Source organism: Acinetobacter baylyi DSM 14961 = CIP 107474, from assembly GCF_000368685.1.
Taxonomy (GTDB): Bacteria; Pseudomonadota; Gammaproteobacteria; order Pseudomonadales; family Moraxellaceae; genus Acinetobacter; species Acinetobacter baylyi.
This window is the reverse complement of record NZ_KB849628.1, coordinates 1192255-1249925: the sequence shown is the minus strand read 5'-3', so window position 1 is coordinate 1249925 and position 57671 is coordinate 1192255. Positions and strand designations below refer to the sequence as shown.

The following is a 57671-nucleotide window of genomic DNA, read 5'->3' as shown; positions in this document are numbered from 1 at the left end:
GGCAGATACGCTAAAATATTACAGTGTGCAATTGTCAGATACAGATCGGGACAGCCTGCTCGACACCATTCACATCGAGGGCGAACGGCTTGATCGTTATATCCAAAATCTACTCGATATGACGCGTTTAGGCCATCAGGGGCTGACGTTAAGCCGTGCATGGATCAGTATCGATGAGTTGATAGGCTCGGCGACCCAGCGTTTAAAACGCTATCAACCCAATATTCAGATAGACACACACATTGCGCCGAATTTACCCGCTTTGTATGTACATCCGGCATTAATCGAACAGGCATTATTTAATGTGCTTGAAAATGCAGCCAAGTTTTCACCTGATGCTGTTCCCATTCAGGTGAAGATCAGTGCAGTCGATGAGCAGTTTCAGATTGACATCATCGATCTGGGTATCGGGATTCCCGAGCAGGAGCGTGAGCAAATTTTTGATATGTTTTATACCATGCAGCGTGGTGATCGGGGTAAAACTGGTACTGGGCTTGGGCTTGCCATTGTGAAAGCCATTATCGGGGCACATATGGGGAGCATTGAAGCAATGGCTGGGCCGTATGGTCAAGGCACCCAAATTCGAATACGATTACCTCAACACCAAGAATAACGATGATTTATGTCGCACAGCTTTAATACACAGGCCTCGATTTTGATTATCGACGATGAGCCACAGATTCGTAAATTTCTCGATATTGCCTTACGCGCGCAGGGTTATGCGGTGCATGTGGCTGAAACTGGCATGAAAGGGCTGGAAATTTTGGCCTCTCAAGGGGCAGATCTGCTGATTTTAGATTTGGGCCTACCCGACATGGATGGTGCAGAGGTATTAAAAGAGATGCGGCAATGGTCGCAAATTCCGGTCATCGTACTCTCTGCACGTCCAGACGAGCAGCAAAAAATTAAGTTGCTCGATGCGGGTGCCAATGATTACGTGACCAAACCATTTAGTATTCAGGAGTTATGTGCCCGGATTCGGGTGATGTTTCGTCAGCAACCGAGTCAAAGTGAGCATAATCTGGTTTTTAATGATGGACAGCTTTTTGTCGATGTCGCGGAGCATAGCGTGAAACTGGCTGGAGACGACGTGGTACTCACCAAAAAAGAGTTTCAGCTACTGGCCTTACTCATTCGGCATCAGGGTAAAATTGTGACCCAAAAGCAGATCTTGTCGGAGCTTTGGGGCATTACGCATGAAGAGGACACGCATTATTTGCGTATTTTGGTCAAAAAACTCAGAACCAAGCTAGGCGACTCAGCGCTACAACCACATTATATTTTTACTGTTGCGGGCATTGGTTTGCGCTTTCAGAGTGATGTTGGCAGCTCTTAACGAGATGAGACCAAGGCGTCTGACATCACAAATTCTTCACCTTCATTTCGCTAAAGTGATGCACTAAAATCGCTGTGTTGTCTCAGCAATCCTTAGTCAATATCAATGGTGAACGTGTGACCCAGACCCGTGAATATCAAGATGATGAGATTTCCCGTATTATTGAAATGGCGTGGGAAGACCGCACGCCGTTTGAAGCGATTGAGCGAGAGTTTGGCTTAAATGAGTCGGCTGTGATTCGTCTGATGCGCCAGCATATGAAATCGAGCAGCTTCAAGCTATGGCGTGAGCGAGTCACTGGGCGCAAAACCAAACATTTGCAACTGCGTTCACCCGATGTAATTCGTGGTTACTGCACGCGCCAGTATAAACATCATTAAGCCTTGAATTTAGTGCGCTGTTGATGTCTTGGCGCGCTCACGCTTGGCTTCACGTTTGCAGCGCTCTGAGCAATAGCGCACTTCGTCCCAGCAGCGCTCCCATTTTTTACGCCACGTGTAACTGCGCTGACAATATTCACAAACTTTTTCAGGAAGATGCTGTTTTTTCATGGCTTATAACTGATCCAGATGTGTAAGTAAGTGTTCTGCGTGCGCCAGTACTTTGTCCTGATCTTGCATTTTGTCTAGACTACGATAGACCATTTGATTGCGCGCCATGTTTTCTATGAGATTCGCGCTCAGGATTTTTCTAATTAAATCATGTAAATATGCGCTCTGCGGGACTCGAACCCACGTCGGTCGCTTAGGAGGCAACTGCTCTATCCAGTTAAGCTAAGAGCGCATCGAGATGTGAGTATAAACAAAAAAGTTATTACCGAAGTAATAACTTTTTTAATTTTATCTATTTTTTTACAGGTCAGGTGTGGTCTTTATTGGTCAGCAAATGAAACAGACCAAACATCAAAACAATCCACACTGGAATCATAATTACCGATTCTTTAAAGCCTTGTTGCCACATAATAAACAGCACCAGCGCAATAAAAATCAGCACCAAATAGTTACTCACTGGTGCCCAAAGTGCCGGAAAGGTCACATTGAGTTTGAGCTTTTTCACCGCAGCTTTAAACTTCAAATGTGTCAAGCTGATCATGGCCCAGTTGAGTACCAAGGCACCTACCACCACGTACATCAAATGACCCAGTGCATCTTCTGGTACAAAGTAGTTTAAAAGTACGCAGCCAAAGATCAAAAGCGCAGAAAATAATACCGCAGGAATAGGAACACCTTGTTTATTGACTTTGGTAAAGATTTTTGGTGCATTGCCTTGCTGTGCCAGACCAAACAGCATGCGACTGTTGGCAAACATACCGCTGTTATAAACCGATAGCGCAGCCGTTAAAATAATAAAGTTCAGCAGATGTGCAGCCCAGCCAATGCCTAATTGGCTAAAAATCATCACAAATGGGCTTTTATCCAAGCCACCCAGATCCAACTGATTCCAAGGCACCAAAGATAACAAGATGGTGAGTGAGCCTACATAAAACACCAAAATACGGAATACCACCTGATTGATTGCTTTTGGAATGGTTTTGGCTGGATTTTCAGCTTCAGCCGCAGCCATCCCGATCAGTTCGATACCACCAAAAGCAAACATTAAAAAGGCCAGCATATAAAACAGGCCTTCAAAACCGTTTGGAAAGAAACCACCATGTGCCCATAAGTTGCTAAATGAGGCAGTCGAGCTCGAGTCTGCTGTAAATAATAAGTACAGACCAAAAATGATCATGGAAATAACGGCAACAACTTTAATAATGGCGAGCCAAAACTCGGATTCTCCGTAAAATTTCACATTGGTCAGGTTGACGAGTGTAATCACCACAAAGAAAAATAAAACAGATTGCCACGCAGGGATTTGGGGCCACCAGTAGTTAATATATTTACCTACAGCCGTCAATTCGGTCATTGCGACCAAAATATAAAGTACCCAGTAGTTCCAACCGGCCAAAAAACCAGGAAATTTACCCCAGTATTTGTAAGCAAAATGACTAAATGAACCTGCAACGGGTTCATGTACAATCATTTCCCCAAGCTGACGCATAATTAAAAAAGCTATTAAGCCGCCAATCGCGTAGCCCAAAATGATAGATGGGCCAGCAGATTGAATAACTTGTGCAGATCCTAAAAATAATCCTGTACCAATTGCACCACCCATGGCAATCAACTGGATATGACGATTTTTTAAGCCCCGCTGAAGTTTTGAAGAATCGTTGTTCAAAGGACTTCACTCGACCATGAATAAGCGTTGTATTCTAATGGATAGATAGAATTTAGCCTAGTCGAGCATGAGAGAAAGCAGTCGACTTTAGTTGAACTTAAGGGTTCAAAATGTATCGAACCAAATTTAAGTTTGTATCGATCTACCAGTAATAGGTCATCCTAGCGATGAAAATAATATTTAGCACAATTTAAAAGATCCAAAGTCTGAATGGAATTGAAGTAAAACTAAAACTAAATCGGAGCATCTATCGCATCAAAGCTCAGGCTAAGAATCAAAAGCCATATTGGGATAGGATAAGATAGTGTGGAATCAAACTTGGCATGCTAAATTAAGTATCAGTTTAAAAGTTATATCTAATTTCAAAGTTTAAACTGTGGCAAAGATTTCAATTCTTCTTCAATATTTACGCAGCAAGCTTTGACTCAACACTAGAATTTCATCGACAATAGCCCCATGTCGACATCCCATCTATTTCGAGGCCATTGTGACATCGATTTCACATGTAAATGCAAATGTCTTGCAAGCAGCTCAGGAACGTATCCAGCAAGATTTAACTACAGCGCTAGATGCTTTTGATTTACCAGAGCCTTTAAAATCGGCTGTCTATCATACCGTGATGCTGGGTGGAAAACGTGTTCGACCTGCCTTATGTTATGCAGTTGCATCAATGGAGAAAAATCCAAATTATGCTGCTGCTCGTCGTGCAGCAGTTGCCGTTGAATTGATCCACTGCTATTCACTTGCGCATGATGACTTGCCTTGTATGGACAACGATTTGCTGCGTCGCGGACAACCGACCTGCCATGTGGCTTTTGGCGAAGATACTGCATTGTTGGCAGGTGATATTTTGCAGTCGATGGCATTTGAGGTGCTGGGCAGTCGATTATTTGATCAGCAAAATTCCGTCGATGCCTCGATTGTACTCAGACAGATGCAGATTTTGGCAACAGCAAGCTCTAAGATGGTTTGTGGTCAAGTTCTTGATTTGCAGGCAGAAGGAAAGGAAATTGATCAGGAGCAACTGGAAAACATTCATCGTAATAAAACAGGTGCGCTCATACAGGCCGCACTCATGATGGGTGCAGTGACCCTATTTAGTGGGATGGATCAGGCTATTCCTCATTTACGTCAGTTTGGGCAACGGATTGGTCTGGCATTTCAGGTACAGGATGATATTCTGGATATTATTTCGAGTACCGAAACATTAGGTAAAACGGCTGGTAAAGATCAGCAGGTTCAAAAATCAACTTATCCAGCATTGATGGGCCTGGACGCTGCGCAGAATTATGCCAAAAACTTGCATGATCAGGCTTTGGCTTCTCTGGATTATTTTGGTGATGCTGCTATCGAGTTACAGCAGATCGTGCAGTTTTTATTATCGCGAAAAAGTTAATTCTTCCAAAATTGTTGTATTAAAAAAGCGGTTTCATAAAAGATGAAACCGCTTTTTTATTGAATGCGTCTGGCTTTAGTTTTGTGAACGGCCCATCACACCTCGGATGGTACTCAGCACATCGGCAGGAATCACCACGGTTTTGGCATTGTTGGATTTTGCCATTTCTTGCATGGCTTTGATGTATTGCTCACCCAGCAAATACGCAACCGGAATTTCCTGTTCACCTACTGCAGAAGTCACCATTTCAATCGCCTTTTGAGAGGCTTCTGCAAGGACGACCTGTGCTTCGGCATCACGTCTTGATGCTTCAAGGCGGCCATCGGCTTCCAAAATCGCCGCCTGTTTTTCACCATCGGCACGGGTCACGGTCGCACGGCGCTGACGCTCGGCTGCAGCTTGTGCTTCCATCGCGGCCTGCATGGTGGTCGATGGTTGGATATCCTGAATTTCAACTGTTTTTAAGGTAATGCCCCAATCTGAAATGTCATCCGAAATCGCGGCTTTTAATTTGGCTTTGATGTGATCACGAGATGACAAGGCATCATCCAGATCCATTTCACCAACAATCGAGCGAAGCGATGTCTGCACCAGATTTTGAATGGCCCATGTATAGTTTTCAATCCCATACACGGCTTTCTCAGGCGTGGTTAAGTTAATATATGCAACAGCATTCATCACCAGCACGGCATTGTCACGGGTAATCACTTCTTGCGAGGGAATATCCAGCACAATGTCCTTTGTGGTGACTTTATATGCAATTTCATCAATATAAGGAATCACAAAATTTAAACCTGGATTCAGGGTGGAATGGTATTTACCTAAACGCTGTACAATCCATTTATAACCCTGAGGAACAATGCGTACACCTTTAAAAATAGTGACGCCAACAAATACAAGAAAGGCTAAGCCAATAATTAAACCCACTGACATAAAATGTCCTCATTTATTGTTTATTGGGATATGGGGCTGGACAACCAGATCATTGCCCATGATATCGACGACACAGACACGATCACCAACTTCCACAGGAGCAAGGCTGCGACAGTTCCATTCATCTGCACCCAGTACAGGCAATGCAAACCTTACAACAATTTGCTCATGTGATAGACCGACACGAATCACCATACCAATCTGTCCGATCGTGGCTTCGCGAGATAATCCTGCTTTGGTTTTGTCGATAGAAAGTGGTTTGATAAATTTAAACCATAAGAGCGTACAAAGTACGGACAGGATAATCCACATGATGACCTGTGTGGTGATTCCCATCATTGGAAAAAGCCAAAGTAAAACGCTCACCATAATGGCTGCAATGCCGAACCAAAGTGCAGCAAAAGCAGTAATGACCAACTCGGAGAGCATGAGTAATATACCTAGAACGAACCAATGCCACGGTTCTAAAATAAATTCCATAAGCTTGCTCTGATCTTGTTATGTATAAAAGAGCGATGACAGATCACCGCCCTTTCACTGTACCAGAACTTATTGGGTATGAGTATAAAAAAGCAACATTAGAACTTGGAACGAGGTGGTGGTTGTAAAGCAGCAGGAGATTTTTTAAATTGATCAATCGCAGCGAGAATGGCACGAACTTTAAGCTGGGCTGCTTTTTCACCTTCCAAAATGGCTTCATTACTGGTTTTTAAATCGAGTGCACCCAAGTGTCCAACTTTAGGTTGAATCACCACATTGGCTTGCTTTAATTCGTCATTAATACTTTGCTGACCCATAATGTTAATGGTCTGATCGAGTAAACCAAGCATACTGGTGGCCTGTGCGCCAGCTGGACGTGCCGAGATATCCACTGCAATCACAATATCTGCACCCATATCTTTGGCTGTTTTCACTGGAATCGGGCTGACCAGTCCACCATCGACATACTGTACTTTACCAATGGTTGCTGGCACAAATACATTGGGAATGCTGCAAGAGGCACGAACAGCCTGCCCAGCATTGCCTTTAATAAAGTCTGCTTTCTGACCATTGTCCAATCGTGTTGCAACTGCGGCAAATCGAATTGGAAATTGTTCAATTGGCTTGTTGCCGACCTGGGTATTCACGTAATTCTGCAATTTTTGTCCAAGAACAATACCTTGACGGTTTAAGGTCAAATCACGTAAATCCGATTCTTGCAATTTGAGGGCAAGGCTTTGCATTTGATAAGGTGTTTTACCACTGGCATAAATACTGCCGACAAAGCTTCCTGCACTGGTGCCCGTCACAATTTTCGGTTTAATCCCGTGAGATTCGAGCACTTTAATAACACCAATATGTGCAAATCCTTTGGCTCCACCACCGCCTAAAGCCAGTGCAATAACAGGCTCACGCGCTTTAACAGATGTCGTTTGGGTTGGAGTTTTAGTCATTTTGTCACAGCCAAAGAGTGCAAGACTCATGCTGGTAACCAGAGCGAAATGTGCAACTTTCATTAATAATTAAACGGGTTTCGTGACGATCAGGAAGCGCACATCAGACCAGATTCACTGCTTTTTTTCTAGTCATTTTTTACAAGATTTTGTAAAGGTAAAGACAGTCTTTCGGGTCGTTTTGCAGAAAATTTGCCCTCAAATCGTTGTATCATCTCGTTTAAATCTTGTGCATAGTCACCTGTTGGAAAGAAGTCACCCAAGCAATATATGGTTTTGTGCTGAAAATCGAATGAGAAGATAACAATCGGAATTTGAGCTTTCATTGCGATATGGTAAAAACCGCTTTTGATTTTAGACGCCTGTTTTCGTGTTCCCTCTGGGGCCATACCTATCCAGATCTGATCTTGCTGCCGAATGATGTTCACCACCTGCTCGGTTAAACCATTGACTTGATCACGATGGACTGGAATCAATCCCAGCCAATGAAGAATAGGTTTGAGCACAGGCTTAAACAAACTATCTTTACCTAATACGGTAATTTTGATTCCTAGCCCCCAAATGGCTAGAAATCCATACCATGCATCCAGATTCGAGGTATGTGGTGCAACGATGGCAACTGCTTTTGCATGATTGGGAAGTGTGCCTTGAATTTGCCAGCCTTGTATAAGAAACAGTTTTTTAAACAATGCTCGGCTTATCGGGTTACCCCGATGTGGAATTTGATGGGGAAGATCAGGAAATTTTTTTGACATATCCATGTGTGTTACATTGGTCATCCTGATGACATATTAAGCCTTTGAAATCGTTGCTTCATTGGCAGAAATGTTAGTCGTATTTTAAAAAAACAATCATTTTGCCACCAACTCAACCTAAGGTTTAAAGCACATGATGTCTCCAGCACGTCTTTACTTGCTTTTATTCTCGCTGTATTGGGCACAGGGTTTACCTGTTGGGTTTATGACGCATGCGTTGCCTGTGATTTTAAGAGCGCAAGGGGTATCTCTGGCACATATTGGTGGCTTTGGTTTACTCATGCTGCCTTGGTCAATCAAGATTTTGTGGGCACCTTGGGTTGATCGCTATGGGGTAAAGCGTCTAGGGCACTATCGTAGCTGGATTTTACTGACTCAGTTTTGCAGTATTTTAGGGCTATTCATCCTGTCTTTGTTTCCCATTTCTGCTTTGAGTCAGACAGATTATTTACTCCTTTTTTTTGTACTTATGTTCTGGATTAATTTTGCAGGGGCGACCCAAGATATTGCAACAGATGCCTTGGCAGTCAATTTGCTTAAAACAGATCAGCAGCACTGGGGCAATACTTTTCAGGTGGTTGGTTCACGTTTGGGTTTTATTGTTGGAGGTGGGGTCGTGCTCTGGGCACTGGATGCCTTTACCTGGCAAATGACATTTGGTGGACTGGCTGTATTGGTCTTGCTCAATACCTTACCTGTTTTATTACAGCAGCCTCAGCATGATCGGGTAATTGCATCACACACCACGTTTTCCCAGATTTCTATACGCCAATATTTTCATTACTTTACTCAGTCATCGCAATTACGCGCATGGCTATGGGTATTGTTCACTTTTAAAATTGCAGATGGAATGTCTGGACCTGTCCTTAAACCTTTACTGGTGGACATGGGGTTAAACTTTACCCGGATTGGACTCTATGTCACGATTTTAGGTGCATTTGCAGCATTGCTAGGCGCAGCCTGTGCAGGATTTTTACTGAAATATTATTCGCGTAGTTTCATGCTTATTGTCTTTTCTATTCTGAAATTGATCAGTTTGGCGGGATATGTTGCCTTATCTTGGGCTTTTGAGTCGAAGATAATGCTGCATCCTGTATTGATATATAGCGTCAATGCATTAGAAGATCTGTTTGCTGCAATGCTGTTAGTGGTCATGTTGACTTTAGTGATGCAATACAGTCGTGCTGAACGGGCGGGAACTGACTTTACTTTTCAAGTGGCTATCATGGCGACAGTTGGGGGTGGGCTTTATACCGTGAGTGGCGTGATAGCAGATCAGTTAGGATATACCACGTATTTAAGTATGGTGATGATGATTGGAATTCTGTGCCTAATCCCTATTTTAAAATGGACAGGTCAGTTAGAAAAACAATCGACATAATTTTATTTGTAGACCAATTAAAGCGTCATTTAGCGAATCTTGAAAAATCATATCAGGTCTAGTCATTTTAAAACCTCACGTGAGCATCAATTAAAGGCCAATAGAGTATTTTGATAAAATCTTTCAATTTGAACTTATTTTAAACTTCGATATGCCACGAATTTATCAAATCAATAAAATTCATAAATTTTTTATTTAAGTGTGTTTTAAGTTTGGATTTTTACAGTAAAGCAGTGTTAGTGTTGTGACAAACGACATTTAATCAATCTATTCATTTGGCAAATAAAAGATTTCTATTGAGCCTAAATGATAACTTCTCTAAAGTAGTCAGTGGATATGAAAAAAAACAATGTGTTGTTTATCCACTTGATATATTAGATCTATGCTATTCCACAGATGTGCGAGCTTAACTCATGACCAAAATATTGATTATTGAAGATGATTTCATGATCGCTGAATCTACCATTACCTTATTGAAATATCATCAATTTGAGGTGGAATGGGTCAATAATGGATTTGATGGCTTGGCACACCTTGCAAAACAAAGTTTTGATTTGGTATTACTCGATCTTGGCCTGCCTATGATGGATGGTATGCAGGTACTTAAGCAGATTCGTCAGAAAACTGGCGTACCAGTTTTAATTATTTCAGCACGTGATCAACTTGAAAATCGTGTTGAAGGTCTAAATCAGGGCGCAGATGATTATTTAATCAAGCCTTATGAATTTGATGAATTACTTGCACGTATTAATGCATTGTTACGCCGTACCAACAGCAAAGATGCATCTTCATTGCAACAAGATCAGGTCTTGAGCAATGGTGAAGTGATTTTGAATGTTGAAAAACATATTGCAACTTTTCAAGGTAAGGAAATTGAACTTTCTAATCGTGAATGGGCGATTCTGATTCCATTGATGACGCACCCCAACAAGATTTTTTCTAAAGCCAATCTTGAAGATAAACTGTACGATTTTGATAGTGAAGTGACCAGTAATACCATTGAAGTGTATATTCATCACTTGCGCTCGAAGCTAGGCAAAAATTTTATTCGTACTATTCGTGGATTAGGCTACCGACTGGGTCAGACATCATAAGGAACTAGGGGATGACCCAGCATTATTCACTACGACGTCGGTTAATCTGGGTCACCTCCATATTTAGTGTTCTACTTGGATGTGTATTGGTCTTTACTGCCTATAAAGTGGCATTGCATGAGACCAATCAGATTCTGGATGAGCAGATGCGCTATCTGGCAGACCGTACTGCACGCCAGCCGCTTTACAATGTCGATAGTCATTTTCAGGCCAATCATGAGTACCATGAAGAAGACCTGTTGGTTGATATCTGGGCCTATGATGATCAAAGGCATCTACAAGATGAAAATCAGCTTCTGATTCCACCAGTTAAAAAAGCGGGATTTTATTCGCAGGAAACCAAACAGGGCATTTTGCGCGCTTATGTACTACCTCTGGAAGATTATCAGATTCAGGTGAGCCAGTTAGAGAAAGTGCGTAAAGTCGTAGCACTTGAACTGGCTGCAAGTATGTTCTTGCCTTACGGTATTATTTTACCGTTTGCCTTGATCGGCTTGGCGGGAATTATCCGACGTAATCTTAAACCGTTTGATGACTTTAAGCGTGAGTTGACTCAGCGTGACTCTAGTGATTTATCTCCAATTCATGATGAAACTTATCCAGAAGAGCTGCTGCCAACGATTGAGGAAATGAATCGTTTATTTGAGCGAATATCTGAGTCGCAGCAGGAACAAAAACAGTTTGTGGCCGATGCCGCACATGAGTTAAGAACTCCTATTACCGCACTAAATTTACAGACCAAAATTCTGTTGAGCCAGTTTCCAGATCATGCAGCCTTACAAAACCTAGGCAAAGGTTTAGCACGTATTCAGCATCTGGTGACGCAATTACTGGCGCTGGCCAAACAGGATGTATCGCTGAGTTCAATTGAACGCCATACCACTTTTTTACTCAATGATGTCACGCTCAACTGTGTAGAGCAGTTGATGAATATGGCCATGGAAAAAGAAATCGATTTAGGTTTTGAGAGAAATGAAGATATTGAAATGGTGAGCATTGAACCGACAGTTCATTCTATTATTTTTAATTTAATTGATAATGCAATTAAATACACACCTGCTGCGGGCGTGATCAATATCTCTGTCTATCAAGATGAAAAAGCTTTCGCATGTGTGCAAATTGAAGACAGCGGAGCAGGAATTGACCCACAGTATTACGATCAGGTATTGAAACGCTTTTATCGTGTTCATCATCATCTGGAAGTTGGAAGCGGCTTAGGATTATCGATTGTTGATAAAGCCACGCAACGTTTGGGAGGTGAGCTTATTTTGGCGAAAAGCCCTGAACTTGGCGGTTTAAGTGTATTGGTGCGCTTACCCAAGTTTTTAAAAACGTAATTTGATTGGGTCATGCAAAGCAGTTTTTGAAATCACTGGAAGTGGCTTATGCCGCTTCATGAGTCTGTTTTTAATATGCACACATCATGGCAATTTTAACCTATTTTGCAGATGTGTCGATTTTTCTGTATTGCATTAAAATTTAACTCTATCTCTTGATGTAGTGGTAGTTTCTAAATATCGATGTGCCCATGCATACAAAACACAATTGATTGCCCACACGACCCACCATGTCCATAAATTGTGGCTTAAAAAATGTGCACCGCGCATCATTTGTGCCCATCCCATAGCAAAACCCAATAGAATTCCTGCAAGCAGATAGAAAACAGCACGAAAATATTGGGTGGAGCGATAAACAAAGTATCCTGTCATTAAAGCAAACCCAGCACTGGCATGTCCACCTGGGAAACAATGACCGTGCGTTGCGGAAAAATCCCAGATATAACCCTGCGTAGTTGCATGTGTCATATTCCATGGACATGCATGAGCTGACTGTGACTTGATCAATCCCACTATATTTGTGGAGAGCATACTCACCCAAAACATATAACCATATTGCCAACGGTATATCTTTAGTCGCTGAATTTTGAAAGTACATAGCCAGAGCACTAAAAAAATGACATAAACACCAATTAGCAAATCTTTGACAATGACATGATTCAGGGTTGCCAAATACCAGTTATCTCGGGCAAAGAACTGTCCTGAATGACTGATCCAAGGTTGAATCAAATGCCTATCGATCACACCACCTATTGGAAAGATGACCAAAAGAACAATAGCACTAAATACAAGCAGAATGTCTTGTAAAATGAGAAAGTGACGATGTGACATATCAAAGTTGGAGTGAGTAAAGACCGCTTTATTACAAATGAGAAAAATGAGCAATCACTTAAGAATAGCGTATAAAAAAAGCGGCCCTGAGAGCCGCAAAAGCACAAACTGAATATTTAAAACATACCATCTTCAGAATTTGCAGATATTTTATGAATAGATAAATCTGCACCTTGAAATTCTTCTTCTTGCGATAGGCGAATGCCGAGAGTTGCTTTTAAAATGCCATACACAACAAATCCCCCTACCAATGCAATAACAATTGCAAAAGTCGTACCAATCAGTTGAGACATCATTGAGACACCACCCAGTCCGCCGAAAGCTTTTTGCCCAAATACACCTACTGCAAGGCCTCCAAGGGCACCACAGACGCCATGCAATGGCCATACACCAAGTACGTCATCGATCTTGAGCTTGTTTTGTGTATAGGTAAATAGCTTCACAAAGATGATTCCAGCTATAACACCGATCACCAATGCACTCACAGGATGCACAATATCTGAACCTGCACAGATGGCGACCAGGCCTGCCAGTGGGCCGTTGTGTAAAAAGCCAGGGTCATTTTTTCCCATAAAGTTGGCGCTTAAGGTACCGCCCACCATCGCCATCAGTGAATTGATGGCCACCAAGCCTGAAATGGCATCGACACGCTGAGCACTCATGACATTAAAGCCAAACCAACCCACAATCAAAATCCATGAGCCTAGTGCCAAAAATGGAATGGAAGAGGGCGGATGAGCACTGACACGACCATCTTTTTTATAACGACCATGACGAGCACCCAAGAGCATTACGGCTGCCAATGCAATCCAGCCACCCATCGCATGAACGACAACCGAGCCAGCAAAGTCGTGAAAACTCGCGCCAAATTGGCTTTCGAGCCACTTTTGCAAACCAAAGTTACCGTTCCATGCCATACCTTCAAACAGTGGATACACCAACGCCACCAGTGCAAATGTGGCAATGGCCTGTGGGCGCATTTTGGCGCGCTCGGCTATACCGCCTGAAATAATGGCCGGAATGGCAGCGGCGAAGGTTAGTAAAAAGAAACAGCGCATCAGGTTATAGCCATGATCCGCGGCGAGCACAGCACCAGTTTGAAAGAAGCTGTGCCCATAGGAGATGTAGTAGCCTACAAAAAAGTAAGCAATTGCAGAAATAGAAAAATCGGTCAGAATCTTACTGAGCGCATTGACCTGATTCTTATGCCGCACGGTGCCCAGCTCTAAAAACGCAAACCCGGCATGCATGGCCAGAACCAGCACTGCGCCGAGCAATAAGAAAAATAAATCGACATTTTGCATAATTTGCTCAAAAAAAGTGCTTAAGCCCATTTTGGCTGCATAAAAAAAGATATTTATGCACCAAAATGGTTAAGAAAATCTAAAGGGTGATTAATCACAATCTATGATCGGATTAATTTGCCTATTTAAAGCAAAAAACGCACCAATAGTGGATTAAAATTTAAATCTTCCGATAAGTGTGGTGCAGACTGGGCAAAAAGAGTGCTTTATGACGGTTTCATCTGATACGCTTTGCCCTTCTATATCGATAAAAGTGTTATGTGCTACGCGTTGTTCTTGCTTTATTTTTGTTCATTTGCTTAAGTTTAACGCAAATTTTAAGCCTGATCCGATTTTTGCGCATAGAATGAGTCAGGATTTAAAAATAACGATAGTAGACACTGATCGAACATGGCTCATATCTTTCTTGCACTTTTTCCCTTGATTGCGCTGATTGCGACAGGGTATCTGTTTAAAACCTATCAATTTTTTAGTGCAGAATTTTGGGCAGGCGCAGAAAAGCTCAATTATTACGTGCTCTTTCCAGCGCTACTGTTTCATACGCTTGTTACGGCCAAAATTGATTTTCAAAATCTAAAGTACGTGATTTTCGTGATGTTTGCAGTTATTGCTGTGACCACCATTGTGCTGTATGGCATCAAGTATCTCAAAGATATCCGACCGGCACGCTTTGGCGTACATGTACAAAGTATTGTGCGTTTTAATACCTATATTGGCTTGGCTTTGGTGGCAGCGCTCTATCACAAAGAGGGCATGGCGATCTTGGCCATTTTACTGGCGGTCAGTATTCCGGTAGTCAATGTAATTTCGGTACTGTCACTCACCTCAAGTGAAAATATGGCCCTTAAACCCGTACTGCTGGCATTACTGAAAAATCCGCTCATTGTCTCTTGTCTATTTGGTGGAGTATTCAATGCACTTCAGATTCCGCTGTGGGACGGTATTTTAAATTTACTCAAGCTGTTTTCATCGTCTAGCTTACCTTTGGGGTTACTCTGTGTAGGCGCGGCTTTACAGTTTATGGAAATGAAAAAAGATGTGCCCGCCTTGCTACTCGATACCGCTGCGCGTTTACTTGTAATGCCTGCGCTGGCTTACGTGGTGTGTATGTGGATGGGGTTATCGGCACTCGAAACCCAGATCATGGTGGTCTTTTTTGCATTGCCAACGGCATCTGCGGCTTACATTTTAACCAAGGTGCTGCGTGGTGATAGTCAGCTTATGGCAGCAGTGATTAGCTTACAAACCCTGTGTGCGGCCGTGACCTTACCGCTGGTGATTTGGTGGGTGGGATAACAACGTATCTTCCTGTAAATATTGTTGCTACACTTTTTCATTTTTAGGTGGTAGATGGCTATGTCTTTTGATCTTAAGGTTACGATCAAGAAAAACAGAGACGTATCTGGGCCGCAGAAAAAACTGAATGTGCTGATTGAGAAAATTGAACAACAAAAAACGATGTTGGCGACATGGCAAAATGCGCAAACCGAGATTCAGGATTACACCCGGCAAAAGCTGTTGCCTTTGTATCACGAATTGCACGAACTCTGGTTTCAGCAGCTCACCCAGCTCTGGAATGTATTGCATGAACATGAATTTTCTAAAGCAGAGATCGCCAAGCTTGACGAGAAAATTGCCCAGCTTGCAAAGCGCTTAAAGCACTCTCAGATGCTCAATGCTGAACAGTTTAAACAGGCAATTCAGATAGATATCTTTTATCGCCAGCACGCTGAGCATAACCAACGTAAAGCTCCAAAAGAAGTGTCAGCGCATGCCGAACCTATACAAAATACAGCGCATGAGTTCGACCCAGAAGATGCAGCCGAGGCTGATTTTGAGCGCTATGTAGCCGAGCAGAAACAGGCACGTGATCAGGCCAAACAGCTACGACAGCAACAAAAACGCGAACAGGCCGAGCAGATGGCAGCGCAATCACTCAAAACGATGTATTTAAAAATTGCCGCTATAATTCACCCAGATCGTGAGCAGAATGAAACTAGAAAAGTAGAAAAAACTGAGCTATTTCAACAAGCCAGCCAAGCCTATGAACAGCAGGATTTATTTCATTTGCTCAAAATGCAGTTACAGCTTGAACAAAATAAAGGTGCTACCTCAAAAGAGCTTAGCCCTGAGCAAGTGAAATTTTATAAATTGGCTTTAGATACGCAAAGTCAGCAGCTTGAAAGCCAGATTGATGACATTCTAAACTCGTTTCAATTGGTTAAAAAACTCAAAGCCAATCAGGTACATATCAGTGATATGTATAAAGCCATTGATGCAGATGCTACTGAGTTAAAGCAGCATGTGAAATGGGAAAAAGAATGTTTAAAGTATATGAAAAAGGTGAGTGGGGTGGAGATATTGTTGGGGAGTGGGGGCTTTGATTTCCCCTCATTCCTTGCGGAATAGTGTTCCTCATCCCAAAAGGGACAAGCAGGTGCAAGTGATTATATACCTACATAAAATTTATAAGGAATATTACCTCCCCTTTTAGAAGATGAGCAGCATTGCTGCTCAAGGGAGAGGTAATAATAAAAATGAAATTAGACTCAAAATTATTAGAATTCGCCGAAGCAATCCGCAGTAATGCGACAGATGCAGAACACCTTTTGTGGCAACCACTACGTACTAAAAGATTACGAATCTTAAATTTCGAAAATAATAATTAAATTATATGTTAGGTTTCCATGCAAATTGTTTAAGCTTTTTATTTATTTGCTCATCATCTGTTATTTTTTCGGCTATTTCAAAAGCATCTAACAGATCATTATTTACATGCTTAAGAGGCATATTTGGAAATTCTAAAATCTTGTAAAAAGGCTGATTTAAGCCGTTAATGTCTAAAAAGGGCTGTTCTTCGCTAATTTTTATTGATTCAGGTATATTAGTATCGAATATTGAAGAATCTACATAAAAATTATTGCCGCCAAATCCACCTTTACTACCACGATCATCTGCTAAATAAGCTTTAGTAAATGCAAAGTTCGCCTGTAAATCTGGAACAATATCATAACAAGGCTTTATTGCTAAAGCCTTAAGAATAGCTTCTTCGGTACTCATAGCTTTATTATTCACTTGATCAATTAGATACTGACCAATTCCATTTTTGAGATCTTCTTTGGTATAATTTTTATCACGAACTCTAAAACCCACAGCTACAATACTTCTACACCCAGGTAGACTCAAAGCTTGTTCATGCGTATTTACGGCATTATGCACTTTAAATGCTCGATTTAGGAAATCGAATGTTACTGATTTGGAGCGAGGTGATAAATCTCTATAGAAGACAGCACCATCATTCATTGTCAATGAGTTGTAGATTTTTGCTTTTGAGTTTGTACGAATAATTTGCTGAAAAATTTTAAGTCTATCTATAGTAGCTTGGGCATGCTGAGTTAAAGGATTAAAATTCACTTCTTTTAACATAGAGCCATATCCAAGTAAATCTATCCAATGACAAATAGAAACCTCTATTGCTCTCTTGCTTCCCATACTTGTTTTGGGGATTTTTTTCGTATAATTCAATGTGTTTTTCATGAATAAAATCAGTAATTTCAAAGTTTTTAGATTATACGTCTAATTTTATTAAAAGTGAGCAACCTTGAAAATAACGAAATAGGCCGCATTAAAGACAAATATTGAATGAATTAGTGCTTAGGTAGATGGTAATGGTTGAGGATGATCAATTTAAAATAAACCGTATCCAACGTGTTAGCTTTACTAATGACGAGGTTAAGGTATTAAACAAAACCATTGAGGTTCTTGAACGTCATGGTGTGCACACAACGCCAAATAAATTTCTAAAGAAAGAAGCTATCGCCAGAGCTGAAGAAGTTTTGGATGAAGGGAAATAAAATGACTCATAAGTCGAAAAAATTTAAACCAAATCATGAATATAAAATCGGATTTGGTGTAAATCAAGCTGAGAAAATTGGAAAGGCTGCTAATAAAGTTAATGAAACACCCAAAAATTTTATTAAAAAAGCGGTTTTAGATAGCGCAACCAGTATAAACCAGAGTAGTGAAATTGTTAATAAATGAAAAATCCCCTCAATTGAGGGGGTTTTTTTAAATTAAACTACCAATACCTTAAAGCGCAGCAATCTGTTCCATGCTTTGCTTAATCTTCACAAGCTGATCAGCAAATTCAGCCAATTTCACTTTTTCACCTTCAACAACTGCTGCTGGAGCTTTGGCAACAAAGCCTTCATTGGCAAGTTTGCTGGCAATCTGGTCATGCTGCTTTTGTACTTTATCCAAATCTTTCTGTAAGCGGCCCAATTCTGCTTTCGGGTCGATCAAACCTTTCATTGGAACAAATACAGAGGCATGGCCCACAACACTAGAAGACGACAATGGCGGCTCTTCACCTTGTGCCAAGAACGTAATGCTTTCTACTTTGGCCAAAGCTTTAAAGAGCGGCTGAATACGTTCGATCTGTGTGCGTTCGCTGTCAGAGATGTTTTGAAGCAACACTGGCAACAAGCGGGCATTACCCAAGCCCATTTCACCACGGATATTACGTACAGCACCAATCAAACCTTGAAGCCATTGCATATCGGCTTCGGCTTGTTCATTCATTTTTGCAGCTTCCGGCACTGGGTATTTCGCCGTCATGATGGTGTCGCCACCTTTACCAATCATTGGTGCAAGCGTTTGCCAGATTTCTTCGGTCAGATATGGCATCAGCGGGTGCGCCAAACGAAGTGAGGCTTCCATCACTGCAAGCAATACGCGGCGAACTTCTGCTTTACGTTCTTCCGAAACTTCTGCATCGTTTAAAACTGGCTTGGTCAGTTCGACATACCAGTCGCAGTATTCGTTCCAAATGAAGTCATAAATGGTTTGCGCAGCAAGATCCAGACGATACGTTGCAAATGCCTGATGTACCGCTTGCTCGGCTTTTTGTAGGCGACTCATGATCCATTGCTCTGGCAATTCCCATAGCTCTGGGCGAGCTTCTTGAGCAACGGTTTGACCTTCTACGTTCATGAGTACGAAGCGGGTCGCGTTCCAGATTTTGTTACAGAAGTTACGGTAGCCTTCTACACGTTTCAAATCAAACTTAATGTCACGGCCAGTGTTGGCAAGGGCACAGAACGTGAAACGCACGGCATCTGTACCATACGAGTTGATTCCTTCTGGGAATTCTTTACGCGTGGCTTTTTCAATTTTTTCGGCTTGTTTCGGATTCATCAAACCAAAAGTACGTTTTTGTACCAAGCTTTCAAGGTCAATCCCGTCAATCAAATCGAGCGGATCAAGTACGTTGCCTTTCGATTTCGACATCTTCTGGCCTTCACCATCACGTACCAAACCATGTACATATACGGTCTTAAACGGCACTTGTGGCGTACCATCCTCATTCTTCATGAAGTGCATGGTCATCATGATCATGCGCGCCACCCAGAAGAAGATAATGTCAAAACCAGTTACCAATACATCGGTCGGGTGGAAGGTATTGAGGAAATAGTTTTCCGCATCTTTCTTGGCATCGCCTGTCCAGCCCAAGGTCGAGAATGTCCAGAGGCCCGAAGAGAACCATGTGTCTAACACGTCTTCGTCTTGTTGAAGCGCAAGATCGGCAGCAAGGTTGTTTTTCGCACGAACTTCTTCTTCGTTACGGCCAACATATACATTGCCTTCAGCGTCGTACCATGCCGGAATACGGTGGCCCCACCACAACTGACGTGAAATACACCAGTCTTGAATGTTGTTCATCCATGCCATATACATGTTGGTGTATTGCTCTGGTACAAACTTGATGCGTCCGTCTTGAACTGCTTCAATTGCAGGCTGTGCCAATGGCGCAATTTTTACATACCACTGGTCGGTTAAAAGTGGCTCCACAATCACGCCTGAACGGTCACCGCGTGGCGCTTTGAGGTCATACGGCTGAATCTGGTCTAACCAGCCTTCTGCTTCGGCTTGTGCAACCAGTTTCTTACGTGCAGCAAAACGCTCCAAGCCAACATAATCTGCTGGCGCTGCAATTGCGTCAGAAATTTGTTCGCCGGCTTTTGCAATATATTCAAACTCAGCCAAAACTTCGGCATTTTTATTGAAGATATTGATAATTGGCAAATCGTGGCGTTTACCCAAGTCGTAGTCATTAAAGTCGTGTGCAGGGGTGATTTTGACACAACCTGTTCCGAAATCTTTTTCGACGTATTCATCGGCAACAATTGGAACCAAACGGCCCGTAATTGGCAACACAATATTTTTGCCAATCAAGTGCGCATAGCGTTCGTCTTCCGGGTGTACCGCAACCGCGGTATCGCCTAATAGCGTTTCAGGACGCGTCGTGGCCACCACAAGGAAATCATGGCCGTCTTGAGTTTTGAGTGACTTGTCTTCAAAGAAATATTTGAAGTGCCACAATGAGCCTTTTTCTTCAACCGATTCAACTTCAAGGTCAGAAAGGGCAGTTTGTAGCTTCGGATCCCAGTTAACGAGACGTTTGCCACGGTAGATCAAGCCATCTTCATGCAGTTTAACGAAAACTTCTTTCACGGCATTAGACAAACCATCGTCCATGGTAAAGCGTTCACGCGACCAGTCGACCGAAGACCCCAAACGACGAATTTGTTTGGTGATGGTGCCGCCAGATTGCTCTTTCCATTCCCAGACTTTGTCAATAAATTGCTCACGGCCCAAATCGTGACGGCTAATATTTTGTGCAGCCAACTGACGCTCCACCACCATTTGTGTGGCAATACCCGCGTGGTCGGTTCCTGGCTGCCATAAGGTGTTTTTACCCATCATACGGTTGTAGCGGGTGAGGGCATCCATAATGGCATTGTTAAAGCCGTGCCCCATGTGCAAGCTACCAGTGACGTTTGGTGGCGGAATCATAATACAAAACGAGTCACCTTGACCGGATGGCTTAAAATAGCCTTTTTCTTCCCAGATTTGATACCATTTTCTTTCAATATCAGTGGGATCATAGGTGGTTGCGATGTTTTGGGCAGATTGAGCGTGGGCGTCAGTCATAATAAAAATCAAAAATGAATAAAAAATTGCATCTATTGTAGCAAAAAATCTATCGGAATTAATGCTGAACTCGTCGACAAAAAATTTACCTGATCTTAAAAACGCGCTAGATTAAATTTTCATGCAGCACACGGCATTTAAAATGCATTCTGGATTAAAACAATAGTGAGGGGAAAATCGTGAGCTATGCCGTATTTTTAAAAATTGAGCAAACCACGCATGCACGTTTTGAGCAGATTCGTAATCAATTGATTACAGGTACATCAGAGTCACAATCCAAACAGTTAGGCATTGTACTCTCAGATATTGCCTGTCAAATTATTGAACAGGTTTTTACTGAGCTTTTAATGCAGCAAAAACAGAGTAACACTCAAATTCAATCCATTGCAGATGATTCTGAAAAAGTCATTCAACAGGTATTGGCAGCCTTAAAAAAATACTTACCATGGTCGGTTTCTTTTTTTAGTAATGAACGGCTTGTACCGATGGTGAATTACCTTGCAAGTTTGGTTCGTCATCAAAATCAAGATTTATTTATTCGATATTTTATCGATCCTTTATTGGTGCAGGATACGCTGAGTTACGTTGATAAAGTTCGTGAAGGGCAGATCAGCTATGTGCCAAAAGCATTTCATGCTTTAACCAAGATTGTGGATCAGGGCGTGACTTGCCTGATTCGTGAACCCAAACATTTATTAAAATTTAATCTGGTGGTCGATAAAACTTTAAATGGCGTGATTCATATGACCACACATCTGGGCTACAAGCGCCTAGAGAAGCTGGGCACGCAAATTGACCTTGATATGGCAAATGACTATATTGAACATTTTCTGGCATTTCTAAGAAAAGAAGCCTAATTCTTTCATTTAAAAGGTAAATCACCATGTCAAAACTTAATTCACTTGAGAATAAAGTGGTCTGGATTACGGGGGCTTCTTCTGGTTTAGGGAAAGCTTTGGCACGTGAATGTGCTTTGCAGGGTGCGCAAGTTGTACTCACTGCACGTCGTTATGATGAACTTGAAAAAGTCAGGTTTGGTTTATTTAAGCCAGAACAACATGCGTCTGTAGCAGCCGATATTACAGATGAAACTCAGGTACGCCATGCTTATGAACAGGTCCTGGCAAAAAAGGGGCGTATTGATTGGTTGATTAACAATGCAGGACTTAGCCAGCGCGCATTGATTCAGGATACCACCATGCAAACCGAACGTGCGATCATGGAAATTGATTATTTCTCACAAGTTTTTTTGACCAAAACGGTGTTACCAACTTTTATCGAGCAAAAGTCTGGCCGTATTGCTTATGTGTCGAGTGTTGCAGGATTACTCGGAACACAGTACCGTGCCAGTTATTCGGCGGCCAAAGCAGCCATTCATATGTGGGCAAATAGTTTACGTGCTGAAGTTGCAGAATTTGGGATAGATGTATCGGTCATTTTTCCTGGCTTTGTTAAAACCAATGTGTCTTTCAATGCACTCAATGGAGAGGGAAAACCACAAGGACACCAAGATGAAGCCATTGAAAATGGTTTGGAAGCAGATGTATTTGCTGAGGAAGTGGTAAAGGCGCTCATGAATGAAGAAGAATATATTGTGGTGGGCGGAGCGAAAGAAAAATTAGGTGTCTGGATTTCTCGGTTATCACCAGCCTTGCTATATAAAATGATTCGTAAAATGAAGGTTAAATAAAATTTAAGATCAGGAGGTGGCTCATGTTAGCCACACTCTGATTCAGGTGTATCCATAATTGCTGTGCCATAGGCAAATACTTCGACCATGCCGCCTTGCATTCCAAGCTCGGTAGTACTTAAGCGTACACCCATGATATGTTTTGAACCGTGATTGGCAGCTTCTTGTTTGAGTCTGATAATGGCTTCTCGGCGCGCACGATCAACCACAGTTTCATAAGTAGTGAGTCTACCACCAAAAAAGTTCTGGATATTGGCAATGATATATTTGAAATAGTCATGAGAAATCACCACGTTGCTTGATACAAACTGACCTGGTGCTTCAGAATGTACAAAACGATTGGTGTCGAGTGTGATATACGCCAGTTGCTGTTCTTTGTTGAGCAATTCTTTTAAATGCTTGCTTTCAAAATAACGACCAAAGCCAAAACCCAATCCAAATAAAACTAAAAAAACAACAATCTGAAAAATAAGATTTTCCATTATTGTTCCTTATGGGTTAAACGGATCTGGAAGTTTAGGTGCATTCGGCTGAACAATAACCGCTGTACCATACACAAATAACTCGGATGCACCTTGAGCAATGTTAGACGTAGAAAAGCGTATTCCCACAATAGCATTGGCACCGAGTTGCTGGGCTTTGGCAATCATGCGTTGCATTGCTTCTTGGCGCGATTCTTCTAAAAGTTCGGTATAGGCTGTGAGTTCACCACCGACAATATTTTTAAGACCTGCCAGCAAGTCACGGCCAACATGCTTACTACGCACGGTACTGCCATAAACAACATCAAGTTGTTGAGTAATCTCATGTCCTGGCATATTTTCTAAATTACTTAATAACATACAATTTTTTTTAAAATGAATGTCCATTCAAGATATGAAAAAAGCATCGTCAATGCAATGAAAATCTCCAATAAAAAAGCCCACCGAAGTGAGCTTTAAGTATCGAATAAATCGTTATTTCTTTTTCAGATCTGCACTTGAAGGCTGATGAACCACAGTATCCGTGGTGTTGGCTTTTAGACCACCACCTAAGGTTTTGTAGAGTTCAATCTGGTTATTCAGATTCGCTTGTTCAAGCAGTAAAAGACCTTGTTCAGCCGAGTAGGAGGTACGTTGTGCATCTAATACAGTCAAATAGTTATCGATACCTGCACGGAAGCGGGCATTTGATAAGCTATATGTGGTATTAGTTGCATCTACCAGACGGCGCTGGGCAGAGATACGGTCACCAATATTGGCACGCGTTGCTAAAGCATCATTCACTTCACGGAAAGCTGACTGAATTGACTTTTCATAATTAGAAAGAGCAATTTTTTGGTCAGTTTCAGAAATTTTGATATTGGCACGACGCGTACCCCAATCAAAAATTGGTAATTCAAGACTTGGGCCAATTGACCAGACACCAGCGCCAGATTTAAACAGGTCGCTTAATTGTGTAGATGCATAGCCTGCTGAACCTGTTAAGCTAATTGTTGGAAATAACGCAGCTTTGGCAGCACCAATATTGGCACCTGCCGCACTCAGTTGATATTCCGCAGATTTTACATCTGGACGATTGTTTAACAAGTCACTTGGTAAGCCTGTACTAAATACATTTTGACGTGTAATAGATTTGACAGGTTGATTCGGTAGCAAATTCTGAGGAACAGACTGACCTACTAAAAGATTGAGTAAGTTCTGAGCCTGAACGATTTGCGTTTTATAGTTGGCTACATCGTTACGTGCAGTTTCGACCGAAATCTGAGCTTGACGTAAAGGAACTTCACTATCAATACCTACATCAAAACGTTTTTTGTTCAGATTATAAGAATCGAGTTGAGCTTTCAGTGTTTGATCAGCCAGCTTCAAATTTGCAACGGCGAAAGAGTAGCTTAACCACGCCTGAGCCACCTGACTCACTAGACTGATCTGAGTGGTGTCACGTGTGCTTTGTGTCGCCAGATAATTATCGAGTGCTGCATCCTTCAGACTGCGTACTCGCCCCCAGAAATCAAGCTCATAGGCAGTCACGCCTAGTCCAACTTGAAACGTGGAGTATGGATTATTGGGATCACGTGTGATGCTTACCTGACGGATTGCACTACCACTTGCTCCAATTGTTGGAAGCTGGTTATTTTCAGTAATTTGATACTGTTGTTGTGCACGCTGAATATTCAATGCAGCGGTACGTAGATCACGGTTATTGTTGAGAGCCAACTCAATCACTTGCAATAAGCGAGGGTCAGAGAAAAAGTCTTTATAGCCTTGCTCTGCAATAGATTGACCTGACGCGTTATAGGTATAACTTGTCGGAATGTCGGCTTTGACAACTGGTTCTGGGCCACGCATGCTTTGGCATGCAGCCAAAGCAAGCGCAAGTGCAGATACCGCAATGCTACGACCTGAAATAGACCATACTTTTTGCATCACGATCTGTGCTCCTGATTATTAACGGTTTTTGGTTTGTACTTAAAGACACCCCGAATCCACACAAAGAAAATTGGGATAAAGAAGATACCTAAAAGCGTTGAAGTGATTACGCCACCAAGTACACCATAACCGACTGAATGCTGGCTACCTGCACCTGCACCAGAGGCCAGTGCGAGAGGAAGTACACCAAATCCGAAGGCTAGAGTCGTCATGATAATTGGACGTAAACGCATTTTTGCGGCATGCAAGGTTGCTTCAAGGAGGTCTTCACCTTTTTCTTGAAGCTCTTTTGCAAACTCAACAATCAAAATCGCATTTTTTGCCGAAAGACCAATCACCGCAATCATAGCAACTTGGAAATAAATATTATTGGATAAGTTTGGATCGCCTTTAATGACCATACCTAAATAGGTCAGTAATACTGCCCCAACTACACCTAACGGAACCACCAGCAGAACTGAGAATGGAATAGACCAGCTCTCATACAAGGCTGCCAGACATAAGAATACAATCAATAATGACAAGGCATATAAGAATGGTGCTTGCGCTCCAGACTCACGTTCTTCAAGCGATAGACCTGTCCATTCGTAATCAAAACCCTGAAGTCCCATGGATGGAAGTTTATTGACAATCTCTTCCATGGCTTTCATTGAATCACCAGAACTTACACCTGTAGCAGGTGAACCCTGAATGTTCACTGAAGATACCCCATTATAACGCTCAAGACGTGATGAACCATATGTCCATTCACCTGTCGCAAAAGCAGAGAATGGAACCATTTGGCCTGCGCTATTGCGCACATACCATTTGTTGAGGTCTTCAGGCATCATTCGGCTTTGAGAGTCGCCTTGAACATACACTTTTTTCACGCGGCCGCGATCAACAAAGTCATTCACGTATGAACCACCCCATGCAATACTCATGGTATTGTTGATATCAGCGATACTGACACCCAGTGCACCCGCTTGTGCCTGATCAATATTGATTTGATACTGAGGAGTATCTTCCTGACCATTTGGACGTACACCCATGAGGCGTTTATCCTGTGATGCCATACCCAGTACAGCATTACGTGCAGCAATCAATTTGTCATGGCCTTGACCACTCGAATCCTTAAGTTGCAAGTTGAAGCCTGCAGTTACACCCAGTTCAGGCATAGCAGGAAGCTGTAATGGCATAATATATGATGCATCTTTCACGATCATATTGAGTGCCATACCACGCTGAATGATATTGCCAATCTGGGTTTCAGGTGTGGTACGTGCACTCCAGTCTTTCAATTTAACAAAGGCTAGACCTGCGTTTTGACCGACCCCAGTAAAAGAGAAGCCAGCAACAGTAAAGATTGATTCGACCGAATCTTTTTCCTTATTCATGAAATAATTGGTCATGGTATCAATGACTTTACCAGTACGGTCAAGTGAGGCATTCGGTGGTAATTGAACCAGTGTCAAAACCACGCCCTGATCTTCTTCTGGCAAGAATGAAGAAGGGAGTTTGACAAAGAACAACACCAAAATTCCGAAAATGGCAGCATAAAGAATTCCAGATAGAATTTTATGATGCAGCATGCGGTTTACGCCATTTTGATAACCGTGTGACAGACGATCAAAGGTTCTGTTAAACCATCTAAAGAAGCGCGCAAAAATATGGTTACTTTCTTTCTTGTTCGGATCATGCTGTTTGAGCAAAGTAGCACAAAGTGCTGGCGTAAAGGTCAGGGCAATCACTAAGGAAAGAACCATTGCGGTCACCAGTGTGATTGAAAACTGACGATAAATAACGCCTGTAGTACCACTAAAGAATGCCATTGGAATGAATACCGCAGACAATACGCTGGTAATACCAATCAATGCACCTGAAATCTGTTGCATTGATTGCTCAGTGGCTGTAACTGGATCGGTATGCTCTTCAGACATGACTCGTTCGACGTTTTCAACCACCACAATTGCGTCATCGACTAGAAGACCAATCGCCAGTACCATAGCAAACATGGTTAAAGTATTAATCGTAAAGCCAAAAAGGTTAATAACGGCAAAGGTTCCGAGTACCACCACTGGAACTGCAAGTGTCGGAATAATCGTGGCACGCCAGTTCTGCAAGAACAGGAACATCACGATAAATACCAATACGATAGCTTCAATGAGCGTATGTACTACGCTTTCAATTGAAAGTCTGATGAAAGGTGTGGTGTCGTAAGCAAGCTTATCTTTTAAACCAGCTGGATAGTTTTTGCGTAGCTCTACCAAACGGGCTTCTACTGCTTTAGCAGTATCGAGCGCATTTGCTCCTGTTGCCAGTTTGATCGCCACACCACCTGCTGGTTTTCCATCAAACTTGGAATCAAACTGATAATTGTCTGATCCTAACTCAACGCGTGCGACATCTTTTAACAGAACTTTTGCACCCGTACTGGTATTTTTCAGGAAAATATTACGAAACTGTTCTGGTGTTTGTAAAAGACTTTGAGCATTCACCGTGGCATTTAATACCTGACCATCAACAGCTGGTGCACCACCGAGTTGACCCACTGCAACCTGAGCATTTTGTGCATTCAAGGCAGTAGAAATATCACTTGGTGTGAGTTGATAGCTGGTAAGTTTTGCAGGATCAAGCCAAATACGCATGGCATAAGAGCCACCAAATACCTGAACTTCACCCACACCCGCTACACGGCTAAGCGGTTCAGAAATATTTGAATTTACGTAATCTTTAATGTCTGAACCCGATAAACTTCCATCAGGTGAGTAAAATGCAATAACTTGCATGAAGCTGGCACCAGACTTAGTGACCTTCACGCCTTGACGTTGCACGTCTTCTGGAAGCAATGCCGTTGCAGATTGAAGTTTATTTTGTACCTGAACTTGTGCGATATCAGGATCGATACCTTGTTCAAAGTTTAATTCAATAGAGGCCTGACCATTTCCCGCACTATTCGACGAGATATAGCGTAAGCCATCCAGACCATTCATTTGTTGCTCAATGATCTGTGTGACTGTATTTTCAACTGTTTGCGCAGATGCACCAGGATAGGTTGCAGAAATTGTAACCTTAGGTGGAGCAATCGTCGGATATTGCGCAATTGGCATTTTGGTGAGAGTAAGAATACCCGCCAGCATAATGACCAGTGCGATCACCCACGCAAAGATGGGGCGATGAATAAAAAATTTAGCCATTCAGTCTACTCCTTATGCATGTGAAGTAGCTTTTTGTTCAGATTGGGCTTTATCTGCTTGCGCTGGCTTTGATTTTTCGCTGTCCGCATTTTGCGGTTGAGTAGGCGATTGCTGTTGTGGTTGTGCTTGGTAAGGTTGAGCAGTAACTTGCTGACCTTCTTTAACCTTGGCAATACCATCCACAATCACTTTATCACCTGATTTAAGCCCTTCAGTGACAATCCAGTCTTTACCCTGTACACCAGCAGTCTGAATTTGACGTGTTTCTGCGGTATTTTTAGCATTGACTACCATTGCAGTTGCTTGACCCGTTGGTGTACGTGTAACCGCAGCTTGAGGAATCAGATATGCATTTGGAATGACAGCTTGAGCAATTTGTGCAGTTGCATACATACCAGGAAGCAATAAATGATTAGGATTCGGGAAAACAGCACGTAGGGTAACAGTACCTGTATCAGTGCTTACACTTGCATCAGAAAATGCCAAGCGCCCTTCAACTGGATAGATAGAACCATCTTCCAGACGAAGTTTAACCTTAGTATTGTTACTGTTGTCCAGACTACCTTTACTCAATTGCTGACGCAAGCGAAGTAATTCTGTACTTGATTGATTGATATCTACATAAATCGGATCCATTCGTTGAATGGTCACCAGTGGTGTGGTCTGATTTGCTGTAACCAATGCACCAGCAGTTACGGATGATTTACCAGATTGACCCGAGATTGGTGAGCGAATGGTAGAGTAACCTAAATCAACCTGCGCATTTTGCACTTGTGCCTGTGCCGCTGCAACTTGTGCCTCAGCTACATTGACCTGACCGACCAGATCATCGTATTCCTGTTTGGAAACCGCATTACTTGAAACCAATTGTTTATAACGATTCATCTTGGTTTTAAGCGAGTTTAGATTTGCCCGTTGTTGCAAAAGTGCTGCCTTTGCATTGTCGAGCGTCGCACGATTGGTACGTGAATCTAGTTCGTAAAGCGCCTGTCCTTCACGAACGTAGCTACCTTCTGCAAACAAGCGTTTTAAAATGATTCCGCTTGTTTGTGGTCGAACTTCAGAAATCTCGTAAGCAGATGTTCGTCCAGAAAGTTCTACTGATTGTTCTACGCTTTGCGGTTGAGCAACGATCACACCCACCTGTGGTGGTGGCATTTGCTGAGCAGCACCAGCCTGTTCAGCATTTTTAGGATCTTTACTACAACCAACAAGTGCAATACTTGTTGCCAATGCGCAAGCAGTAAGGGCAGGTACCCAAAGCTTAGCCGACGTCATTCTTCCACCTCATTTAGATAATTATCTAAAAAATAAATTGTTTTTGTCTAACTTAATTTTTAACAGCCCTAGCCAAAGCAATGAGATCCAAATAAAACCAATCCCCCAACCTGCAAGCACATCAGAAGGATAATGTACTCCAGCATAGACTCGCGACACTCCCATTATGATGAACCATAAGCAGGACAATAAAGCGACATATGAATATCGGGCATGGCCGCGATAAATAAATATTGCGAGAGTTGCTAAAGTTGCTGCATAAACACTGTGCGCACTTGGAAATGAAGCCCCATAACTATTGACGAGGTGATACATCTCTGGCGGGCGTGGTCTATCAAAACACCATTTTAACAACCATCCAAATCCGATACTGCCAAGCACACCTGATATGATAAAAATCACATTGTTTTTTCTTCTATGCCACCAATGTTGAACACACCACAGCGTAGAAAAAAATAATACAAAAGGCATACCACCTAGCAATGCAAATCCGGCTGATACGCTGTCGAGTGAAGGGCTTCTATGCTGACTCAAAAATTGGACTGCGAGTAAATCCCATTCTTGTGCCAGAGGAGAAAACAAAGCAAAAACACTGACAGTAAAAAAAATACAACCAATACAAAGCAATAGGTATGGCATCAGAGCAACCTTTACTATAAACCGAGCTGTTCGGTCAGTTTTAGAATTTAAAGTGTACTTTCGAGTACACTTTTTTTCAAGTCTATATTTCTCGATAGTAATTTCATTCTGATTAATTTTTAAGTTGCTTTAACATTACACAACAAAATTGTTAATTTTTTGTTTTTTCGATAGAAGGGTGTTGATCATCGATTTCCAATGGTCGTTTTGGAGGCCAGAAAAAATCGCTTGGACGAGTCAAAAAGTGAGTCATCACGAGTTTAGCTAAGGGTTTCCACTGTTCAAAACGAACTCGGCGTGCACGCAAAGCTACAATAATGGTGAGTGTGAAGCTTACAAATAAGTTGGTAAGACCAATCAGTAGCACGCCCATAAATGACACAATAATCAGTCCAATGTCAGGAGAGCCATTAATCGTCATTAAGCCTTGAATAAAATTGGCAGAAGCGAAAGCAATATGACGGATATCAAGAGGTAAACCTAAAATAAAACCAATTGTGCCCATACTGCCAAGCATAATCCCAAATAAAAAGTTACCTGCTAGTGCCCCCAGATTTCGTTCAATATAGTCTGCAAATTTATTAAGACGTTCTTGTCCCATGAGTTTAAGCAGACGACTATCCATTTTCAGGCGTGGCCCCACTTTACGGTAAACGGCCATGTTGTCAAAATAACCAGCAATCAGGCCAGACAAGAACAGGCACACGCCTGCAATTGCTGCATGTGGAACAGCCAGGGATGTAAATGGATTCAGATCATGTAATGTTTTGGCTGCTTTGGCATTGGTCATGAGCGGCTCATGAAGATTCATCTGCCATAAAAACGCAATGAAGGCCGCTACAGGAATGGCGATCGAAATATTGCCCAGAATCGCAATGAATTGTGTACGAACAATATTAATAATCAAGGCTGCCAGTTCGGCAAGCTGAGCATTTTTTGAGCCTCTACGTTGCTGAACAGTTGCGGCAAGTGCAGCCGCCGTCATCGCTGGCTGTTTGGTGGCAACAGTAAAGTGCAAAATATGAATGAGTACAAACCCCAATGAATAGTTCATGCTATACACAAAGGCCTGCATTAAAGGCGCAAGAGTAAAGCGTGCTGCCAAGGTTTTTAACGTTGCCATTATAGCGATAATGGCACCAGCACCTGCTGCTGCTTTATACATGCCCAGAAAGCCCTTTTTATCGGTGCTTACATAGTGTTCACCTGTTTTACTTGCATTTTCAGTAACCTGAAGTGCCACAAGTTCACTGTTGGTACTTAAAAGAGCACGTACGCTTTTTTCGCTATAGTTTGCCTCTGTAATATCCTTTAATAACTCTCCAAGTGCTCTATGACGTAAATTCTGGTCGGCAACAACAATATTGAGTAAGAGTTCAATACGGTCAAGGCACTGTTCAAGTAAAGACAATAAATAGGTCAGGCTTAAACTGACACCAATGCGTTTGGTTGCTCTACGAATTTTAAGTACCACATCTCGACACTGATCAAACATGACCAGTGCTTGAGAAGCATCGGGTGGTTCGATGACTGCAACTTCGTGACCTGTGTAATGCTGCTGTTTATATTTTTCTATAAAATCAACAATTTCACGGTTTTGTACTAAAAATGGCGATTCGTATTCTGTCAGTTCGGGTTGAGCATTGATAAATTCGGGATATAGGCCAATTCCACTGATTCGATAGGACAAGACTGTAATGGCCTTAATCATTTCAGCATAAATAGCGCGTTTATATTCAATGTTTCCGTTACTTTGTCCAATAATCTGAAACAGTTGTTCCCAGCGATGATCATCAATGGCATCGAGCCAGTATTTATCGCTTTTTTGATGAAACACCTGACCAATCAAGCTTCTTAAATCTTTATGGTCGATAATACTTGGCAGGACATAAGCGCCCATACGTTTAGAAAGCTGGTTCCAGAAACCATCCTGAGACAGAATGCCACTATCTGAATATAGACCACTTTGTTTGTATTGATTAATGAGTCTTAAAATATAGGCCTGTAACGTCAGAGCTGCATTAGGCGTAATCAGCAGCGACTGAACAAATACATCAAATTTTTTATAAATTTCGTCCGTATTTTTAGTGTCACTTGGACGTAAGCGATCAACTAACTCGATTGCAAGTTGTCCATCTAAAGCAGTGGGAGCATGCTCAAGCTGCTCTTGCATGTTGGCATAAAGATCGGAGAGATGAATGTGCATAGGCAGATGATTAAGTATATTTATTGGATTCGGTGCAAAGCCAGTTGGGTAAGATTAAATAGTGCCTGACGTGCTTCGCTTTCTGGTAAATGTTGTAACGCTGCCAAGGCGGCTTGGGTTTCTTCTTCGGCACGTTTACGGCAGTAATCCAGTGCACCCGATTGCTGAACAATCTGAATGACTTGTTCGAGCTGATGAATACCACCCGTGGCAATACTGCGACGAACAATATCATGTTCTTCGCCTTGAGTATGTTGTAATGCTGAGATTAATGGCAGTGTTGGCTTTCCTTCCATCAAATCATCACCAATATTTTTACCTAATGTTTCTGCATCGGAGGTATAGTCCAAAATATCATCAATAATTTGGAATGCATTACCAAAATGTCCAGCAAAATGTCGTAGAGGTTCACGATATTCTGGTGTACCAGAAAGAATTGCAGCACCTTCGGTAGCAAGTTCAAACAGACGCGAAGTTTTACCGTGAATAATATTCAGATAAGTCTGTTCGGTGGTTTCTGGGTCATGCTGAGACTGTAATTGTAAAACTTCACCTTCAGCAATCTCACAGGTACCTGTCGAGAAATCTTTCAGAAGCACCATGTCATTCAAATCGACCAGTAAATCAAAAGCACGTGAGATCAGAAAATCACCGACTAAAACTGCCGTCTGATTATTCCATGTGGCATTTGCAGTTGGGCGGCCACGACGCAAGCCTGATTCATCCACCACATCATCATGTACCAGTGTTGCGGTATGTAGCATTTCGATAATCGCGGCCAGCTTCCGATGCTGTTCAAGATCAGTTGAACCACACGCTTTTGCAGCAAGTAGGCACATGATCGGACGCATGCGCTTTCCACCCGCCTCAACAACATGCTTACTAACGGCCATCACCAGCGCAACTTTGGACGTAATGCCTTCATTAATAAATGTATCCATCGCAGCGAAGTCTGAAGCAACAGGCGCGAGAATGTCTTGCTTAAAGTCGATGGCCATTTGAAGGGAAACCTCATCAATCTATGAAATAAATGTCACTACGCATGATCTATTCAATCATTGACTTATATATGTAGAATCATCGTGTTCAAAAAGAAATAAGCCTGAAATATTGGCTTGGAAGCTGTATACACACTTGTTTCTTTGGGGTAGATGTCTACAAAGTTAAGCTGTATTTACAGTAGCAAGTTGTTTTTTAAACTGTATTTGAGATTTTACACATATTCAGCTTAAATGCTAGGTTGTGGTTTTATCTGGTTTGTGCTTTTAAAACTATATTTTTATAGCTCGCTCAAGTAATAACTATTATTTTTTGTTCAATCTCTTGTTGTTTTCTTGGTTTTCACTTAAAATCTCTGGCCTTATATATCCCAGTGGCGTTCGTTTTAAGATCGGTATATCCCTTTACTGGCACGACGACACGGGCTGAGTTGGAGTACATTATGTACGCAGTAATCCAAAGCGGTGGTAAACAGCACCGTGTAGTTGAGGGTGAAACCCTTAAAGTTGAATTATTGAAAGCAGAAACTGGTTCTACAATCACGTTTGATGACGTATTAATGGTTGTAAGCGGCGAAAGCGTTCAAATCGGTGCTCCAGTTGTTGCTGGCGCTAAAGTAACTGCAGAAGTGGTTGGTCATGGTCGTCACGACAAAATCCGCATCATCAAAATGCGTCGTCGTAAACACTACCGTAAGCAACAAGGTCACCGTCAATGGTTTACCGAGTTGAAAATTACTGGTATTTCAGGCTAATCACGAGGAGTAATAGACATGGCTTCTAAAAAAGCTGGTGGATCGACTAAGAACGGTCGTGATTCGAATCCTAAAATGTTAGGTGTTAAAATTTACGGTGGTCAATCAGTAACTGCTGGTAACATCATCGTTCGTCAACGTGGTACTGAGTTCCACGCTGGTGCAAACGTAGGTATGGGTCGTGACCATACTTTATTTGCTACTGCTGATGGCGTAGTAAAATTTGAAGTGAAAGGTCAATTTGGCCGTCGCTATGTAACAGTTGAATCTGTATAAGATTTGAATTGTTCAAAAAAGCCCACGTTGTGGGCTTTTTTTATGCTTAATGTTGTACATCGCTCTTCATCATCATGAATAAAACTCACAAAGCTGATGTATAAAACTACAAAATGTCTTATTTTTTCAGTTCTTAGCATATAATTTGTCGGTTAATATAAAAATCAAATAGATCGAATACAGTGAAAGACAAGGTGATTCTATGACGATGCTTCGTAAAACCGTGTGTGCCATCGCAATGAGTGCAGCAACACTTGCACCTGTTATGTCAACGACAGTATTTGCTGCTACCCCAGCATCGGAGCAACAAGCAACTTCAAATCTGGTAAAACAGCTCAGTGGGATTCAAAGTCTGAGTGCCAGTTTTGAACAAACAACGAAAACGACTAATGCTAAAGCACCACAAAAGAAAGGTTTGTCTGCACAGCATATGAACCAAACCTTTAAAGGTGAAATGAAGGTTGCACGACCAGGAAAGTTTTTCTGGGAAACCACTTCGCCTTCAAAGCAAACGATTGCCACGACAGGTAAAACCGTCTGGATTTATGATCCTGACTTACAACAAGCCGTTCGTCAAAATCTGGATGATCAGGTGGCCAATACACCTGCTTTATTATTATCTGGAAATACCAGTCAGATTATGCAGTCGTATCGCGTAACTCAGCCAGATCGTAGTAAAACGTACTACACTTTATATCCTAAAAATAGTGAAGGGGCTTTCCAGAGCCTAACCATTAGTTTTGGTGCAAACAAAGCTCCAAGCCTGATGATTTTGCAGGATTCTTTAGGTCAAACAACTTACGTGCGGTTTAACAATGTCAAACTAAATCCTGCTATTCCAGCATCAACATTTAACTTCACGCCACCTAAAGGCACGGATATTATTGATCAATAATATCTTTAAGATGTCGAAAATATTATTTCAATTAATCGCTCATTTAGGGCGATTAATTTTTTATGGTGTCATTAAATAGATACATTTCTTCAATGTTCAGCCATTTAATGCCTTTGTATAGTGCTATGTATACCAGCACTTGATCACGATACACAGGAGCAGTAATGGCTTCTCAGCACATTAAAAAAACCGCTGTAATCTTTTCTATACTCACAGCGACATGGCTTGCAACAGGCTGTCAACCAAAGTCTGACGCCAAAAAAGAGCAAAAGACCACAACTCAAACAGAAAAACCAGCTATTCCAGTGATTCAGGCTAAAGTGACCGCTGTTAAATTACCTAAAAATAAGCTTTGTCTTGAAGATGGATGCACCACTTATAATTTTCAAACTGTAAAAACCAATCAGTTGTGGATCAATGCATATTTTGATAACCGAATCAAAAAAGCCGACCCGAATGCATTTGCCAACCTGTCAGATCAGCAGGTTAAATTGCCAGAAGGAATGCCGATTGATGGTCAGAGCATGATTTATGTGAAATATTTAGGGCAAAACTATAATTTGGCATCATTTGAGCTTTATACCTATACGTATTCTGCTGGCGCAGCACATGGCATGTATCATCAAGAATATGTCATTTTTGATCTCACCAATAAAAAACACATCACCGTGGCTGATCTGCTGAAAGAAGGCAGTGACGCCACAGTGAAAGATCGTCTCTATAGCTTCAACCAAAGCTGGCTAGAAGCGCACAACATCACCAAGGACAAATTACAACTGAGTGATAATTTCTATTATGGCAATGAGGGCATTGTCTTTGTTTATCCGCTTTATGAACTGGCATCCTATGCCGAAGGGCTGACGGAGCTGACCTTACCTTACGATCAGGCAACCGATGTGATCAAACCAGAATATCTACCTAGCCAGCCTGTTTTACCCAAAGATTAGTAGCGATATCCAATTTAAAAATATAGTCACTCAAGGGTGACTATATTTTTTGGCGTGAAGCACTTACACTATAGGCAGTTTTTCTCTTCAACTCATGATTGGCTATGATCGACCCAAAATTACTCAGAAATAATATTGAAGCTGTAAATCTGGCTCTTGCAAAACGTGGCGTGCAATTAGACCCTACCGAATGGGCATCCCTTGAAGTCCGTCGTAAAGAGCTTCAATCGAAAACTGAAAGTTTGCAGGCAGAGCGTAATGCGGGTGCCAAGCAAGTGGGGCAGATCAAAAAAGCAGGTGGTGATGCTTCAGAGATTATGACGCGTATGCAGGCGATTGGCGATGAAATCAAAGCTGCTGAAGTTGCACTGGCTGAATTACAAGCTGAAATCGAGCAAAAAGCGTTAAGCATTCCAAACTTGCCTGATGAGTCTGTGCCAGAAGGCAAAGATGAAAATGATAATGTGGAAATTTCAAAATGGGGAACACCACGCCAGTTTGATTTTGAAATCAAAGATCACACCGATTTAGGTGAGTGGATGGGTGGTCTTGAATTTGAGACCGCAACCAAATTAACAGGTTCACGTTTTAGCGTACTCAAAGGGCCATTAGCGCGGCTGCAACGTGCGCTGACTCAATTTATGCTAGATACGCATACTTTGAAAAATGGTTATACCGAAGCCTATGTCCCTTATTTGGTCAATGCCGACTCATTACGGGGCACAGGTCAGTTACCTAAGTTTGAAGAAGACTTATTCAAGCTACAAGGTGAAAAAGAATATTATTTGATTCCGACGGCTGAAGTTCCTGTCACTAATTTTGTGCGTGATGAAATTATTGATGCAGAACGTCTGCCACTTAAGTATGCCGCACATACGCCTTGTTTCCGTAGCGAAGCAGGTTCTTATGGACGTGATACACGTGGTCTGATTCGTCAGCATCAGTTTGATAAAGTTGAAATGGTGCAGATCGTTAAACCTGAAGATTCTATGCAGGCGCTTGAAGAGCTGACAGGACATGCGGAAGGTATTCTGCAGGCACTGGGATTGCCGTATCGCAAAATTCTACTTTGTGGCGGTGATATGGGCTTTGGTTCAACCAAAACCTATGATCTTGAAGTATGGGTTCCAAGCCAGAATACTTATCGTGAAATTTCATCTTGTTCAAACATGGGTGACTTTCAGGCACGTCGCATGATGGCACGTTATCGTACCGATCAGAAGAAAACTGAGCTGGTACATACTTTAAATGGTTCTGGTTTGGCTGTTGGGCGTACCTTGCTTGCCGTGATGGAAAATTATCAACGTGCTGATGGCGCGATTGAAGTGCCAGAAGTATTACGCCCGTACATGGGTGGTGCAACGTATATCGATTAATTGCATCGATTGTGTGCATGATTTTTGCTTTAACCCACCCAACGTTTTGATCTAGAGGTAGGCTGTGGAAATTTTTCCAATTTCTCTTAAGTTGCAGCAGCAACGTTGTCTGATCGTGGGTGGGGGCCATATCGCTTATCGTAAAGCGATCTTGCTGGTCAAAGCGGGTGCAATTCTGGATATTGTTGCGCCTGATATTGATCCCCAGTTGATGTCATTGATTGAACAAAGTGCTGGTACAGCCTATGTAAAGCTTTTTGAAGATCATGATCTGGATCGGGTTTATCGTTTGGTGATTGCTGCCACAGATAATGCAGATGTGAATAAGCGAGTATTTGAACAGGCAGAGCTGAGAAATCTGTTGGTCAATAGTGTCGATGATATTCCAAACTGTCGTTTTATGGTGCCTGCGATCATCGATCGTTCGCCGCTATTGATTTCGGTGGCATCCAATGGTGCATCGCCAGTGTTATCACGTCAATTGCGTACTCAGATTGAAACACTGGTTCCGCACGGTATGGGTAAACTGGCTGAGTTTTCTGGACAGTGGCGTAGTCGAGTAAAAGCCCAAATTACCAATCCAGATGAACGTCGGATTTTTTGGGAGGAGCTGTATGCGAGTCCTCTTAAAGAACAGGTATTTAATGATAATTTAGATATTGCCAACCAAATGATGACTCAATCACTGGCTGAGTGGACTGCACCCAAAGGTGAAGTCTATCTGGTTGGTGCTGGGCCAGGAGATCCTGAGTTATTGACGCTAAAAGCATTACGTCTAATGCAACAGGCGGATGTCGTGATTTATGATCGTCTGGTCTCTGCTCCAATTTTAGAACTTTGCCGCCGTGATGCAGAAAAGGTGTATGTCGGAAAGGCACGTTCTAATCATAGTGTGCCACAAGAGGGCATTAATGCGCTTTTAGTTAAATATGCGCAGGCTGGTAAGCGTGTTTGCCGTTTAAAGGGTGGAGATCCATTCATTTTCGGTCGTGGTGGAGAGGAAATTCAGGAGCTATTTGCTGCTGGCATTCCATTTCAGGTGGTGCCTGGTATTACTGCTGCATCGGGTTGTTCGGCCTATGCAGGAATTCCACTGACCCATCGTGATTATGCGCAAAGCGTTCGTTTCTTGACAGGACATCTCAAAGAAGGTTCTCCAGAGTTGCCTTGGAGTGAACTGGTCTATGAAAATCAGACGCTGGTACTATATATGGGGCTGGTTGGACTTGAGCATATCTGTCAGCAACTGATTGCTCATGGTCAGCGTCCAGATATGCCAGTGGCGTTGGTGTCGAAAGGTACCACACCTGAGCAAAAGGTCGTGGTGGGAACGCTATCTAATATTGCGTCTAAAATCGCTGAGTATCAAATTCATGCGCCAACCTTAACCATCATTGGTGAAGTTGTCAGTTTACGTGAGCAGTTACAATGGTTATAAAACCAGCTGTTCTCTTATTTTGTAGTTGAGAAAATTTGTGATCCACGTTGTATTGTTTGAGCCTGAAATTCCTGCCAATACAGGCAATATTATCCGTTTGTGTGCCAATACTGGGGCGCAATTGCATTTGGTTAAACCTTTGGGGTTTGAGCTAGATGATAAGAAACTCAAACGTGCAGGACTGGATTATCATGAATATGCGCGGATGAAAATTTGGGATAATATTGAACAATGTCTTGAGTCTTTAAAATCACAAGGGATTTCTGAGTCCGATATTTTTCCATTAACCACGAAGGGAAGTGCGACTCCGCATACTGTGGATTTAAATCGACCTGTTGCATTGCTGATGGGGCCTGAAACGCGTGGTTTGCCTGAGTCTGTTCGGTTTATGTTTCCACAAAAAAACTGGATTCGTTTACCAATGGCAGAAAACTCTCGTAGTTTGAACTTGTCTAATGCAACTGCGGTGATTGTATATGAAGCATGGCGACAACAGGGTTTTCAGCCTTTATCATGAGTTGATCGACATTATTGCATCATATTGATGTTGGGCTTTTAGAACGATTTCAATATTCGATTCGGCCCATTCTTTAAGCTTGAATGCAGTTTGTGAGACATCATGTCCTAAATCCGTCAAGCTATATTCTACGCGAATCGGGGAGGTTTGCTGTATTTCACGTTTGATAAAACCATCACGCTCCAATATTTTTAGCTTTTGCGATAACACCTTAGGGGAAATTCCTTCTATTCGCTTTTTAAGTAAATTGAAATGTAGTGGTTCTCGACCAAGCACATTGAGTATCAACAAGACCCATTTATCTGCCATTTTTTCAAAAAAATGCCGTGCAGGACAAAACTGGCTATACACATTATAGGCAAGTATAGAGTTCATTGATTCGCTCCTTCATTGTTCGCTTTGTGTAAAAAATAATAAAAAACCACATAGTTACTTTTTGGTAACTAATTGACACCTAGTTTCTAAAATATATCATTGAAATATCTTCATGCAAATAGAGCAATTTCTAATGGCTAAAGTATCTCTGGTTTATTTTTCTGGTTATGGGCATACCAAAGTTTTGGCTGAAAATTTCGCTGCACAAATCAATGCAAATCTAATCGAAATTAATCAAGACGGTGATATTCAGGAGCAAGACTGGCAAACGCTTGATGACGCGGCTGCAATTGTATTTGCTGCACCCACTTATATGGGAGCTGCACCATGGCAATTTAAAAAGTTTGCAGATGCTACTTCTAAGAAGTGGTATACACGTGCTTGGCAAGACAAAATTTTTGCTGGTTTCACCAATAGCGCGAGTTTAAACGGGGATAAACAAGTGACTTTAATCCAGTTTCAAACTTTAGCTTCACAGCATGGGGGGATTTGGGTCAGTTTAGGTTTGTTGCCTGCCAATGCTAAAAATGCGACCCGTGATGATATTAATAATTTAGGTGGTTCTGTTGGTGCCTTAATTCAAACCCCATCGGATGCAGGTGTCGATGAAATTCCTAAAGGCGATATCGAAACCGTAAAAGCTTACGCACTACGTGTTCAAGCCATTACAAATAAATTTTATGATTAAAAATTAACAATAAAAAAGGCGCTGAGCGCCTTTTTTATATTTGAAGATTATTCATGTTCATTGTGTTGCGGAGGTGGATAACGGAACCCGCGTGTTTTATAGGCCAAATAACCGACACCAACTGCTGCCCAGATTAAACCGATTTTGAGTGCAAGCTGATCAATTTCAAGCCACATCATAAATACACTCGCAAACCCTAATGTCGGAATCACAATGTAATTGAGAATATCTTTCATATTCTTCGTGCGGCCATCACGTAAAGCATAACGTGAAATCACAGAAAAATTGACAAAACTAAATGCAGTTAAGGCACCAAAGCTGATCAGATTAGCAATGTGTTCAAAATCGAGGAAACCAGCAGTTAATGCAACTACACCCACAATTACGATGTTATAGGTTGGCGTGAAAAGTTTTGGACTAATATGACCAAAGATTTTTTTGTTAATAACACCATCACGTCCCATCACATACATTAAACGTGACACACCTGCATGAGCCGAAATACCTGATGCCATCACTGTGACAATCGCAAAGTAAAGAATAACTGTCTGGAAGGTAATGCCACCAATGGCGAGCAAAATCTCGGGTTGAGTTTCATCAATTTTTTGAAAGTATTGTGCTGGATTACTTGGAAAGTAAATCTGCATGAAATAGGTGCTAATAATAAAGATCACACCTGCAATCAATGCAGTCAGAAAAATTGCACGTGGTAATACTTTTTCTGCATTTTTAGTTTCTTCGGCTAGAGATGACAATGCATCAAATCCAGTAAATGAGAAACATAAAATGGTTGCGCCTGTAATGAGTGCACCAACAGATGTCATTTCATTCCAAAATGGGGCAAGGCTCCAGAGCTGGTACTGGGATTGATCTAAACTTCCATCGGCATTGATGCCCTGACTAAGCAGTAGATATACCTTGTAGGTAAAGTAAAAGATCACGCCAATCTGAACAAAGACAATGGTGCTGTTGAAGCGAGCAACGAAGCGAGCGCCAAACAAGTTAACAACAGTCATTAAAATAGTCAGACCAATGACCCAGAACCAGTTATTGACGCCAGGAAAAAGCGCACGTAAATAGATATCTGCCAGAATAATATTGACCAGTGGAGAGAGTAGATAATCTAACCACGATGACCAACCGACCATAAAGCCAACATTGGGATGTATGGACTTTTGGGCATAGGTATATGCAGAACCCGCAGAAGGATAACGCCTAATCATATGTCCATAACTGATGGACGTAAGTAAAATTGCAATTAAAGCAAAGATATATGACGTTGGTACATGGCCATGACTGTCTTGAGATACCAAACCAAAGGTATCAAATACAGTCATCGGTTGGATGTATGCTAAACCGATAATGATAATGTGCCACAGCACAAGATTTTTTTGCAATTTAGCCGCAGGTTGAGTCCCAGTGTGAGTTGTCAACGGCGTATCCTCATAATCGTTGATCAAGGATCAGTCATGTCTGTTAAGGATCGTTTGAGACGAACGATCCCCCCTATTCGAAAAAGTAAAGTGCGCCAATCTATCCTAAAATGGTGCCATTTGTCAGTAATTTTGTGGAAGTTTTAGCAATTTTTTTGCCAAATTGGAAAACAAATGGATGAATGCAAAGTTTATTTTAAATAAAAAGACCTGAATTCATTGAGAACTCAGGCCTGTAGGCGAATGTACAAATTTTGCTATTACCAGGCTTTGTGTAATATTGCTTTTAAATCCTGAATATTCGCTTCTTTCGGGTTGTAAATAATCGAACCATCATTGAGCGCCTTTTCAGCCACTTCATCCAGTTGGGCTTCGGTAATTTTACCTGTTTCACGTAATGTACGCGGTAACTTTGTTAAGCTAAACAGGCGATCACGCATTGCCAGAATGGTTGAAATGGCTTTATCTGCGCGTAAATTTGCAGGTGTTTGCGCATAAATATCTGCGCCTGCAAGTGGCAATAACAACTCACCAATTTTATCGCCGTTTACTTCCTTATTGTACTCCAGTACATAGGGTAAAAATAAATTCATGCATAAGCCATGGGGCAGATGTGCTACTGCACCAAGTGCATGTCCCAGCGAATGTACCAAACCTACCATCGAATTTGAGAAGGCAATGCCCGCCATGGTTGATGCTTGTGCAAGCTCCAGACGCCCTTGTGAATCGCTTGGGTTTTCAATAACGTTAAAAAGGTGTTCACTGATTTTCTTGATACCTGCGCTGGCGTAAGCATCACTGAGCGGATTAGATGCTAAACAGGTATATGCTTCAACACAATGCGTTAAGGCATCCATACCTGTCATGGCGGTTAAATGAGCAGGCAAGGTCAGTGTCATACGTGGGTCAAGAATGGCCGCGTGTGGCATCAAGTAATACGATGCAAAAGCCATTTTGACATTTTTTTCTGTGTCGGATACCACAGCCACCATGGTGGCTTCAGAGCCTGTACCAGACGTAGTGGGAATCACAAAAAATGGCTTAAGGGGTTTGGGTAAATTGTGAGCGCCAGAATATTTTAGCAGGTCATCTCCGCCTTCAGAGACTAAAATATTGGTAGCTTTTGAAGTATCAATGACTGAACCGCCGCCAATTGCAATAATCGCATCACAATGATGATCGCGATAAAGCTGAGCTGCTTTTCTTACCGTTTGTAAACTTGAATCAGGTGGCACATCATCAAAGATATAACCAATTTCGGCATCAGTAGAGCTGAAAGCGGCTTCAATGGGTTCAAGCAGGTGATTGGCTCTTACACCTTTATCGGTGATGATCATTGGACGTTTTGAACCTAAGGTCGCAAGTTCAAATGGAATATGTTCTAAAGCAGCATTGCCTGCAATCACTTTTACTGGACAAAAAAATTCGTAATAAGGCTTTGCCATTTTTATATACTCCGTTTTAAGTATGATTGTGCGACTTTCAGATAAATGTTGGCAGCTTCGCTTAATTTGTCTTTCAAACTGAGCTCAGTTGGATATTGCTTCACGGCAAGGGAAGCAACCACTTTAGGTAAAATCAGCGCTTCCATTTTATTTAAACAACGTACCAATCGAATTGCACTCGAGACGTCTCCGTCGGCAATCATGCGGTCATTGGCAAATGCCTGGGCGGTACTTTCTTGAAAGGAAAACACCAGAAAAGCATGAGTTAAATGTTTAAACGTAATGGTCAGATCTGGTTTTCCCTGTTCCAGAGAAATCAATTTCAGTTTTTTATCTTTAGTCACTTGAGCAATAAATGCAGGCCCATTGGGAAATACATTCATTGATAAAATAAAATTGACAGGAAATTTGGATATTTCCTCTTGTATTTCTGCATCAACTTGACTTGCCATCACAAGACCTCGTCCAATCACATCCATCATGAGTTTGACATAGGCGTGTTGCAAAGCGGGTTTCATGGCTTTGGTTGAAATCACGTGCTTATCCCTTTTTACAGATTCTAATTTTATTTAGAGTAATTACTCTAATTGATTTTTTCTCGAACTGAAAGTCATTTATTGCAAGATGACTTGAACGTCATTAAAGTCACTTTTTTCTTTGAAGTAAGCTGTAACATCCTGAGCAAGCTGATCAAATCGAGGATAATTTTCGACAAGATCACAGATTCTGACCATTTCTAATCCTGCGTAACCACATGGATTAATGGTTTGAAAGCCAGATAAATCACAATCGATATTCAGCGCCAGACCATGATAGCTTCGGCCACGGCGGATTTTAAAACCTAAAGAGCCAATTTTGCGTTCTGCTACGTAAACGCCAGGTGCATCGGCTTTGGCATAAGCGTCTATATTGTATTTTTTAATCAAATCAATCATCAGCTGTTCGGCAAATGACACCAGTGTACGTACATTCCATTTCAGGCGATTTAAATCAAACATAAAATAAATCACCATTTGACCAGGGCCATGCCAAGTGACTTGACCGCCACGATCTGACTGAACCACGGGAAGGTCACTGGGTATGAGAATATGTTCAGGTTTACCTGCCTGTCCCTGAGTGAGAACAGGATGATGCTGTAGTATCCAAAGCTGATCTGGAGAATGTTCATCCCGCTGATCTGTATAGCTTCTCATTTCTTGGAATAACGATGCATAATTGTGCAGATTTTTATAATGACGAATGATGAGATTGGGTTTGAGAACAGTATCATTCACAGATCGTGTCCTTGATTAAAAAGCAAAAAGAAATGCCAATAAAAAACACGCCAGAAGGCGTGTCTTTATCTTAGAGGGCAGTACGAATATGTGGGCAAGCAGCTAAATCTGCATATAATGCATGAACTTGCTCGAGCTCATCAAAGCGCAATTGTGCAGTCAAAGAGTGGTATTTTCCTGTACGTGATGGCTGTATTTTAATGGATTCAGCATCAAAATCAGGAAAATGCTTCTGCAAGATATCTACTACAGCAATGCGAAGTTCGTCACCTGCATCACCAATAAGCTTGATTGGATAATCCATTGGAAATACCCAAAGATCTTCGCGGAGTTCACGAGATGGTGTGCGGTCTAACATAACATTCTCCATATTTAATGCCTGCGATGATGCAGGCATTAATGTCTTTGAATATTAAATGGGGTTTGGCCACTAAAATTTCAAGTGGCATTTCCCTGTCTCAACTTAGTCGTTTTCGAGGAATGAACGTAAGTGTTCAGAACGCGAAGGATGACGTAATTTGCGTAAGGCTTTGGCTTCGATCTGACGAATACGTTCGCGTGTTACATCAAACTGTTTACCGACTTCTTCCAAAGTATGGTCGGTTGGCATATCGATACCAAAACGCATTTTCAAGACTTTCGCTTCACGTTCGGTCAGATTTTCAAGCACTTCACGTGTTGCTTCTTTCAAGCCTTCTGAGGTTGCTGCATCCACTGGCGAAGTGATGTTTGAATCCTCAATAAAATCACCAAGATGAGAATCTTCATCATCACCAATTGGTGTTTCCATTGAAATTGGCTCTTTGGCAATTTTCAACACTTTACGAACTTTGACTTCATCCATTTCCAGACGTTCACCAAGCTCTTCTGGTGTTGGTTCACGCCCCATTTCTTGTAACAATTGACGTGATACGCGATTGATCTTGTTAATCGTTTCAATCATGTGGACCGGAATACGGATGGTACGTGCCTGATCCGCAATTGAGCGGGTAATCGCCTGACGAATCCACCACGTTGCGTAGGTCGAAAATTTATAACCACGACGGTATTCAAATTTATCAACTGCTTTCATCAAGCCGATGTTACCTTCCTGAATCAAATCAAGGAATTGCAAACCACGGTTAGTATACTTTTTCGCAATCGAAATAACGAGACGCAAGTTGGCTTCGACCATCTCTTTTTTGGCACGGCGAGCTTTGGCTTCGCCTACAGCCATACGTTTTGCAATTTCTTTAATTTCACGTACATTTAGGTTTAAGTCTTGCTCAATCTCTGCAATTTTTTGCTGGAATGCCTGAATGTCAGGACGTACTTTTTCAAGATAGGCCTTACTTTCATTTGGCGCTTTCGCAATTTGTTCTTCCAACCAAGCCGGATTTGATTCTTGACCTGGGAAACTGGTACGGAACTGGGTACGATCCATACGACCACGACGTACTGCGTAGCGCATCACTTCACGTTCGTTAGAACGGATGTTTTCATGTGTACCACGAATCATTTCTGAAATGATATCAAACAAACGTGGGGTAAATTTAAACATCATAAACACAGTTGCGAGCGACTCTAGCGCAGCATTTGCTTCTTCGCTATTGCGGCCGTGTTTTTCAATGACAGTCTTGGTGTTTTTCCAGGCAGCTTCTAATTCTTCAAAACGTACTTTTGCGATTTCAGGGTCTGGACCAGAATCACCTTCAGAATCGTCATCACCTTCAGACTCTTCCTCTTCTTCGTCATCATCATCAAGTTTGACGTCTTTGGTGGTGGTTTTAGATGTAGATTCATCATCTTCTTCCAGTTCAGCCTCTTCTTCCAGTACTTCTGGAATATCATCATCTGTTTCTGGATCGAGATAACCTGAAAGAATATCGGCCAGACGACGTTCGCCTGTTACATAATCATTATATTCTTGTAATACAACTTCAACGGCATTCGGCCAGTAAGCAATCGAATGCAAAACATCACGAATACCTTCTTCGATACGTTTTGCAATGCTGATTTCGCCTTCGCGCGTTAAGAGCTCAACCGTTCCCATTTCACGCATATACATGCGTACAGGATCTGTAGTACGACCTGGCTCATTTTCTACAGATGCAAGTACTGCTGCTGCTTCTTCTTCAGCAACTTCATCGGCTTCTGTGGAATCACCAAACATCGTATCATCAGATTCAGGTGCGCGTTCATGCACAGGAATACCAACGTCCTGAAGCATCTGAATGATGTCTTCAATTTGCTCGCTTTCCGTGATCGAGTCTGGGAGATGATCGTTAACCTCAGCGTAGGTTAAGTAACCTTGTTCTTTGCCTCGGCTAATCAGAGCCGCTACTTGAGAAGTAGGGGAATGCATATCGCTCATCTTTGCTTACTCTTCGTTGAATCTGTGGCAGTAAAAAACCGTGCATGATAGCACAATTTGCTATGAATGTTTTCGATTTGATCGGCTACATATAAATTAAAAAAAATCTTTGATATCACGACTATTTTTTGAATGTTGGGATGAAACTTTATTTTTTCAAGTGCTGTGAACTTTATTTTTTTCACTCTGCGGCACGCATAATGCTCAACACTAACAAGAGTTTTAGCAATATACAATTTTTTTGCAGAAAAAAAGTTCAAAAAGACTGAATTAATCAAAAAAAATAAATAAAACTTGACAAGGTGCATAAAGGGCGATAAATAGCGCCTAGACCCATTCACATTTTTTCATTATGAGGTAGTTTTAGTGTCTTCTACAGATTTTGAATTAGATGATAACTACAGTGATGATGATGATGTTAGTTTTGATGAAGCATCTGGCAAAATCAGTGCAAAAGAATCATTGGAAAAGCGTCGTTTAATTGATGATTTATTGGCTCAGCGCCGTTTGGAGCGTGAGTTAAAAGACTTTGATTATGATTTAGATGATGACGATCTAGACGATGATGAAGACTAACGAAAATCAGATGTAGCATAACATTTGAAAATGTTATGCTATGCGTTAATTTTTAGAAGTTGGATACAAAATGAGTACCTTGAATTTAGACCTGTTAAGCGATTATCTCGACGGTGACCAAAATGAATACGGTCTAGATTTTGCAGCCACTCATGGTTTTCTGTGTGCGATTGCAGTCGGGCCTCAATTTGATCAATGGTTAAGTGAATTGTTTGAAGGCAATCAGAAAAAAGTGCCTACAGCAATTATTGAACAGATTTCAGCATGGCTGGATCAGATTCGTCAAAATCTGGCCAATGAAGAAGGTATCGAGTTTCCCTTTGAAATTGAAGAAGCCGACACCGAGTCAAGCTTGGGCGACTGGAGTGTTGGTTTTGTCGATGCGATGTTCTTGAATGAAGATGCATGGTTTACACCAGAGCATGAAGAGCAACTGGTCGATTTGACTTTGCCGATTATGGTATTTAGCGGTATTGATGAAGAAGACCCACAGATGGAATCTTTCCGTCGTAATGGTCAGCTTATGGATGAACTTGCAGAAGAAATTCCAGACAATCTGAATGAATTGTACCTCATGTACCATACACCTCATTAAGAACAGGTGAAATGTTCTCTTGCGCTGCTATCATTGCGGCTCATGTAGCATACACCAAGTTAAAATTAGTGAAGTGTGTTGTTATGCTTATGGCATATCACACATCCGATGAAAATATATAAAAAACATCTCTAAAAATAGAGGTGTTTTTTTATGCTCAGAACTTGGCAGTGAGTATCCATAGTGTGCTCTTGGGGTGATTTCCTTTGTTTTGAGATGCATCGACAAGTTGCTCCTTCAAAAGTCGGATATCATAAGCCTCAGCATAAAGTTGTTTAATTTCTTCTGCATTGACCGAAAAAGGAGGTCCTTCATGACTGCCTGCATCGTATTGGTAGCTAATTAAAAACTGAGATGCAGCACCACTGATCTCGATCAAGTGTTGAACATAGTCTTGGCGTATGTCGTCTGGTAAAGCAATCAATGCTGCACGATCAAAAATTGCATCGACCTGTCCTAATTGTTCTTTGCTTAGATCAAAAAAATCACCGACAAAAATATCGATTTGTGGGTGATGGTAATGGATCAGATTATTCTTTTCGGAAGACTCAAATTGTATATCGAAGTCTTCAACTAATTGCTCAATCAATGATGTTACAGCGATTTGGCTAAGCTCAATTGCCACAACATGGTAGCCTTGTTGTAATAACCAACTAATATCCAGTGTTTTACCACTCAATGGAACAAAGATACGGGCAGAGGTTTTTAAGCCAAGTTCGTTAAAATAATCGACTAACAGTGGACTCGGTGTAAATTGATGAAAACCGATTCTGTTTTCCTGCCAGCGTTGATGCCAGAATTCATGTTGCATAACTGCCTCGAATTGATGATTTTGTCATAACTTAGCTCAACCAGACATAATGGTAGATTTGAAATGATAAATATAGACCTAAACCAAAAATAAGATGATGTCCGATACTTTTAAAACGGGCAATCCAAACTAAGGGCATCTTACTTGCTGCTAGGCCAAAACCTAGGCAGGGTTGTATGATCAAAAAGGGGATTACGACCGTAACCAACCCAAAAGTAAGTGCTGAAAGGAGTGTGGGAGAGGGGTGATTAATTGTGTACTGAAAAAATATCGCTGAAAATAAGATACCAATCAGATAATGACTCAACCAGCCGAATACTTTTTCATATTTGACCTCTGGAGTCTGCATAATCGTATGATGAATAAACTTGGCTTTACTTAGGTAAATGAGCCATCTTCCAATAACACGGTAGTCAAGTGATTGAACGCCGAAATATATTTTCAAAATAAAACTATACGCATCCATGAATAGTGTTGCACCACATCCCACAAAAATAACTTCAAGTGCTTTCAATTTGGAATAATCCTGTTAGATTGAATCATTGTTAGTCTACAAATTGAAGTGAACTTCAAGTCAATATGAAAGAAATCACAATGTCAGAATTGGCGAGACAGACAGGATTGAAAAGTTCTGCGATTCGTTATTATGAAAAAGAAAAATTGATTCATCCAATTGGACGAAAAGGTTTACAACGTGTCTTTTCAATACAGATCATTGATCAGTTGGCACTAATTCACTTGGCTAAGCAAGCTGGATTCTCAATCCAAGAAATCAGGAGCATGCTTGAAAAACCACAGTCACCGATTGATAAAAATCAATTAAAACAAAAAGCATTGCAAATTGAAGAAAAGATTGTAGAGATGAAGGTGTTAAGTAAGACTTTACGTCATGTGGCGCAATGTTCCTTTGATAATCCATTAAACTGCCCAAAATTTCAAAAAATCCTCTCAGCAGTCAAACGAGAGTGTTTAACCAATCCACCGTTTATTGAAAAAAATATCTCTAAAAAATCGAGTTAGCTTATCTTTTTTTATAAAATTTATGGTAAATCCACCAAACAGAAACCATCAAGGTGATTGCCAAAATCAAATAACCAACACGATGCATAATGCTAAACATGAATGCTTGATTTTCACCGAAATAAAAACCCACTCCAGCCAGAAATGTTGTCCAGATAACCGTTCCTAAGCTGCTATACAGCATGAACTTCCAAAAAGGCATACGGCTCATGCCCGCAGGGATGCTAATCAGTGAACGTACTGCAGGAATCATGCGACCGAAAAACACAATACGGTGGCCATACTTTTCAAACCATTCAAGTGCTATTTGTAAATCTTTAGTTTGAATCAATAAATATTTGCCATAACGATCTGTCCAACGAAACAAAGCGGCATGAGAAATTTGTCTTCCAAGCGCATATAGAATTGCAGCAGCAAGGATTGAACCCAAACTTCCAGCAACAATCACCCCAATAATTTGAAGCTGCCCACGGGAAGCTGTATAGCCTGCGCTAGGCATGATGATTTCAGAGGGAATAGGAGGGAAAACATTGTCTAGAAACATTAAAAAAGCAATACCAAGGTAGCCTAAGCGTTCAATGATCTGGATAACCCAATTTTCCATATACGTTTGGTCGTCAAATAAAAATGATATTAAGGGGCATGAATACATTTGCCCATATTGCTTATGTAAAAATCACACCTGTTTTTCGATATGTTGTAATCAAATGCGTTAAATAGGGGAGGTGAACAGAAGATGATTTGGCGTACACAAATATCCATCTAATAGCTTATTTGAGCCGATAACCAGAGGTTGAACGATGATGAAAATGACACATCCTTACACAAGTATCGATGCAACCTGTTAAGTTAAGTTTTCTATATAACAACAAATACTGTAGATGAGGAAATCTAATGCAAAACATCGTGATTCGACAATGCGGTCATGAGGATGAGAGCTGGATGAATACATTGTATAAACAGAATTCTAAACAAGCCCTTTATCAATTAGGAAAGAGCTTGGACGAAGGTTTTGTCCAAGATAATGCGCATTTTGATCAAGTAATGAAACAGTGGATTGAAATAGGCGCAGTTTATGCAGCTGAGATTGAGGGAGACCCTGTCGGTTTTCTGGTGATACAGCGTGAACGCGCTCAACATGGCCCAGAAATTATTCAATATATCAGCTCACATGAAAACATTCTGATTTTACAGGAAAGGGCATTGTCTGATCTGCATTATGCTGGTTATGGGCCTGTATTGGTGAGTCCTCATGCTAGAGGTAAGGGTGTTGCAAAAGCCTTACATGATCATGCACTACACATCCTTAAAGCAGAAAAATTCGATGCTATGGTGGCTTTTGTAGATGCAGAAAACCCAACCTCATTAAAAATTCATGTCGATGCCTTAGACATGCAGATTATCGATAAAGTTGTACTTGCTTCGGGTCAATTTTTCATTATTGGACAAGTGATAGGGTAGTTCACAATAAAAAAGCCGAAATCTTAAATATTTCGGCTTGAATCTTAAATATAGTTTGTTTTAAAGGCGCTTACGTTTTGCAGCAGCAATCTGTGATTGACGCATACGGAAACCTTCTTTCTGTTTCTCTGTGGTTTTTTCAATGCAGTACACGCAAGAAACACCGTGCTCATAACTCGGTAAAGCGACTTCTTCTGGGGTGAGTGGCCAGCCACAAGCGTGACATTTCACATTCTGACCTTCTTCTACACCATGAGTAACTGCTGTACGGCCATCAAATACAAAACATTCGCCTTCCCATAAGCTTTCTTCGGCAGGTGTTTCTTCCAGATATTTCAAAATACCGCCCTTAAGGTGATACACCTCGTTAAAGCCTTCCTGAAGTAAAAGAGATGTTGATTTTTCACAGCGGATACCGCCTGTACAGAACATCGCAATTTTCTTATCTTTATGCTGCTCCAGATTTTGTTTAACGTAATCTGGAAATTCGCGGAATGTTTCGGTTTTTGGATCAATCGCGCCCTTGAATGTACCCGCTTTATATTCGTAATCATTACGGGTATCAACCAAAATAACATCATCACGACTAATCAGTTCGTTCCATTCTTTCGGGTCAAGATAATGTCCTACTAAGTCACGCGGTTTTACTTCTACACCCAACGTCACGATTTCTTGTTTGAGCTTAATCTTCATTTTACGGAATGGTTTTTCTGCGCTATGTGATTCTTTGTACTCCATCGCATGAAAGCCTTCGTTCAATAAAAACTCACGAATGGTATCAATGGCGTGACGATCACCTGCAACTGTACCGTTGATTCCTTCACTTGCAACAATTAGAGTTCCGCACAGATTGATCGTTTTGACTAAATCAAGTAAACGCTGCTGCAAATCGGCAGCATCAGCAACTTCTTTAAATTGATATAGTGCGGCAACAACCCAATCAGTGGTCGCTTGCTGTTCTACAGGTGCAAGCTGTTCTACAGTAGCGTTCATGGAAAACTCCAAATGTGTGAGAGAAAATTTCTGGCGCGTATTTTAACGTGAAATCAATAATTAGGCTAGAAATCAATACAGTTTGTAGGGATTATTTTTCAGCAAAGATTAAACCACCAAAAGAATTAAACTCGATGTTGATTGGTCATGAGAAATATCTTCAAAGAGTAAATGTTGTATTTATACTCAAAATACTAAGTATTGTGGTTAAAATGATATTGCATACTAGATATGGTAGATCAATAATATCATCAGCAATTTTTAGTGATCTATCTAAACCACAAACAGAGAGAATATTTTGAATCACAATCGCCGTATTCCGACCATAACTCCTTGTGCTGGACGTTGTTCTACAACGTTTGGTGATCATGTGTGTCGAGGCTGTCGTCGATTTAATCATGAAATTATTCGCTGGAATAGCTTCACGCCTGATCAGCAGCTGAGTATTTGGCATAGACTGGATTCGCAGCTTGATCAAATTCTTATTCCAATGTTGCCTCATGCTAATTTAGTTATCGTGATGCATTTTTTAGAATCTAAACGTGTACGCTTACTTGAGAGTGCGACTAAAGGGCGCAAACTTTATCATGCACTCAAGCTCTGTGAAAAAAATAAGCATTTAGCAGATGAAAGTGGTTTAGGACTACATAGTCAACAGATTAAACCTGTATGGCAGGAATTTGAACGTCGTATTTTATCTCTGGCGCAGGCAAGTTATGACTTTGCTTGGCTACGTGCAGATGGAATGAGACAGCATTTGTTACAGCCGATGTTAGAAGACTAAAAAGCTTATTCGGCCTGTAATTGATCAATCAGTTTGTTCATTAGATTTTTAGTGTGATCTGAGGTGTTTTGATTGAAACCCGCTACAAAAAACGAATAATGAGGCTTTCTAAAAAGTTATAGTAAATTATTAACTGCTTTTAGTATCTACTATTCTTGGAGCTTTCTTATTTTTCCTGTATTGACAGGAGCTATTGCTCTAGTACTAATAGCGTTGTGTATCAATAATATTGCAGTAAAGCAAAAATGGCCCTTATATGGTCTAGGTTTATGGAACAGTAAATAAAAATCCCGAACTCGATTGCTCGGGATAAATCAAAATCTAAACATTATGCTTGATGCGATACTGTACCAGTTCTTCAATGGTAATTACGGTCAGATGATGTGTTTGAGCATAAGCCAACACTTGAATACCTGTTGCCATACTACCATCAGGATTGGTCAATTCACATAGCACACCCGAGGGTTTTAAACCTGCCAAACGTGCCAGATCAATGGTTGCTTCGGTATGCCCTCGACGAGTCAAAACACCACCATCACGCGCACGTAAAGGAAACACATGACCTGGGCGGTTTAAATCACTGGCGATAGCACCATCTTGAATGGCAGTATGAATGGTCTTTACACGGTCTTTGGCGGAAACACCAGTGGTTACGCCCTGCGCTGCTTCAATGGTGACGGTAAATGCTGTATGAAACTGGCTTGAATTGTTTTGAACCATAGGTGTCAATTCTAAATGATCTGCCAGTTGTTCGGTTAGACAGAAGCAAACAATACCTGAGCCATCACGAATCATACGCGCCATGGTCTCGACATTGAGGGTTTCGGCAGCCACAATTAAATCGGCCTCGTTTTCACGATCAAAATCATCCATGACCAAAACAGGCTTACCATGACGAATGTCATCCAAAGCTTGTTGGATGCGCTGCTCGGCAGGGGAAAGGGCTGAAAAGAAAATTTCAGCTTGAATCAAACTAGACATATGAAATGCTCTCGTAAATTACGGTTAAACATTTCAGGACTGATGAGAAATGGGGGCGTAGCAATAAAATAGCAAAGCTATTTTATGTTGAAACGTCGTCTTCTTTCATCCGGACTATACCGTCGGCTCTGGATTTACACCAGATCTGCGATTGACGCCATTAAATGGTCCAATTGCTCGCGGGCTTGCTCGTGTTGAGCTTACCGCCGGTGGGGAATTACGCCCCGCCCTGAAGCGATGTCGCTTCAGTATAGCGCTTTTTATTTTAAAAATAATAGAATTTCTATAGAACAATCAGTTCAAAGCTAAGTCAGATTTAATCAAATCTTTGAAATTTTAGCATGCATAAAAAAGCTCGCATGGCGCGAGCTTTTAAAAACTGACTTGTTTATGCGACCTGTACAGGAATGCAGTTTGCGGTATGATTGACTGTATTGTCTGGATTTGCATAAACCAGACGAGGTTTGTGTGCATTTGCTTCGACTTCGGTAAAATCACCGAAAGTCGCAATAATTACCAAGTCACCGACTTCTGCCTGATGTGCTGCACCGCCATTCACTGAAATAATACCTGAATGGTCTTCGCCGCGAATGGCATAAGTTGTAAAACGTTTACCATTGGTCACATTCCAGACATGAATTTCTTCATATTCACGAATCCCTGCCAAATCCATCAATACACCATCAATCGCACAAGAACCTTCATAATGGAGCTCGGCATGTGTAACGACAGCACGGTGAATTTTGCATTTTAATAATCGAGATAGCATGACTTGCGTCTCCTGAATTGACCTAAACGTCTGATCTGGTCCTTGAGTCGGTACACGACCACATCATTGTGGGTGGAAATGCGCATTTTGCTCTGAAACAAAACACATGGCAAGCATGATTGTTCAACAATTCATGTTATTTTGGTTTGTAAGCGTTGATTTGATTCATGGCTTGAGCAATCTGACCATCGACTAAAAGTCTGGTGTTTGATAGTGCATGATGAATGGCATCCTCCATGAGTGTCTGCTCATTTTGGGGAGCTTTACCTAATACATGACCTGAAACACGATCTTTTGAGCCAGGATGTCCAATACCAATGCGTAGACGATGAAAGTTTGCGCCAATATGGGGAACGATATCACGCAGACCATTATGGCCGCCATGGCCTCCGCCTGTTTTCAAGCGAATTACACCTGGGTCCATATCAAGCTCATCATGAGCAATTAGAATGGCTTCTGGAGAAATTTGATAAAATTTTGAAAAGGGAACAACACTTTGTCCAGAACGATTCATGAAGGTTGTTGGAATCAAAAGACGAACATCATGTCCCTCAATTTGCCCACGGCCACTGAATCCATGAAATTTTGGATCTTTTTTAAGTGTAATGTTGTATCGATCTGCAAGTTGTTCTACAAACCAGAAACCTGCATTGTGACGGGTCTGGGCATATTCCGCACCGGGATTACCCAGACCAACAATTAGCGAAATTTTTGACACTAATTTACGCCTTTATTCACTTACGCGCGTTTGAAGTCAGCGTGCATAGGTGTGTTTTTTGCAGGATGACGTTGTAACGCTTGAATTTTAACGTTTTCAACTTTGTCGCCCACTTTAACTTCAACAACTTCTTCAAAGAAAGCGTTGTTTTCAAGTGCTTTTACAAGCTCACGAAGTTCGATTGTTACAGCAACAGGCTCAGCTTCACCACCGTAGATGATTGCTGGAACAAGCGCTTCACGACGAAGGCGGCGGCTCGCACCTTTCCCTTGCTTGTCTTCGTTACGCGCAGTAGCGTTAAGTACAAAATTTGCCATGAGATAAATCCTCATTAAGGTTAAATAAACTAAACTTGCGACCAGTTTAGTGATAGAAAACCCCAGCCAAGGCCAGGGTTAAGAAAAAATTTGGGCTATTATAGATAACTATCGAACATTGCGCTAATAGATTCTTCGTTATTAATACGACGAATTGTTTCAGCCACCATACTCGCAACAGAAACTTGACGGATTTTACCAAGATTCAGTGCTTCAGGAGAAAGAGGAATAGTGTCTGTCACTACCAATTCATCAAGCACAGAATTTTGCAAGTTTTCTAATGCCTTACCTGATAAAACAGGGTGAGTGGCATAGGCAACAACGCGGCGAGCACCAAATTGCTTTAATGCATCTGCTGCTTTGCAAAGCGTACCAGCAGTATCTACCATATCATCGACGATGACACAGTCACGATCTTTTACATCACCAATCAAATGCATCACTTGTGATTCATTTGCTTTTTGACGACGCTTGTCGATGATTGCAAGATCAATATCACCCATCTGTTTTGCAACAGCACGTGCACGTACTACACCACCAACGTCAGGTGAAACCACCATCAAATTGTCATGCGATTGCTGACGCAAATCAGCAAGCAAAGCAGGTGTACCGTAGATGTTGTCGACAGGGATATCGAAAAAGCCTTGAATCTGATCGGCATGAAGGTCGATCATCACAACACGATCTACACCGACAGTAGTGAGCATGTCTGCAACCACTTTTGCTGTAATTGGAACACGTGCTGAACGTGGGCGACGATCTTGACGAGCATAACCAAAGTAAGGAATAACAGCGGTAATACGCCCAGCACTGGCACGACGCAAGGCATCTGCCATTACCAAGATTTCCATCAGGTTATCATTGGTTGGAGCACAAGTTGGCTGCACGATAAAAACGTCTTTACCACGAACATTTTCAGTAATTTCTACTGAAATTTCACCATCGGAGAAATGTCCGACTGATGCCGCACCTAGAGGAATATGTAAGTGGCTGACGACTTTTTGAGCGAACTGTGGATGAGCATTTCCACTAAAAACGACAAGATTGGGCATGAAGCACCTGAGCGAGGATTACGTGAAGCAACGCTTCACCCGCGCGCAAAGGAAAATATTTATTGACCTAAAGGGTTAAGCAATGCTTCGCCCGAGCGCAAGGAAAAAAATATCTTATTTTTCCGACGGGTAGTTTAAAGAAATAATCTGTTATATGGCAGGGGCGGCTGGATTCGAACCAACGGATGCCGAGATCAAAACCCGGTGCCTTACCACTTGGCGACGCCCCTAATGCGGCAGAACTTTAATATTTTTGTCTGTTAATGTCAAGAAAATTGAGTATTAACATGACAGTTAATTAAGTCTGACTTTATATAGAAATGGCAGGGGCGGCTGGATTCGAACCAACGGATGGCGAGATCAAAACCCGCTGCCTTACCACTTGGCGACGCCCCTAATTTTGAAATCTGTAAT

General features: G+C 41.6%; 59 protein-coding genes, 3 tRNA genes, 3 pseudogenes and 1 riboswitch (1 of these 66 running past the window's edge). Of the genes and pseudogenes, 28 read left to right on the top strand and 37 right to left on the bottom strand.

Features of this window, described 5'->3' with window-relative positions:
* The 3 genes and pseudogenes from F952_RS17225 to F952_RS15175 form a co-directional block, all read left to right on the top strand.
* Positions 1–613 (top strand): annotated as a pseudogene (locus tag F952_RS17225) (sensor histidine kinase) (its annotated part extends 848 nt beyond the left edge of the window); the annotation flags it as partial.
* Between the two features lie 9 nt (positions 614–622).
* A complete protein-coding gene (locus F952_RS15180; RefSeq protein ID WP_004929596.1) occupies positions 623–1336 on the top strand; it encodes a response regulator in 714 nt (237 codons plus the stop codon).
* Between the two features lie 116 nt (positions 1337–1452).
* On the top strand, positions 1453–1716 hold the full coding sequence (locus F952_RS15175) for a TIGR03643 family protein (protein WP_004941177.1): 264 nt from the start codon (positions 1453–1455) through the stop codon (positions 1714–1716).
* 9 nt (positions 1717–1725) lie between these two features.
* On the opposite strand, the gene F952_RS16825 is transcribed toward F952_RS15175, so the two are convergent.
* From F952_RS16825 to F952_RS15165, 3 genes are all read right to left on the bottom strand, one after another.
* Complete coding sequence (locus F952_RS16825; protein ID WP_011182656.1) at positions 1726–1887, bottom strand: DUF2256 domain-containing protein; 162 nt, start codon at positions 1885–1887, stop codon at positions 1726–1728.
* A 159-nt stretch (positions 1888–2046) separates the two neighbouring features.
* A tRNA-Arg gene (locus tag F952_RS15170) sits at positions 2047–2119 on the bottom strand.
* A gap of 75 nt (positions 2120–2194) precedes the next feature.
* A complete protein-coding gene (locus F952_RS15165; protein WP_004929591.1) occupies positions 2195–3553 on the bottom strand; it encodes an amino acid permease in 1359 nt (452 codons plus the stop codon).
* A gap of 487 nt (positions 3554–4040) precedes the next feature.
* Between F952_RS15165 and F952_RS15160 the strand changes: the two genes are divergently transcribed.
* Positions 4041–4949, top strand: coding sequence for a polyprenyl synthetase family protein (locus F952_RS15160; protein ID WP_004929588.1), 909 nt, complete (start codon positions 4041–4043; stop codon positions 4947–4949).
* 75 nt (positions 4950–5024) lie between these two features.
* Here F952_RS15160 and F952_RS15155 read toward each other — a convergent pair whose 3' ends face one another.
* The 4 genes from F952_RS15155 to F952_RS15140 all read right to left on the bottom strand — a co-directional run bounded on the left by F952_RS15155 (position 5025) and on the right by F952_RS15140 (position 8070).
* Positions 5025–5882: an SPFH domain-containing protein gene (locus tag F952_RS15155; protein ID WP_004929585.1), complete on the bottom strand. Its 858-nt coding sequence runs from the start codon at positions 5880–5882 to the stop codon at positions 5025–5027.
* Positions 5883–5891: 9 nt separating this feature from the next.
* Positions 5892–6362, bottom strand: coding sequence for an NfeD family protein (locus tag F952_RS15150; protein WP_004929582.1), 471 nt, complete (start codon positions 6360–6362; stop codon positions 5892–5894).
* 98 nt (positions 6363–6460) lie between these two features.
* The gene (locus F952_RS15145) at positions 6461–7378 is read right to left on the bottom strand and encodes a patatin-like phospholipase family protein (RefSeq protein ID WP_011182655.1); all 918 of its coding nucleotides are present in this window, start codon (positions 7376–7378) and stop codon (positions 6461–6463) included.
* Positions 7379–7443: 65 nt separating this feature from the next.
* On the bottom strand, positions 7444–8070 hold the full coding sequence (locus F952_RS15140) for a 1-acyl-sn-glycerol-3-phosphate acyltransferase (protein WP_026057024.1): 627 nt from the start codon (positions 8068–8070) through the stop codon (positions 7444–7446).
* Between the two features lie 133 nt (positions 8071–8203).
* Between F952_RS15140 and F952_RS15135 the strand changes: the two genes are divergently transcribed.
* The 3 genes from F952_RS15135 (at position 8204) to F952_RS15125 (ending at position 11882) form a co-directional block, all read left to right on the top strand.
* Positions 8204–9451, top strand: a complete 1248-nt coding sequence (locus F952_RS15135) for an MFS transporter (RefSeq protein WP_004929575.1) — start codon at positions 8204–8206, stop codon at positions 9449–9451.
* Positions 9452–9864: 413 nt separating this feature from the next.
* Positions 9865–10545 (top strand): DNA-binding response regulator PmrA, encoded by a 681-nt coding sequence (locus F952_RS15130; protein WP_004929572.1) that lies wholly within the window; start codon positions 9865–9867, stop codon positions 10543–10545.
* A gap of 11 nt (positions 10546–10556) precedes the next feature.
* Positions 10557–11882 carry an ATP-binding protein gene (locus tag F952_RS15125; protein ID WP_004929571.1) on the top strand — a complete coding sequence of 442 codons (1326 nt, stop codon included), beginning with the start codon at positions 10557–10559 and terminating at the stop codon, positions 11880–11882.
* A gap of 135 nt (positions 11883–12017) precedes the next feature.
* On the opposite strand, the gene F952_RS15120 is transcribed toward F952_RS15125, so the two are convergent.
* Positions 12018–12713 carry a phosphatase PAP2 family protein gene (locus F952_RS15120; RefSeq protein WP_004929569.1) on the bottom strand — a complete coding sequence of 232 codons (696 nt, stop codon included), beginning with the start codon at positions 12711–12713 and terminating at the stop codon, positions 12018–12020.
* Between the two features lie 116 nt (positions 12714–12829).
* Positions 12830–14017, bottom strand: coding sequence for an ammonium transporter (locus tag F952_RS15115; RefSeq protein WP_004929566.1), 1188 nt, complete (start codon positions 14015–14017; stop codon positions 12830–12832).
* A gap of 390 nt (positions 14018–14407) precedes the next feature.
* Here F952_RS15115 and F952_RS15110 point away from each other — a divergent pair, with 390 nt between their 5' ends.
* The 3 genes and pseudogenes from F952_RS15110 to F952_RS15100 all read left to right on the top strand — a co-directional run.
* Positions 14408–15313: an AEC family transporter gene (locus F952_RS15110; protein WP_004929565.1), complete on the top strand. Its 906-nt coding sequence runs from the start codon at positions 14408–14410 to the stop codon at positions 15311–15313.
* A 60-nt stretch (positions 15314–15373) separates the two neighbouring features.
* Complete coding sequence (locus F952_RS15105; RefSeq protein WP_026057023.1) at positions 15374–16426, top strand: molecular chaperone DnaJ; 1053 nt, start codon at positions 15374–15376, stop codon at positions 16424–16426.
* A gap of 128 nt (positions 16427–16554) precedes the next feature.
* Positions 16555–16683 (top strand): annotated as a pseudogene (locus F952_RS15100) (DUF559 domain-containing protein); the annotation flags it as partial.
* Between the two features lie 4 nt (positions 16684–16687).
* Here the strand turns inward: F952_RS15100 and F952_RS15095 are convergent.
* Positions 16688–17554 (bottom strand): hypothetical protein, encoded by an 867-nt coding sequence (locus F952_RS15095; protein WP_017385322.1) that lies wholly within the window; start codon positions 17552–17554, stop codon positions 16688–16690.
* Positions 17555–17685: 131 nt separating this feature from the next.
* Here F952_RS15095 and F952_RS15090 point away from each other — a divergent pair, with 131 nt between their 5' ends.
* Both F952_RS15090 and F952_RS15085 read left to right on the top strand, forming a co-directional pair.
* Positions 17686–17871: a hypothetical protein gene (locus F952_RS15090; RefSeq protein WP_004929556.1), complete on the top strand. Its 186-nt coding sequence runs from the start codon at positions 17686–17688 to the stop codon at positions 17869–17871.
* Between the two features lies 1 nt (position 17872).
* Complete coding sequence (locus F952_RS15085) at positions 17873–18058, top strand: hypothetical protein (protein ID WP_004929554.1); 186 nt, start codon at positions 17873–17875, stop codon at positions 18056–18058.
* A 48-nt stretch (positions 18059–18106) separates the two neighbouring features.
* On the opposite strand, the gene F952_RS15080 is transcribed toward F952_RS15085, so the two are convergent.
* Positions 18107–21010, bottom strand: a complete 2904-nt coding sequence (locus F952_RS15080; protein WP_004929553.1) for a valine--tRNA ligase — start codon at positions 21008–21010, stop codon at positions 18107–18109.
* A 179-nt stretch (positions 21011–21189) separates the two neighbouring features.
* On the opposite strand from F952_RS15080, the gene F952_RS15075 reads away from it, so the two are divergent.
* Together F952_RS15075 and F952_RS15070 are read left to right on the top strand one after the other, a co-directional pair.
* The gene (locus tag F952_RS15075) at positions 21190–21867 is read left to right on the top strand and encodes a hypothetical protein (protein WP_004929548.1); all 678 of its coding nucleotides are present in this window, start codon (positions 21190–21192) and stop codon (positions 21865–21867) included.
* A 26-nt stretch (positions 21868–21893) separates the two neighbouring features.
* Complete coding sequence (locus tag F952_RS15070) at positions 21894–22700, top strand: SDR family NAD(P)-dependent oxidoreductase (protein ID WP_004929545.1); 807 nt, start codon at positions 21894–21896, stop codon at positions 22698–22700.
* A gap of 26 nt (positions 22701–22726) precedes the next feature.
* On the opposite strand, the gene F952_RS15065 is transcribed toward F952_RS15070, so the two are convergent.
* The 8 genes from F952_RS15065 to sdsA all read right to left on the bottom strand — a co-directional run bounded on the left by F952_RS15065 (position 22727) and on the right by sdsA (position 33408).
* Positions 22727–23182 carry a YbjQ family protein gene (locus F952_RS15065; RefSeq protein ID WP_004929540.1) on the bottom strand — a complete coding sequence of 152 codons (456 nt, stop codon included), beginning with the start codon at positions 23180–23182 and terminating at the stop codon, positions 22727–22729.
* Between the two features lie 9 nt (positions 23183–23191).
* On the bottom strand, positions 23192–23542 hold the full coding sequence (locus tag F952_RS15060) for a YbjQ family protein (RefSeq protein ID WP_004929536.1): 351 nt from the start codon (positions 23540–23542) through the stop codon (positions 23192–23194).
* A 114-nt stretch (positions 23543–23656) separates the two neighbouring features.
* Entirely contained in the window at positions 23657–25108 is a 1452-nt protein-coding gene (gene adeK / locus F952_RS15055; RefSeq protein WP_004929534.1) for a multidrug efflux RND transporter AdeIJK outer membrane channel subunit AdeK, read from the bottom strand.
* Positions 25108–28287 (bottom strand): multidrug efflux RND transporter permease subunit AdeJ, encoded by a 3180-nt coding sequence (adeJ, locus tag F952_RS15050; RefSeq protein WP_004929533.1) that lies wholly within the window; start codon positions 28285–28287, stop codon positions 25108–25110. Before adeJ ends, adeK begins: the two co-directional genes overlap by 1 nt.
* Positions 28288–28299: 12 nt before the next feature.
* Positions 28300–29565 (bottom strand): AdeA/AdeI family multidrug efflux RND transporter periplasmic adaptor subunit, encoded by a 1266-nt coding sequence (locus F952_RS15045; protein ID WP_004929529.1) that lies wholly within the window; start codon positions 29563–29565, stop codon positions 28300–28302.
* 21 nt (positions 29566–29586) lie between these two features.
* Positions 29587–30204: a phosphatase PAP2 family protein gene (locus F952_RS15040; protein ID WP_004929527.1), complete on the bottom strand. Its 618-nt coding sequence runs from the start codon at positions 30202–30204 to the stop codon at positions 29587–29589.
* A gap of 151 nt (positions 30205–30355) precedes the next feature.
* Positions 30356–32410: a site-specific recombinase gene (locus F952_RS15035; RefSeq protein WP_004929526.1), complete on the bottom strand. Its 2055-nt coding sequence runs from the start codon at positions 32408–32410 to the stop codon at positions 30356–30358.
* Positions 32411–32430: 20 nt separating this feature from the next.
* On the bottom strand, positions 32431–33408 hold the full coding sequence (gene sdsA, locus F952_RS15030) for an All-trans-nonaprenyl-diphosphate synthase (protein WP_004929523.1): 978 nt from the start codon (positions 33406–33408) through the stop codon (positions 32431–32433).
* 443 nt (positions 33409–33851) lie between these two features.
* Here sdsA and rplU point away from each other — a divergent pair, with 443 nt between their 5' ends.
* From rplU to F952_RS14995, 7 genes are all read left to right on the top strand, one after another.
* Positions 33852–34163 carry a 50S ribosomal protein L21 gene (gene rplU / locus F952_RS15025; protein WP_004929521.1) on the top strand — a complete coding sequence of 104 codons (312 nt, stop codon included), beginning with the start codon at positions 33852–33854 and terminating at the stop codon, positions 34161–34163.
* A gap of 18 nt (positions 34164–34181) precedes the next feature.
* The gene (rpmA, locus tag F952_RS15020; protein ID WP_004929519.1) at positions 34182–34439 is read left to right on the top strand and encodes a 50S ribosomal protein L27; all 258 of its coding nucleotides are present in this window, start codon (positions 34182–34184) and stop codon (positions 34437–34439) included.
* Between the two features lie 202 nt (positions 34440–34641).
* A complete protein-coding gene (gene lolA / locus F952_RS15015; RefSeq protein ID WP_004929516.1) occupies positions 34642–35334 on the top strand; it encodes an outer membrane lipoprotein periplasmic chaperone LolA in 693 nt (230 codons plus the stop codon).
* Between the two features lie 164 nt (positions 35335–35498).
* Positions 35499–36281, top strand: a complete 783-nt coding sequence (locus F952_RS15010; RefSeq protein ID WP_004929514.1) for an RsiV family protein — start codon at positions 35499–35501, stop codon at positions 36279–36281.
* Between the two features lie 104 nt (positions 36282–36385).
* Entirely contained in the window at positions 36386–37657 is a 1272-nt protein-coding gene (gene serS / locus F952_RS15005; RefSeq protein ID WP_004929512.1) for a serine--tRNA ligase, read from the top strand.
* A 64-nt stretch (positions 37658–37721) separates the two neighbouring features.
* Positions 37722–39095, top strand: a complete 1374-nt coding sequence (gene cysG / locus F952_RS15000) for a siroheme synthase CysG (RefSeq protein WP_004929508.1) — start codon at positions 37722–37724, stop codon at positions 39093–39095.
* Between the two features lie 37 nt (positions 39096–39132).
* The gene (locus F952_RS14995) at positions 39133–39612 is read left to right on the top strand and encodes a tRNA (cytidine(34)-2'-O)-methyltransferase (RefSeq protein ID WP_004929505.1); all 480 of its coding nucleotides are present in this window, start codon (positions 39133–39135) and stop codon (positions 39610–39612) included.
* Here F952_RS14995 and F952_RS14990 read toward each other — a convergent pair.
* Entirely contained in the window at positions 39607–39987 is a 381-nt protein-coding gene (locus F952_RS14990; RefSeq protein WP_004929502.1) for a winged helix-turn-helix transcriptional regulator, read from the bottom strand. The two genes, F952_RS14995 and F952_RS14990, sit on opposite strands and share 6 nt — an antisense overlap.
* Positions 39988–40120: 133 nt before the next feature.
* On the opposite strand from F952_RS14990, the gene F952_RS14985 reads away from it, so the two are divergent.
* Positions 40121–40675, top strand: coding sequence for a flavodoxin family protein (locus tag F952_RS14985; RefSeq protein ID WP_004929499.1), 555 nt, complete (start codon positions 40121–40123; stop codon positions 40673–40675).
* Positions 40676–40722: 47 nt separating this feature from the next.
* On the opposite strand, the gene F952_RS14980 is transcribed toward F952_RS14985, so the two are convergent.
* The 6 genes from F952_RS14980 to rpoD form a co-directional block, all read right to left on the bottom strand.
* Positions 40723–42108, bottom strand: coding sequence for an APC family permease (locus F952_RS14980; protein WP_004929496.1), 1386 nt, complete (start codon positions 42106–42108; stop codon positions 40723–40725).
* A gap of 260 nt (positions 42109–42368) precedes the next feature.
* Positions 42369–43553, bottom strand: coding sequence for an iron-containing alcohol dehydrogenase (locus F952_RS14975; RefSeq protein ID WP_004929493.1), 1185 nt, complete (start codon positions 43551–43553; stop codon positions 42369–42371).
* Positions 43554–43555: 2 nt separating this feature from the next.
* The gene (locus tag F952_RS14970; protein WP_004929490.1) at positions 43556–44089 is read right to left on the bottom strand and encodes a hypothetical protein; all 534 of its coding nucleotides are present in this window, start codon (positions 44087–44089) and stop codon (positions 43556–43558) included.
* Between the two features lie 78 nt (positions 44090–44167).
* The gene (lipB, locus tag F952_RS14965; protein ID WP_004929487.1) at positions 44168–44827 is read right to left on the bottom strand and encodes a lipoyl(octanoyl) transferase LipB; all 660 of its coding nucleotides are present in this window, start codon (positions 44825–44827) and stop codon (positions 44168–44170) included.
* 70 nt (positions 44828–44897) lie between these two features.
* Positions 44898–45185, bottom strand: coding sequence for a YbeD family protein (locus F952_RS14960; protein WP_004929485.1), 288 nt, complete (start codon positions 45183–45185; stop codon positions 44898–44900).
* 105 nt (positions 45186–45290) lie between these two features.
* The gene (rpoD, locus tag F952_RS14955; RefSeq protein ID WP_004929482.1) at positions 45291–47180 is read right to left on the bottom strand and encodes an RNA polymerase sigma factor RpoD; all 1890 of its coding nucleotides are present in this window, start codon (positions 47178–47180) and stop codon (positions 45291–45293) included.
* 366 nt (positions 47181–47546) lie between these two features.
* Here rpoD and F952_RS14950 point away from each other — a divergent pair, with 366 nt between their 5' ends.
* Both F952_RS14950 and F952_RS14945 read left to right on the top strand, forming a co-directional pair.
* Positions 47547–47756, top strand: coding sequence for a PA3496 family putative envelope integrity protein (locus F952_RS14950; RefSeq protein WP_004929479.1), 210 nt, complete (start codon positions 47547–47549; stop codon positions 47754–47756).
* 70 nt (positions 47757–47826) lie between these two features.
* Positions 47827–48351, top strand: coding sequence for a YecA/YgfB family protein (locus F952_RS14945; protein WP_004929477.1), 525 nt, complete (start codon positions 47827–47829; stop codon positions 48349–48351).
* Positions 48352–48508: 157 nt separating this feature from the next.
* On the opposite strand, the gene tmpT is transcribed toward F952_RS14945, so the two are convergent.
* Positions 48509–49162 (bottom strand): thiopurine S-methyltransferase, encoded by a 654-nt coding sequence (tmpT, locus tag F952_RS14940; RefSeq protein ID WP_004929475.1) that lies wholly within the window; start codon positions 49160–49162, stop codon positions 48509–48511.
* Between the two features lie 31 nt (positions 49163–49193).
* Positions 49194–49676, bottom strand: a complete 483-nt coding sequence (locus tag F952_RS14935) for a DUF2938 domain-containing protein (RefSeq protein ID WP_004929472.1) — start codon at positions 49674–49676, stop codon at positions 49194–49196.
* Positions 49677–49741: 65 nt separating this feature from the next.
* Between F952_RS14935 and F952_RS14930 the strand changes: the two genes are divergently transcribed.
* Positions 49742–50182, top strand: a complete 441-nt coding sequence (locus tag F952_RS14930; RefSeq protein WP_004929470.1) for a helix-turn-helix domain-containing protein — start codon at positions 49742–49744, stop codon at positions 50180–50182.
* Between the two features lies 1 nt (position 50183).
* On the opposite strand, the gene F952_RS14925 is transcribed toward F952_RS14930, so the two are convergent.
* Entirely contained in the window at positions 50184–50786 is a 603-nt protein-coding gene (locus F952_RS14925; protein ID WP_004929468.1) for a DedA family protein, read from the bottom strand.
* 290 nt (positions 50787–51076) lie between these two features.
* Between F952_RS14925 and F952_RS14920 the strand changes: the two genes are divergently transcribed.
* Complete coding sequence (locus F952_RS14920) at positions 51077–51643, top strand: GNAT family N-acetyltransferase (protein ID WP_004929466.1); 567 nt, start codon at positions 51077–51079, stop codon at positions 51641–51643.
* A 60-nt stretch (positions 51644–51703) separates the two neighbouring features.
* On the opposite strand, the gene trhO is transcribed toward F952_RS14920, so the two are convergent.
* Complete coding sequence (trhO, locus tag F952_RS14915) at positions 51704–52636, bottom strand: oxygen-dependent tRNA uridine(34) hydroxylase TrhO (protein WP_004929464.1); 933 nt, start codon at positions 52634–52636, stop codon at positions 51704–51706.
* A 298-nt stretch (positions 52637–52934) separates the two neighbouring features.
* Here trhO and F952_RS14910 point away from each other — a divergent pair, with 298 nt between their 5' ends.
* Positions 52935–53420, top strand: coding sequence for a DUF1289 domain-containing protein (locus tag F952_RS14910; protein ID WP_004929461.1), 486 nt, complete (start codon positions 52935–52937; stop codon positions 53418–53420).
* A gap of 126 nt (positions 53421–53546) precedes the next feature.
* Positions 53547–53705: pseudogene (locus F952_RS17115) on the top strand (HPP family protein); the annotation flags it as partial.
* Between the two features lie 36 nt (positions 53706–53741).
* Here the strand turns inward: F952_RS17115 and ribB are convergent.
* The 7 genes from ribB to F952_RS14875 all read right to left on the bottom strand — a co-directional run bounded on the left by ribB (position 53742) and on the right by F952_RS14875 (position 57653).
* A complete protein-coding gene (gene ribB, locus F952_RS14905; protein WP_004929459.1) occupies positions 53742–54401 on the bottom strand; it encodes a 3,4-dihydroxy-2-butanone-4-phosphate synthase in 660 nt (219 codons plus the stop codon).
* A 93-nt stretch (positions 54402–54494) separates the two neighbouring features.
* Positions 54495–54641, bottom strand: a riboswitch (FMN riboswitch).
* Positions 54642–54789: 148 nt separating this feature from the next.
* Positions 54790–55170 (bottom strand): aspartate 1-decarboxylase, encoded by a 381-nt coding sequence (gene panD, locus F952_RS14900; protein WP_004929456.1) that lies wholly within the window; start codon positions 55168–55170, stop codon positions 54790–54792.
* Between the two features lie 136 nt (positions 55171–55306).
* Complete coding sequence (pth, locus tag F952_RS14895) at positions 55307–55888, bottom strand: aminoacyl-tRNA hydrolase (protein ID WP_004929451.1); 582 nt, start codon at positions 55886–55888, stop codon at positions 55307–55309.
* Between the two features lie 20 nt (positions 55889–55908).
* The gene (rplY, locus tag F952_RS14890; protein WP_004929448.1) at positions 55909–56205 is read right to left on the bottom strand and encodes a 50S ribosomal protein L25; all 297 of its coding nucleotides are present in this window, start codon (positions 56203–56205) and stop codon (positions 55909–55911) included.
* A 98-nt stretch (positions 56206–56303) separates the two neighbouring features.
* The gene (locus F952_RS14885) at positions 56304–57257 is read right to left on the bottom strand and encodes a ribose-phosphate pyrophosphokinase (protein ID WP_004929444.1); all 954 of its coding nucleotides are present in this window, start codon (positions 57255–57257) and stop codon (positions 56304–56306) included.
* Positions 57258–57412: 155 nt separating this feature from the next.
* Positions 57413–57487: transfer RNA gene (locus F952_RS14880), tRNA-Gln, on the bottom strand.
* A gap of 91 nt (positions 57488–57578) precedes the next feature.
* Positions 57579–57653 (bottom strand) — tRNA-Gln (locus F952_RS14875).
* Positions 57654–57671: the final 18 nt, after the last annotated feature.

Excerpts from the sequence above, each read along its gene's own strand:
- F952_RS15180 (WP_004929596.1), top strand. The coding sequence starts at position 623 with ATGTCGCACAGCTTTAATACACAGGCCTCGATTTTGATTATCGACGAT.
- F952_RS16825 (WP_011182656.1), bottom strand. The coding sequence starts at position 1,887 with ATGAAAAAACAGCATCTTCCTGAAAAAGTTTGTGAATATTGTCAGCGC.
- F952_RS15155 (WP_004929585.1), bottom strand. The coding sequence starts at position 5,882 with ATGTCAGTGGGTTTAATTATTGGCTTAGCCTTTCTTGTATTTGTTGGC.
- F952_RS15150 (WP_004929582.1), bottom strand. The coding sequence starts at position 6,362 with ATGGAATTTATTTTAGAACCGTGGCATTGGTTCGTTCTAGGTATATTA.
- F952_RS15145 (WP_011182655.1), bottom strand. The coding sequence starts at position 7,378 with ATGAAAGTTGCACATTTCGCTCTGGTTACCAGCATGAGTCTTGCACTC.
- F952_RS15140 (WP_026057024.1), bottom strand. The coding sequence starts at position 8,070 with ATGTCAAAAAAATTTCCTGATCTTCCCCATCAAATTCCACATCGGGGT.
- F952_RS15135 (WP_004929575.1), top strand. The coding sequence starts at position 8,204 with ATGATGTCTCCAGCACGTCTTTACTTGCTTTTATTCTCGCTGTATTGG.
- F952_RS15130 (WP_004929572.1), top strand. The coding sequence starts at position 9,865 with ATGACCAAAATATTGATTATTGAAGATGATTTCATGATCGCTGAATCT.
- F952_RS15125 (WP_004929571.1), top strand. The coding sequence starts at position 10,557 with ATGACCCAGCATTATTCACTACGACGTCGGTTAATCTGGGTCACCTCC.
- F952_RS15120 (WP_004929569.1), bottom strand. The coding sequence starts at position 12,713 with ATGTCACATCGTCACTTTCTCATTTTACAAGACATTCTGCTTGTATTT.
- F952_RS15115 (WP_004929566.1), bottom strand. The coding sequence starts at position 14,017 with ATGCAAAATGTCGATTTATTTTTCTTATTGCTCGGCGCAGTGCTGGTT.
- F952_RS15110 (WP_004929565.1), top strand. The coding sequence starts at position 14,408 with ATGGCTCATATCTTTCTTGCACTTTTTCCCTTGATTGCGCTGATTGCG.
- F952_RS15105 (WP_026057023.1), top strand. The coding sequence starts at position 15,374 with ATGTCTTTTGATCTTAAGGTTACGATCAAGAAAAACAGAGACGTATCT.
- F952_RS15095 (WP_017385322.1), bottom strand. The coding sequence starts at position 17,554 with ATGAAAAACACATTGAATTATACGAAAAAAATCCCCAAAACAAGTATG.
- F952_RS15090 (WP_004929556.1), top strand. The coding sequence starts at position 17,686 with ATGGTTGAGGATGATCAATTTAAAATAAACCGTATCCAACGTGTTAGC.
- F952_RS15085 (WP_004929554.1), top strand. The coding sequence starts at position 17,873 with ATGACTCATAAGTCGAAAAAATTTAAACCAAATCATGAATATAAAATC.
- F952_RS15080 (WP_004929553.1), bottom strand. The coding sequence starts at position 21,010 with ATGACTGACGCCCACGCTCAATCTGCCCAAAACATCGCAACCACCTAT.
- F952_RS15070 (WP_004929545.1), top strand. The coding sequence starts at position 21,894 with ATGTCAAAACTTAATTCACTTGAGAATAAAGTGGTCTGGATTACGGGG.
- F952_RS15065 (WP_004929540.1), bottom strand. The coding sequence starts at position 23,182 with ATGGAAAATCTTATTTTTCAGATTGTTGTTTTTTTAGTTTTATTTGGA.
- F952_RS15060 (WP_004929536.1), bottom strand. The coding sequence starts at position 23,542 with ATGTTATTAAGTAATTTAGAAAATATGCCAGGACATGAGATTACTCAA.
- adeK (WP_004929534.1), bottom strand. The coding sequence starts at position 25,108 with ATGCAAAAAGTATGGTCTATTTCAGGTCGTAGCATTGCGGTATCTGCA.
- adeJ (WP_004929533.1), bottom strand. The coding sequence starts at position 28,287 with ATGGCTAAATTTTTTATTCATCGCCCCATCTTTGCGTGGGTGATCGCA.
- F952_RS15045 (WP_004929529.1), bottom strand. The coding sequence starts at position 29,565 with ATGACGTCGGCTAAGCTTTGGGTACCTGCCCTTACTGCTTGCGCATTG.
- F952_RS15040 (WP_004929527.1), bottom strand. The coding sequence starts at position 30,204 with ATGCCATACCTATTGCTTTGTATTGGTTGTATTTTTTTTACTGTCAGT.
- F952_RS15035 (WP_004929526.1), bottom strand. The coding sequence starts at position 32,410 with ATGCACATTCATCTCTCCGATCTTTATGCCAACATGCAAGAGCAGCTT.
- sdsA (WP_004929523.1), bottom strand. The coding sequence starts at position 33,408 with ATGGCCATCGACTTTAAGCAAGACATTCTCGCGCCTGTTGCTTCAGAC.
- rplU (WP_004929521.1), top strand. The coding sequence starts at position 33,852 with ATGTACGCAGTAATCCAAAGCGGTGGTAAACAGCACCGTGTAGTTGAG.
- rpmA (WP_004929519.1), top strand. The coding sequence starts at position 34,182 with ATGGCTTCTAAAAAAGCTGGTGGATCGACTAAGAACGGTCGTGATTCG.
- lolA (WP_004929516.1), top strand. The coding sequence starts at position 34,642 with ATGACGATGCTTCGTAAAACCGTGTGTGCCATCGCAATGAGTGCAGCA.
- F952_RS15010 (WP_004929514.1), top strand. The coding sequence starts at position 35,499 with ATGGCTTCTCAGCACATTAAAAAAACCGCTGTAATCTTTTCTATACTC.
- serS (WP_004929512.1), top strand. The coding sequence starts at position 36,386 with ATGATCGACCCAAAATTACTCAGAAATAATATTGAAGCTGTAAATCTG.
- F952_RS14990 (WP_004929502.1), bottom strand. The coding sequence starts at position 39,987 with ATGAACTCTATACTTGCCTATAATGTGTATAGCCAGTTTTGTCCTGCA.
- F952_RS14985 (WP_004929499.1), top strand. The coding sequence starts at position 40,121 with ATGGCTAAAGTATCTCTGGTTTATTTTTCTGGTTATGGGCATACCAAA.
- F952_RS14975 (WP_004929493.1), bottom strand. The coding sequence starts at position 43,553 with ATGGCAAAGCCTTATTACGAATTTTTTTGTCCAGTAAAAGTGATTGCA.
- F952_RS14960 (WP_004929485.1), bottom strand. The coding sequence starts at position 45,185 with ATGTTAGACCGCACACCATCTCGTGAACTCCGCGAAGATCTTTGGGTA.
- rpoD (WP_004929482.1), bottom strand. The coding sequence starts at position 47,180 with ATGAGCGATATGCATTCCCCTACTTCTCAAGTAGCGGCTCTGATTAGC.
- F952_RS14945 (WP_004929477.1), top strand. The coding sequence starts at position 47,827 with ATGAGTACCTTGAATTTAGACCTGTTAAGCGATTATCTCGACGGTGAC.
- tmpT (WP_004929475.1), bottom strand. The coding sequence starts at position 49,162 with ATGCAACATGAATTCTGGCATCAACGCTGGCAGGAAAACAGAATCGGT.
- F952_RS14930 (WP_004929470.1), top strand. The coding sequence starts at position 49,742 with ATGAAAGAAATCACAATGTCAGAATTGGCGAGACAGACAGGATTGAAA.
- F952_RS14925 (WP_004929468.1), bottom strand. The coding sequence starts at position 50,786 with ATGGAAAATTGGGTTATCCAGATCATTGAACGCTTAGGCTACCTTGGT.
- F952_RS14920 (WP_004929466.1), top strand. The coding sequence starts at position 51,077 with ATGCAAAACATCGTGATTCGACAATGCGGTCATGAGGATGAGAGCTGG.
- trhO (WP_004929464.1), bottom strand. The coding sequence starts at position 52,636 with ATGAACGCTACTGTAGAACAGCTTGCACCTGTAGAACAGCAAGCGACC.
- ribB (WP_004929459.1), bottom strand. The coding sequence starts at position 54,401 with ATGTCTAGTTTGATTCAAGCTGAAATTTTCTTTTCAGCCCTTTCCCCT.
- panD (WP_004929456.1), bottom strand. The coding sequence starts at position 55,170 with ATGCTATCTCGATTATTAAAATGCAAAATTCACCGTGCTGTCGTTACA.
- rplY (WP_004929448.1), bottom strand. The coding sequence starts at position 56,205 with ATGGCAAATTTTGTACTTAACGCTACTGCGCGTAACGAAGACAAGCAA.
- F952_RS14885 (WP_004929444.1), bottom strand. The coding sequence starts at position 57,257 with ATGCCCAATCTTGTCGTTTTTAGTGGAAATGCTCATCCACAGTTCGCT.